We start from the raw sequence: 57,671 nt of genomic DNA, 5'->3' as shown, positions 1-57,671 counted from the left end.
TCTGGGCGTGATGTATGAAAAAGGCAAAGGCGTGCGTCAAGACCATCACAAAGCACTTAAATGGTACACCAAAGCCGTAGGTCAAGGGCATGCAGATGCCCAATATAATCTGGGCGTGATGTATGCCCAAGGCCTGGGCGTACGCCAAGATTATCAAAAAGCGGTGGAGTGGTACACCAAAGCCGCCCATCAAGGGCATGCAGCTGCCCAATCTAATCTGGGCGTGATGTATTCCAAGGGTCATGGCGTACGCCAAAATAAAAGCACCGCCAAACGCTACTATAGTCAAGCCTGTGATAATGGAAATCAGCCAGGCTGTGATAACTACCGAATACTAAACGAACAAGGCTACTAGACGCTGATGATGCCCCATATCCCAAATCAAGCAAATCAAGAGAATGCGATGACAAACCTATTTCCCCAAGACTGGCGATTTGACACCGCCCAACTCAAAGGCATAAGCACAGATGGCAAATGGCTATTACCGCCCCTTGTTGATCTGTGTGCCAGATTGCGAGAACCGGGACATCAGTCGCACGGCACACTGGCAAGCGAGGGGCGAGCGGCACGCCAAAATGGCTTTTTGCATGTGGTCATGCCACCTGATACCAGCCCTGTGCTAGAAAACGGCTCACTGTTAAAGGGTCTCAAACAAAAAGCATGGGCAGACGGTGGCATTTACTTGCATGTTTTGGGGGCATTGAGTGCAGGCTTAGAGGGTAAACAACCTGCCAATCTGGCAGGGCTAAAACAAGGCGGTGCTATCGGTGTGAGCAATACAGCGGCAGGTTTTGAGAGTGATTTGGTATTGTTACGCTGTTTAGAATATGCAGCGACCTTTGACATCAAAGTCTTCTTCTACCCTGATGAACCCAGTTTATCGGCAGGGGGTGTGGCTCACGATGGCTATATCGCATCTTTTCATGGATTGCAAGGCATTCCGTGGCTGGCTGAGACCATCGCATTATCCAAGCAAATTTTGATGACCGAAGAGACAGGCATTCATGCACATTTTAGCCAAATCACTTGTCGCACCTCGGTAGAGCTGATCCGTCATGCCAAACAAAAGGGCTTGCCCATTACCTGTGATGTGGCGATGCACCAGTTGCACCTGACCGATGATGACATTGAGGGTTATAACGCTCATGCTTATGTATTGCCCCCTTTGCGTAGTAACACCGACCAACAAGCTCTTATCAAGGGTCTCCAAGATGGTACGATTGACGCCATCTGTTCTCATCATGAACCACTGTCAAGCAGTGCCAAACAAGCCCCCTTTGCCCAATGCCAAGCAGGGATTAGTAACTTTGATACTTTTGCGTCATTGGGGGTGAAACTGGTGGCAGATGGCGTGTTAAGTACTGAGCAGTTGGTAGAAAAAATCTGCCTAAATCCTGCCAAAATTGCAGGCATTACAGATTATGAGCGCATTGGTGGGGCGGTACTCATTGACCCACATCAAGCATGGACGGTAACCAAAGACAGTATGCTATCAGCAGGCAAGAACACGCCTTTTTTGGGGCAGAAGCTGACAGGAAGGGTGGAGAAAGTCTTTTTTGATGGCTAAAACTGCTATTTTTGATGACAATGGGTGATACATCATGGATAAGACCCTATTTTTATTTGTGCCAGCAACACGCCTTGATTGGGTATCAAAAGCCAAGCAATCTAAAGCAAATGCCATCATCATTGACCTAGAAGATGCCGTCGCAGATGACCAAAAAAATCACGCACGCACAGCACTGATGGCATTAGATGCCAAAGGCGAGTGTGGCTATTGGCTGCGTATCAATGCCGTGCATAGCATGCATCATCTTGATGATATTACTTGTATGCTTAAGCTTAATCATCTGCTTGGTGTTGTGTTGCCAAAATGCCAAAATAAACACCAAGTTGAAAGCGTGTATCACCACATTCATAAGCCTGTCATTGCCATGATTGAGACAGCGGTGGGGCTAGCAAATATTGCTGGTATCGCACAAGCTGATGGACTTTGGGCGATGAGTTTTGGTAGATTGGATTTGATGTATGAGCTGGGTGTGCAACCAGATTCGCCAGCATCACAGCTGATTTTTGATAAAATTCGTACTGATTTATTGATTCATTCTGTGGCAAATGGTCTTCATCCGCCCATTGAGACCATTTTTAATGATTTTGAAGATGAAACAGGATTGGCCGCTTGTGTGCGCCACTGGTGCGATTTTGGGTTTGCAGGTCAGATGATGATTCATCCAAAACAAATTGCTGTTGCTGATGGCGTGCTAACAGCACAAGCCGAACAAATGGCTTTTGCCCATACCATTTGCCAAAAATACCAAAAAACAGGCGAGACGGTCTTTGCCATTGATGGTAAGATGGTTGATTTGCCACTGATTAACTGGGCAAAAAACCTAATAAAAGTCGCCAAAAATTAGGCGTTATCTGTCGTAATGGCAATGGCTTGATTGATGTTTAATTGACCTTGCAGCACCATGAATAATCTGTCTATGCCTAAGGCAATGCCGCAACAATCAGGCAGATGATCGCAGGCAGCAAGCAGACGATAGTCAATGGGCATGATGGGCAGACCTTGGCGGTGGCGTTCATGATTATCTTGCTCAAAACGCTTTAGCAGCTCTTGGCTGTTGGCAAGTTCATCATAAGCATTGGCAATCTCAACGCCATGAATATACAGCTCAAAGCGTCTTGCAATCTCATAACCATCAGCATCGACCGCTGTTTTGGCAAGGGCGGCGGTAAGCTTTGGATAATTGATAACCAAGGTAGGGTTTTGTAAGCCCAATTTTGGCTCAATAAGATGGCTAAATAATAAATCCAACCAGCCTTGTTTGTCATCGCCCATATCCAAATGAATGTTGTGAGCGACAGCACACTGACGCAAGATATTTGGCGTATTCATATCATCAAATGGGTGTATGCCCAAATAATGTACAAATGCTTGAGCGTAGCTAATTTGGGTTAAGTGGATGGGTTTTTGATAAACAACGCTTAATAGTTCTGATAATTCATCAGCCAATGCATCTAGGCTAAAATTTGGGCGATACCATTCTAGCATGGTAAACTCAATATTATGGCGATGGCCTTTTTCGTTATCACGAAATACTTGGCATATCTGATAAATGGGCGTCTGATAAGCAGCAAGCAATCGCTTCATCGCAAACTCAGGCGATGTATGTAGATAGCCTTTGGCTTGACCTGTAGCACCTTGGAATGTTGCTTGAACCGATTGGATATATACATCAGTATTGGCTGCTTGCGATAATATCGGTGTTGTGACCTCCATGATATTGCGTGCCTCAAAAAATGCTCGAATATGCTGTAGCATTTGAGCCCGTTTTTTGGCATTCATCAAAGTTAAGGTAGGTGCATACTCACTGGCCATCATACAAAAATTTGCCTTATTATTAATAAATATTTAAAAATTAAACTGTTGTTAATCAAAAATCCATTCTCGCCGTAAATGGTAATTTTTGCGAAGCATGTCAAATTGATTACCCAAAATATGTGGACAAGCTGCCGCTTTTAGTGCTTCAAAATCAGCCTGAATATCATAAAACCAAGCCAGTGGCTGTTGGTTTTTATGGTTTAAGAGCATAGAAAAATGATAAGGGTTGGGCGGTAGTAATGCCAAAAAGTGCTGGAGGATTGGTAAGTTAAAGGTTTGGCAAAAGGCTTGATAAATCATATCAGTCCCACGGATTTTACCTTCAAGGGTATAGCCTGCAATGTGTGGTGTTGCCAGTTTGAGTGCATAAAGTAGCTGTTGGCTGATGAATGGCTCATTAGGAAAAACATCTAACACAACCGATAATTGCTTTTGGTTAATGGCAGCTAACAGGGCGGATTCATCAATAATTTCTCCTCGAGCACTGTTAATCAGTAAGGCCTTTGGGCGGATTTTTGCCAAGGTTTGAGCGTTTAGCATTTGATAAGTTGGGTGGCTACCTGTTTTTGTCAATGGTGTATGAATGCTGATGACATCACAATCTAAAATCTCATCTAAGCTTGCATTGTTGATAGAGTCAGTCGCCAAAAAAGGATCAAAGCCAAATACCTGCCAGCCCAGTCGTTTGGCATAGCGTGCTAGAGTATTGCCAATATTGCCAAGTCCGATAATGCCTAATCGCAGATTGGTTTTTGGGGATTGATGGGCATGCAATATGGCTGTTATGACATATTGGGCAACCGAATGCTTACTACAGCCTGATGCATTGGCAAAATTGATATGATGGTCGGCAAGATACTTGGTGTCAATATGGTCAATACCGATCGTTGCAGAGCCGATAAACTTAAGCGGTGTGTTGCTCAAGTCGCCCAAATTTTCTTGGGTTACCTGCGTTACTGAGCGAATGAATAATGCATCTGGTTGATGGGTGATGAGACTTTGGCGGTCAATGGCACGCCCTGCCATCTTGATAAGCTCCACCTGATGACATAAAAGATAATCATCAAGATTGGCAATATTTTCATCAGCAAGAACCCGAAGCATTAGTCATCCTTAGTTAAGTTAGGTTGTTGTTTATTGCTAGGGGTGGGGTTGGTATCAGCCAATAACGCTTTACCATCTGCGACCACAAAGCCGCTTGCTTGGTTAATAAAAATCTCATTTTTGTGCTGACTTATCCACTCACGCCACACCGCCAAGCCAATGGCAAGCACCACAGGCCCGATGAACAACCCCACAAAACCAAATGCCGTCAAGCCCCCAAGTACACCAATAAAGATGATGATGAAGGGGATTTTGGTTGCACCACTGATGACGATGGGTCGAATCAAATTATCCACCCAGCTGATGACTAAAATTCCCCATAAGCCAAGTCCAATGCCTTCGGTGGTATGTCCTTGCGATAATAACCACACCGCCACACCGCCCCATGCAAAGGGCGTACCAAAGGGGATGAGTGCCACCACAAAGGTGATGAGTGTGAGTAAAATGGGGTTGGGAGCGTTGGTAAAAGCATAGCCCATCCCTGCCAAAATCGCCTGAGCCAAGGCAGTCAATCCAATGCCATACACCACCGCTTGTGTGGTTGCTCCTACCGAGTCAATGTAATCATCAATGCGGTCGCCGATGATGTTACGCATGGCTTGACGGATTTGGCGTACCAAACTTTTACCATCTCTATAAAAGAAAAACAACGTCATCAGAGCCATGCCAAGTTTGGCAAGGTTTTTTAGCACCGCATCAAAGGCCATTTTGCCATAATACAAATGCGACTGCACCCAAGCACGCACCGCCTCCATCGTGGTTTCAGGGTTTTTGTTAATCTCCCAAAGCGTGTCTTTAATCGTCTGTCCGATAACAGGTAAGTCCTTGATTTGGCTGGGTAAATCTAAATATCCTGCTTGTAGGCGACGAATTACCATGCCAACAAAACTTAGCACTTCATGTTGTAGGTAGAACACACCCACAATAAGCGGTACGCCAATCATGAGCGAGATGCAAAAAGTCATCAAAAACGCACTAAAACTGGGGCTTAGACGGACTTTGGTGTGAAAAAAAGTATAAATGGGAAAGGTAACATATGCCAAAATCCCTGCCCATAATGCTGGCACGATAAAAAATCGCACTACTTTAAAGCACAGTACAATCAAGATAACAAGCAAGGTCAAAGCGAGTAGGCGTTGTAAGACGAACTCTCTATTCCATTGTTCAATCATGGTTTCATCATGGTTCAATCGCGGTTTTGGCGTGGTTTTTGAAGTTTAACATAACAAACTCAAAGAAGAAATTGAATTGGGAATGTTGCTACTTATTATGCCAAAAACTTGATAAAAATGCTTGGGGATTTTGTGGTGTTTGCGTTGCACAAGATTAAGCAAATCTGTTAAAAAACCACTAGGGTAACGCGTGAGCAAGCCTATTTAGACCACCTGCAAAGGCGATTTTGTCCTTGTTGCTGTATGGTTTTTGTCCGCCCATGCTTTTGGGGTCAAGCACACCCGTACCACGAAGCGACTCCATAAAATCTCGGGCATTTAATCTGGGTTTGATGTTATCTTTGCGAAATTCCTCACCCCGTGGGGTCAAAACCTTTGCCCCTTTTTCTAGCACATCATTGGCAAGCGGAATGTCGCTTGTGATGACCAAATCGTTGGGCTGCGCTGTCTGTAAGATATATTCATCCGCCACATCAAAGCCAGCACCAACCACAACATACGATAAAAATGGCGATGGTGGCAGTTTGGTCATCCGATTTGCCACAAATACCGCCATCGTTTGGGTGCGATTGGCGGTTTTGATGATGAGCTCTTTGGCAATGACAGGCAGTGCGTCGGCGTCAATGAGTATTTTCATAGCGAACAAGTTCAGTCATGGATAAAATACCAGTCGTTATGATGTGAGCAATTGTGTGATATTGGTTACAATCCCATCATTATCATCACTCATCACTGTAATATGTCCAATCTTACGACCGTCTCGCTCTGCCTTGTGATAATGATGAAAATGCACTCCTGTATGGGTCAAAAGCTCGCTGACATCAGGATATTTGCCGATGACATTTAGCATGACAGACGGCTTGATGATGCCTGTATCGCCAAGCGGTAAGCCCAATACGGCTCGGATGTGGTTTTCAAATTGGCTGGTATTTGCCCCCTCAATCGTCCAATGTCCAGAGTTATGCACGCGTGGGGCAATCTCATTGGCGATGAGTCCATCATCACTGACAAAAAGTTCTAAGGTCAAAACACCAACATAATCAAGATGACTTAGGATTTTACTGATATTGGATTGGGCTTGCTCGATGAGATGGTCGGCGTTGGCAGCAGGTGCAATGGTTTTTGATAAAATGCCATTGGTGTGATGATTTTCAACCAAAGGATAGTAACAAATATCACCGTTTTGACTACGCACAGCGATGATAGAGACTTCACGGCTAAAGTGAATGAACCCTTCGGCAATGAGTGGTGCAGGTGCGTCGGTCAACCCGCCATCACCAGTGACAGCGTCGCCAAGCTCCTCCCAAGCGGTGGCGATGTCGCTTTGTGTTTTGATGACAAATTGTCCTTTGCCGTCATAGCCGCCTCGGCTGGTCTTTAAGACCAAAGGTAACCCAAGTTTGTTGGTGGCAGTTTGTAGCTCATCTAAGCTGTTTACTGCCATAAATGGTACGGTGTCAATATTTAGCCGATTAAACAATACCTTTTCTGCCAATCGGTCTTGGGCGATTTCCAAAGCATTGGTCGGCGGAAACAGACTGCCTTTATGCTCAAGGCTTGCCAGTGATTTAGCCGTCTTGATAGGCGTATTTTCAAATTCCAATGTAAAGACATCGCTGGCGGTGATAAAATCATCAAGCTCATTGTATTTAAATACTTGTCCATATAAAGCAGCTGGCACACCGTCAGCATCTTCTAAAAAAACGCAACGATGGCCGAGCTTTAAGGCGGCTTGAGCCAGCATCATGCCAAGCTGCCCACCGCCAAGAATACCGATGGTTTTGATGGAATCAGTCATAAAAGATATCCAAAAAATTAGCAAAAAATTTTGGATATTATCGCATATTTTAATAAAAAATGGGCGTTAATTTGCCAAATGCTGATTCATCAGTGATTGACAATCCCTGGATGGGGGCTTGTTAGCACTGTCTGGGTCTGTTTTTGGCGAAATTCATCCAGTTTTGTGGCAAGGGCATCATCATCGATGGCAAGTATCTGTATTGCCAGCAGTCCAGCATTGAACGCACCAGCATCTCCAATGGCAAGCGTACCGACCGCCACGCCTTTGGGCATTTGTACGATGGATAATAAACTGTCCCAGCCTGACAGTGTGCTTGATTTGACGGGTACGCCAAGCACAGGCAATGGGGTTTGGCTGGCACACATACCAGGCAGATGAGCCGCTCCGCCTGCCCCTGCGATGATGACTTTTAAGCCCTTATCTTTGGCGGTTTTGGCATAGTCAAAGAGTTTATCTGGTGTGCGATGTGCTGAGACGACTTGACACTCAAAGGGGATGCCAAAATCTGCCAAAATCTGTGCCGATAAAGACATGGTTGCCCAATCGGACTGACTGCCCATGATGATACCAACCTTTGGGGTGCCAGTGGGGGATGTGATGGGAGCAGGACTTGGGGCGTGTTGGGTGTTTGACATGATAATCCTTAAAAATAATAAACGAATAAGTTAGCACATTTGCTAAAAAATGGCAATTTCTGTCTTTATTCTTTGGATTTATCTGCGGTATGAATATACTGTACAAAATTTTCATTTGATAGTATGGGGTTTTTGGTATCAAATTGATAAGCAGTCAGGTAGCCATTCATGCCAGCGGAATAGTCAGTACAAACCACCTGATTTGATAAGATGCTTGGCGTGCCATCAAGCCAATAATGACCAATAAAAATTGGCTGATGAGTGGTCAGCTCAAAATCCATCGGCAAAGGTTTGATATCTAAGTCGCTGGGCAGGTTCATTGTCGCTCTAGTGCCAAGCTGTGCAATCTCAGACAGTGGGTGATTTTGCCAGTCTTTTTGCCACCATTTGATACGAGTACGCCTACGCACGATGTCATGCCCATCCACAAGTACCACACCTGCAGGTAAGGGGCTTTCGATACCCTTTAAAAGTCTTTCAAGCGCATAAAACTCGGTAGAGCCACTCATAGCGGTTGCGATGATGCCACGCTGGGTGATGCGATGATCGGGGGTGAGATAGGGTGCAAGTGCTGCTTGTGCCTTCGTATCCCAGCAGGCGTGTACGATATTCAATTCAGGCAGCTCAAGCCATAGCGGTAGTTCATAAAGGCGAGAGAGCCAATAATAGTAGTCATCAGAACCAATGGGTGCTTCATCCAAAAATGCTTGATGCTGCTTGGTATTTCGGCTGGTATGGGGGCGACAATAGCCACCATCAGGATGTGGCGTAGCGTATCCGATAGCATTGTATTCGTGATTGCCCATGATGGCAAGTGCTTGATTGTTGTCAAGCATGTCAAAGACAATTTGTAATGTGGCTAACTGCTGATTGCCCCTGTCAATAAAATCACCAATAAAAATCGCTTGATGACCGTGTGGGGCGATATGACTGATGCCATCATGAATATAGCCCAATTTATCAAGCAGTCCTGCTAATTTGTCGGCGTGTCCATGAATGTCGCCAATAATGTCATAAATCATCACAATCCCCTTGTATCTTAATCTACTTTTTGCCTGCTACTATAGCACATTTACCCAAAAAGAACATTGGCTAAAATCACGACACAAAGTCACTGATACCAAATCAAATTAGCATTATCATAAAAATGGTCGCTGGACTTTTATAACCAAGGCTGTTATAGTGGCTAAATTTATGGGTGATTGGTTTATGCCGATTAAGCCTGATTTATTGCAAATTTTGTATCAAGATGCGTGCATGGTGATTATCAATAAACCTGCAAATATGTTGGTGCATCGCTCTTGGCTGGATAAACATGAAACTTGTTTTGTGGTGCAAACTTTGCGTAACCAAATCAATCAACATGTCTACCCTGTACATCGTCTTGATAGACCAACCTCAGGCGTATTGGTCTTTGCTTTAGACAGTCAGACAGCAGGATTATTAGCCAAACAATTTGAGAATCATCACATCCAAAAATCTTACTTGGCGGTGGTGCGTGGTATTATTGGTACTGGGCGGATTGATTATGCACTAAAACCACGCCTTGATAAAATTGCCGATAAGTTTAGCAATCCCAATAAAGCATCCAAATCTGCCATAACCGATTATCAGGTTCTTGCCACAACACAGCAACCATTTATATCGTGTCGGCGTTTTGATAGTTCTCGATATTCTTTGGTTTGCTTAACACCAATCACAGGGCGAAAGCATCAGTTGCGTCGCCATATGAAGCATATTTTTCATCCCATTGTTGGTGATACCACTTATGGCGATAAAGTGCAAAATCGTGCTGTGCTTGCTCATATTGGTGTCAAAAGACTGTTGTTGCATGCTCATCAGTTACAGTTTTGTCATCCGTTATATGATGAGATGATCCGTATTGTTGCACCCTTAGATACGGCCTTTTGTCAAGTAATGACAGCGTTTGGGTGGTCTGATGTGGACTTGATGGCTTAAAAAACAACCTCAAAAGGGCTTGACGATTACCAAAATCACGACTGCAATTAATATGACAACAGGAATTTCATTAAACCATCGCCAATAAACATGGCTCTTATAGTGCGGGTTTTGAGCCAGTTTTAGGCGAAATTTACCACATGCTAAATGATAGATGCTAAGCAAAATAACCAACAATAGCTTTGCATGTAACCAGCCTTGAGATAAGTATAAGCTTGGCGAGAAGCTTATCATCCAAAGACCAAAACCCCATGTGGCAATCATCGATGGTGTCATGATACCACGATACAATTTACGCTCCATCAGGCTAAAGCGTTCGATACTGGTTGTATCTTGGCTCATGGCATGATAGACAAATAATCTAGGCAAATAAAAAATTCCTGCAAACCAACAAACCATCGAAATAACATGAAAAGCCTTGATATATAAAAACACAGTTTCACCCATTAAAAATCATTGTTGGTGATATTTTACCATCAATGATAAACGCTGACACATTGCATTGATAAAAACAAGCAGACAAAAATAACAATAAAGACGATGAGAGATTATCGTCTTTATTTAAATGAATGGCTGTCACAAAAAAATTGATTGGTTAAAATGCCATTTGTGCACCCACAAATCCACCAACTTTTGTATCATGATCTTGGTGATTGGCTTGTATACCAGCATTCAAATGAGTGTTATTACCCAAAGCAAGTGTTGCACCTAAATGTGCGTGCGTTGTGTGCTTTTTATCAAAGGGCACGGTTGTGACAAAGCTGCGATGATAATCACGGTTGGATAATACAGCTGTCTCAACAGTTTTGTTATTGTCTTTAAACTCATGCTGATAACCCAATCCTGCCAAAAGGTTTAGTTTATCATTCATGGCATAATCAATATTAACGCCAATATCAGCTTGCAAAGACTGATGGTCAGGCAGCTTAAAACTTAGAGCAGTTGATAGATTTGGTTGATTTTCAAAGAAGCGATTCTGCTTGATATCTTGAGCATGAATACCGACATAAGGACGATAGGTAACATTGTTTTGGGTAAATCCATAGCTGCCTTGTACACTTGCATATCGACGCTGACCTGTGGCATGTGCTTGATGGTTGCGATTCTCACCGTCCCACATGATTTGGCGTAAGCTTTGTGTACTTAAATGGTCAACCCCAAGGTTGGCACTGATGCGTAAGTGATCAAAATCATGGCGATGATACAAACCAATGCCTGTTTGTTTGACATCAGCGGTTATAGAATCGCTTAGATGATAATCTTGTTGTTGGTAGGTTAAATATGCCCCTGTATGCTGGTTAGGTCGTGCAATATCAAGTCCAAGTTTGATGGTAGGGCGGTCTATTTTATTGCGTGTATCAAGCGATTGATTGCTGATGCTGCCATCAATCCATAGCGATTGTTGATGATTGTTAAGACTGTCTAAGCGGCGTACCAATTGTTGCTGGCTTTGTTGACCATGTTTAATCAGATGCTGGGGTAGTTGACCCATTTGGTTGGGGCTATCGATAATAGAGCGATAATATTGTGCCAAAATGCGATGCGTACGCCCTGAAGGGTGAATTTTATCAGCAAACGCATAAGTTTCATTGGCATTGGCGGCGGTTTGTTGCCAGTCGCTTGGTTTACATGCTAACGATGATAAATTGGCATCTAGGTTTTGGCAAGCAGGTTCGGTCACATTACTAAACCCAAATCCTGCTGGATTACTAACCGCCTCTTTGAGTAGGGCAAAGGTATTGGCAGCAATGACATTGGTGGTTTGGTTGTTTAAACTTTGATATAAAGTTTGGTTGTAGATATGAGCAGACAATGATGCTGTGGCAGATTTGGTCGGATCTTGGGCGTATTCTGGCGTGACGCCAACATCAGGAAGACTGGGTACTAAAATGTGTTTTGCACCTGCTTGCCCAAGCTGCCCAACCAAATTGGCTTGGTCATTGGCAGCGGTGGTAATGATTTCGGCTGCTTGCAACTGGGTTGGTGCTTTGGCTGCCTCAAACAAATCATTGGCACCTGTCCAAACAGTATACAATGCTTTGGGGTCGGCTTGATGATTATTTAAGGTCAGGTAGCGATTGATTTGGGTTTGTGCTGATGGGATGGTAAATAAAGGAATGGTGAAAAAAGGAACAGGTGCATTTTTGACCACATCTTCTTTAGTTCTTGCACCACCAACGGCATAGTTTGTACCAGTTAAGGTTGTTCCATCATTGGCATCGGCGGTATGTCCATAAGATTTTGCCAATATGCTTGACCAAACTGGATCGGTATTGGTCGTAAACGATGGTTGGGCTTGATTAAAAACAGAAGACGCCAGACTGTTTTTGCCAATCTGCACCAAGCGTCCTGTGTCAGTTAGGCTATCACCAAAAAATACGGTTTGGCTAAATTCTTGGGCGGTGGCGATGCTGCTTAAGCCCATCAGTGCAATCGCCATTGATAAAGGGCGGTATGTATGAGCCACCGCTTTGAGCGTTCTTTGGGCGATATTTTGAGTATGAAGACTTTTGGCCTTAGTCGTTTTAAAAGAAAGATGATCAATCATCACGGTTTCCTTATTGGCTACATTAAATAAAATCTATCACAATCAAGCATGGTGATCTTTATTGCTATTTTTTATGATTTGGTTGCTGTTAAAGATAAACCATTAAAGCTATGCTGACAGTGGGCAATTATGGGGCATCTCGGCAGTCATCACCGCACCACTCATAGCATCAATAATTTTGGGCTTTGGGGCAGGTTTAGAGGGCGTTAACCCAAGCTCAGCCATCAGACGGTCATCGTGTGATGTGGACTGATTGCCTGTGGTGAGTAATTTATCACCATAAAAAAATGAGTTTGCGCCTGCCATAAACGCCAATGCTTGCTCACCATCACTTAAACTTTCACGCCCAGCAGATAGGCGGACATAGCTTGTTGGGCAACAGATACGAGTTACCGCAATGGTACGAATCCATTCAATGACCGATAATCGACCTTCGGCAATGACTTTATCACCAAGTGGCGTACCAGCAATCGGTACAAGTAAATTAACAGGAATGGACTGCGGTGGAATGGGCATTTGGGTCAGCTCATACACCCAATCAATACGGTCTTCACGACTCTCACCCATACCAACAATAGACCCTGAACAAACATTAATACCTGCATCACGCACATGGCTAATGGTTGCCAACCGTTCATCATAAGTGCGTGTGCTTGTTACCGTATCATAGTAATTGCGAGAGGTATCAAGATTGTGGTTATAATAATCAAGGCCTGCATCTGCCAAAGTTTTGGCTTGTTCTGGCTTTAGCATACCTAAAGTCATGCAAGTCTCAAGTCCCATGGCCTTAACTTCACTGATTAAATCCACCAAATAAGGCATGTCTTTTTCGCTGGGGTGTTTCCAAGCTGCACCCATACAAAAGCGTGATGAACCTTGTGATTTGGCACGGCGAGCAGCGGCAAGCACTTTTTTGATTTCTAAACGCTTTTCGGCGGTCAGACCTGTTTTATCTCGGTAATGACCTGATTGAGAACAGTAGCCACAGTCTTCAGGGCAATTACCCGTTTTGATAGATAATAGCGTACTAATTTGTACTTCATTGGCGTTGAAATGCTCACGGTGTACCGTTTGTGCTTGCATCAGCAAATCCATCAAAGGTAGCTCGAATAAGCGTGCGATTTCTTCCTTTGAAATAAGTATCTTCATTAATCAATCTCGCTTAAATTTGGTAAACAATTGTACTCAAAAATTTGCCAAATAGCAACCGCATTTCATGGGCATGTCTCATGCATCTCAAAGCTGATGGTTTTTTAAGTCAATTATTTGGTCATTTTTTGCTTGATGCCGTCAAAAAAACCTTTGGTGCGTTTGGCGTATGGCTTAATGGCATCAATATATCCTTGATATTCTTTGGGAATGCTGGCGGCTTGTTTACCAATACCTGCAAGCCAAAGTACCAACTTGTAATCACCCGTGATTTTAACATCACCATCTTGAATGGCGGTCATTAATGCTGCAACATCGCCTTTGGTGAATAATTTTGCACCTGTTAGCGAATCTTTAAAGTCAATCGTCAAATCAGGATGATCAGCTTTACCTAAAGCCTGTCCAAAATATCCTTGCTCAAAGCGAAAATAACGCTCAACATTGGGTGCGGTAAATTGAATGCACAGCGATTTATCTTTGATAAGCTGGTTGAATGCTTCATTATTGCGTGATTTGGCAAGGTTTTGTAATCGCAAACCCATGATTGCCAATAATGCATCTAAAGGGTCAGTTTTTACATGAATGATAGGCAAGGTAAACATGATATTTCCTTAAATTTTTAAATTAAATTAATTAAATTAATTAAATTAAATTGTATAAAACACAAATCAAGATTGGTAATCTAGCCTGTGACCTAAGGCATAAATGACACCTTCAAGCCCTGTGATATTAACCGCAGCCGATGCCTTGGCTTGCACAATCGGCTTGGCATGATAGGCAATGCCAAGGTCGCTATTTGCCATCATGGGTAAATCATTGGCACCATCGCCAATGCAGATGACTTGTTGCATGGGCAACCCTAAGCGTTCAGCTACTTTTTTGACGATAAGGGCTTTTTGATGACCGTCTAAAATATTATCATCTACCATGCCTGTTAAGGCATTGCCATCGTGAAGTAAAGGATTGGCATAATATTCATCCATACCAAGAACTTGGCTGATGTGTTTGGCAAAGGGTTCAAAGCCACCTGAAATGAGTACTGTATGATAGCCAATGGCCTTAAGTGCACGCATGGCAGCAACAGCACCTGGCTGAATGTGAATGTGTTTGGCGATAATCTCATCAATACTATCTAAAGGTATGCCCTCTAAAAGTGCAACACGGCGGGCAAAACTTGTGGCAAAATCAATCTCACCACGCATGGCTTGTTCAGTAATGATAGAAACTTGCTCTTCGACACCACAAAATTTTGCCAATTCAACAATCACCTCTTCTTCAATGAGCGTTGAATCCATATCAAAACATGCCAAGCGATGGCGTGTGAGCATTTTGTCTACTGATAAAATATGGACATCAGCACGAATAACATTTGATAAATAACTGGTGATTTGGTCATCAATGATATGTGCCGCCGCAGTTTTGCTGATTTGACCCATGTCATGCTTTGGTGCTAATAGATAACGATGAATATTCACTTTGGCTAATGGGTAATCGACACTGATCAGATGTGCGTGAGCCTTGGCAATATTATCATCTTCAACGACAGACAGTTGCCAATGAGCTTCGGTATCTACCCAGTTTTGCATCAAAGTATCAATATCGGCTTCTTGGCTTGATGGTGTCACCACAATGATAGCAAATAAAGGCAGTTGTGATAGTTTTGCTGTGATGTCATTGGCGGTAAAATCATAACCAATCACCTCATTTGGCAAATGATCCGCAACGGTATTTAAAGCGGTTTGCCATGCTTGGCTATTTTTTGGTAGAGCATAAGTAAAAGACATATCAAACCTTTGGGGTAGCTATTATGATTGAATAGAATTTTACATATTAGCAGTTAATCAGGTATTTTAAAAGACTTAAAGCGAATTTTCTAGGTGCAAGATGGGTTTAATCCATCAAACTGATTTTTTAATTTTTAAAAAATACTGAGATAGCCACGATGGTATTGCTCAAATTTTCATTGATAAGCTGATAAAATCCTGTCAAGCCCATAGCTATTGAAATAATTAATGCTATAATACTAGGATTTAATTTTTATGATTTGGCAACTCTCATGACATACTTAGCACCCAGACAGGGTATTTTTGCGGCAATCGTTTTGGCGAGCTTGGTTTTGCATTTATTATTTTTTGTCATCAGCACCGAGCGAGGCATCAGCACACAAAATCAACAGGCGGTTGAACGCAGTGTTATGATGCTAAGTCAGGAAATCGCAGCACCACTGGCAGCTTATGATCGTGTTAGTATGAGCGTCATTGCAGGGCCTTATGTTGATGAGCCTATGATTGCTTATGTGGGTATTTATGACAGCCAAGGCGGCGTATTGGTACCGCTTGGAGAATCGGCAGAAGGCTATCGTGCCGAAGAGGTGGTGATATCAGGGGATCAGGTGCTTGGCAAAGTGGTTGTACAAGCCAAAACAGTCAGCCGTGCCAAGATTTTGTCAGGCAATTGGGTATTTTTATTGAGCGTGATTGGGCTACATATCATCTTGTGGCTGATTTATGGCTATGTGGCGCGTCCAACCGAGGCACTTAAATCCCAAATTGCCAAAGAAGTGCGTACCGAGCTACTTTCTAAAGGTATTTTGCCCGAGCAAATTACAGACGAACCTGCGACACACATTCAATCAACTGAAGATGACGATGTGGTATCTGATGACGAGATAACCGCATCAACATCAACCGAAAACCAAAGCAATCCAAGTCATACCAAGCTTGAACTTGCTGCTGCTTATACCGTTCAAGTTCAGTTCCAAGATCCGTACAGCTTATTGACAACGGTCAGCATTGAGTCTAAAGATGCATATTTTGCTTTATGTGATCAGTTATTTGAAAGAGCGTGTCATGCATTGCTTGAGTTGCCTTTATTTGCAGGCGTGGCAATGATTGACCAAAACCCATTCACCGAGCAAGGAGCATCAGTGACACTTTATGCCACGGATGATCATGCCAAAACAGCGGCAGCGGCGGCGCTACTTTCTCAGCTTTTATTGATGGTCAATGAAGTGGTATATCAAAAGCACCGTGAACTAAAACGCTTTGCCTTACCCATCAAGACCGTTACCAGTGATTCAGAATTGTCAGATGTTGCCAAATCCATCTTAACCATCCGCAAAGAAAAGTCACTGATTATTTTTGCAGAGGCTGGGCGTAATCAAGCCGCCATGTATATGACTTTATCCGCCATCACGCACCCAAGTACGGTACATGAACGAGATAGCCGAGAAGTTGTTGGAATGACGAGCGCCACTGCTGATCGACTAAAAATTGCACGAGATAAAACGCTACTTGGTGATGATAATGCTTGACAAAATATTCAATTCGCTTTATAAGGCTACAGTAAAGACCTGATTTTTATAAAGCGTCAGGTCGTATACAAATTTCAACGCACTGGGAGTCATTATGAGTAATATTAATGATGATTTTGATGATGATAATTTTGATGAAGATGCTGATGCCATTTTGGTTGATGAAAGTAAGACAAAACCCCTTGAAAAACGCCTAAAAATTGATGCTTTGCTTGAAGAGCAGCGTCTAAATAAGTTAAAGCGTGCGCTTGAGGATGGTGATGACTTTACCGAATTTGACGATTTAGATGATGATTTAGATGATGATTTTTAAACTCTAATTTTTTAAAATCTAAAGATTGTTTTGGATATAAATTAAGCTGTCATAATCACCTTTGGGCGACAATATTTGACCCACAATAGTAATGAGTTTGTTATGAATAAACAAGAATTGTTTGAGTATTTAGAATCATCAGCTAACGAAATGGGCTTAGATCCAATCGCAGCCCATGGATTTTTGACAGCGACTGTGGTGGGCAAGCCACTACCAAATTGGATATCGGCATTTTTTGAAGGTGCAGATGCGCAAGTGCCAGATGAGGTCAAATCAGCACTAAAGGCATGGCAACAAGCGTTGGTTGATACTCTAAAATCAGAGCAACCTATCGAGTTGCCCTTTGATGCCAGTGAAGAGGCGGAAGATTTTAGTGAAGATGGCGACTTGGCAGCATGGGCAATTGGTTTTGTTGATGCGATGTACTCGGATGAAAATGTGGATTGGTTTGATGATGCAGCGACCGAAGAAGATGTGGCGATGCTAACTTTACCGATGGTGTTATTATCAGGCATTGATGAAGAAATGGATGAAATGCGTGATGATGAAACCCTAGCCCAAATGGCAAATGCACTTGAAGATAATATCACAGAGCTGTTTTTATTATTTCATACCGATGACTAAGAACTCTTAGATCAGTTAGGCAGGGTGGGGACAGCTGTCTTTGCCCTGTTTTATTATCTTAAGATGATGAAATTACTATGATAAATCTAAGTCAATGCAGAGAATGGTCATGCAATTATCAAATTTAGAATACCTACCCAACCATATCATCACCGAAAGATTGGATGTGGTTTACGGCAACACTGTGCGTAGTAAACATGTGGGCAAAGATTTTTTGTCAGGACTAAAAAACATCGTTGGTAGCGAGCTGACTGCTTACACAGAGCTTCTTGAAGAAGCACGCCAAGAAGCGATGAATCGTATGATTACCAAAGCACAAGTATTAGGCGCTGATGCGATTGTCGGTATTCGTTTTTCAACATCAAATATCACCGCAGGCGCATCAGAGCTTTTTGTTTATGGTACGGCGGTCAAAGTACAAAAGAAGTTTGATCCTTTTGGGCAAAGCTTAGATGAGTTGCCAGTAGGTTGATTTCTGATGAGCCTTGAAGAGTTTTTTGATAAAAAGCCTGATTTGGCTTGTTTTGGTTACCACTGGTTGGTATTTTGGTGCCCGTGCCGAGCGTGGTCATCTAAAAAGCTTGATGGCAGATGAGCAAAAATACCAGCACATCCAAGTCTCAAGTGAGCGTTTTTATGAACCCAAAGGTATCAATGAATCAATCTTGGTGGTTGGCAGTGTCGTAATTGCTCAGGATAAATTCAAACAGGTTGTAGCGGCGATGTTAAGCTTATTTGGCAAAAATTTAACCGTCTATGAGACGCTGCTTGACCGTGCTCGCCGAGAAGTGGTGCTGCGTGCTAAGCGTCAGGCGAATGATGCAGGCTGTCATGCGTTATATGGGTTAAGATTTGAGATGACCGAGGTGCAAGGTGGTGTTGAGATATTGGCTTATGGTGTGGCAGTTAAGTGATGCGTAAGTTCGCTTAAATTATCAGAACACTCTGCCAAACAATTTTTTATAATATCAAGTGGCAGGCTTTTGAAATTTTGTAGATGATATTGGGTCTGAGCGTGGGTAAATTTTCTTTGGTTTAGTGTTATCGTTTGATTGAGAATTGAAAACCCCTTGAAATTCTAATTTCAAGGGGTTTATATTTGGTAGGCGTAAACGGACTCGAACCATCGACCCCCACCATGTCAAGGTGGTGCTCTAACCAACTGAGCTATACGCCTGTATAATAGGACGCTATTTTACCAAATTTTTTATAGATTGCAAGCATTTTTTATCATTAATTTCATTTTTTTATTTGAATACTGATAAATATCAATCGGTGTCTTAAATGGATGGTTTGGTCGCTCTTGAACCAATTTAGGAACCAAATAACCTGGTAAGGCTTCAAGCAACTGCCAATATAGCCCAACAGCGTCATGAATATCGATGTCAAAGTGTGCCGCCCCTTGAACCTTATCAAGTATGTGCAGATAGTAGGGTAGGATTCCAGCACCAAACAGATCTTGATTAAGCTTACTTAAAGTCTGAATGTCATCATTGATGCTGGCAAGTAGCACACTTTGATTTAATAAAGTTGCACCTGCATCTTTGAGCTGTTTGGTTTTAGCGATCAATTGATCATCAATTTCATTGGGGTGATTGATGTGCAGCACAATCACGATATTTTTTTGATAATGACGAATCAGTGCAATGAGCTCATGATCCACACGGTTAGGTAATACCACAGGCAGGCGAGTGTGAAGTCGCACCGTACGAATGTGACCAATGGCAGTAATCTTATCCAACCAAAGCTTAAGTCGCTTGTTGTTTAGGCTCAAAGGATCGCCACCGCTTAAGATTACCTCATTAACTTCTGTGTGCTTGGTGATGTAATCCATCACTTCATCCATTTCATGCGTGCTTGGTTGATTGGCATGATAATCAAAATGCTGGCGAAAACAGTAGCGACAATGTACCGCACATGCACCCGTCACGGTCAGCAGGACACGAGATTGATATTTGTGCAATAAACCTTTGATGGGGTTGTGATTATTTTCATCCAAAGGATCGGTACTATAGCCATCAACGGTCATCCTTTCTCGTCCATCGGGAAGTACTTGGCGTAAGAGTGGGTCATGAATATCGCCTTTTTTCATTTTTTTGATAAAGGCGTGCGGTACTCGTAAACCAAACTGCTTGGGCGTATGTGAATGAGCCTGTTTTGGTAAATCAAGCAGCGTAAATAAAGTATCCAAATCGCTGACCGCTGCTGATAGCTCGGCTTGCCAATCTTGAAAATCATCAGATGAGTCAGCGTGATAAATTTTTTTTGTAGAAATCATGGTTTTATTTTGACAAAAATTACTAAAACTTTATATAATGAAGTGTTACGCTGCATTATAGCGTATTTTTTAGATGATGATTTAAATTTTAACTGAGCGATGCTCTGATTGACAACTGGCAGGTAAATAATGGCAAGTTTTTCTACAAATGATTTTAAAGCAGGCTTGAAAGTGATGTTGGATGGGAATCCATGTTCCATCCTTGAAAATGAATATGTGAAACCAGGTAAAGGTCAAGCTTTTAACCGTGTTAAGTTGCGTAATCTACGCACAGGCAAAGTGCTTGAGCAGACTTTTAAGTCAGGCGATTCACTTGAAGGTGCTGATGTGGTGGATGTGGAAATGAACTATCTATACAACGATGGCGAATTTTGGCATTTTATGCACCCTGAGACTTTTGAGCAATTGCAAGCAGATAAAACCGCAATGGGTGATGCTGCACAGTGGCTAAAAGAAAATTCAAATGCGTTATGCACTTTGACGCTATTTAATGGTGCGCCGCTGTCGGTCACACCACCAAACTTTGTAGAGCTTGAAATCGTTGAAACTGACCCAGGTGTTCGCGGTGATACCTCAGGTGGTGGCGGTAAGCCTGCACGCCTTGAAACAGGTGCAACCGTGCGTGTCCCATTGTTTGTTCAGCAAAATGAAGTGGTGCGTGTAGATACGCGTACTGGCGAATATCAAACACGCGTAACCGCCTGATTGATCGCCATCTGATTAAGCAGTGTTCTTTTGAGCACTGCTTTTTTATTGAAACAGTCTTGAGATTTAAGCTTGGTACGCTTATTTTGTGCAACATACTTTGTGTAATATCATAAAAATTTAATATCGCTGACAAATCATCAGATAAACCAAACAGAATGATTGATAATCTACTTATGACAAGAGATGACAAAAAACCTGCATAATGTTAAACTACTATGACACATTTTGAAATAATTTTGTCGGTTTTGACTGAGAATTATAACGAGAATAATTATGACAAAACTCTACCAAAGAACGGTAGCCAAAGCAATCACAGCAACAGGTATCGGACTACATAGCGGCAAAAAAGTGACACTCACTTTGTCGCCTGCCAAGCCTAATACAGGTATCATATTTGAACGCACCGATATTGGTGCAACAGTTCCAATGGCAGCCGAGCTTGTACAAGATACCATGATGTCATCTAATTTGGTTTTGGGAGATGCTAGAATTGGTACGGTTGAGCATTTATTATCAGCCATTGCGGCTTATGGGCTTGATAATTTAATCATTCAAGTGGATGCAGCAGAGATTCCGATTATGGATGGTTCGGCGGCACCTTTTTTGTATCTGATTGATCAAGCAGGTATCACTGAGCAAGATGAACTCAAAAAATTCATTAAAATAATTTCACCGATTGAAGTAAATGATGGTGACAAATGGGCATGCCTTGAGCCTTATGATAAGGGCTTTTTGCTAGATTTTGAGATTGATTTTAATCATGCCGCCATCGCTGCTACTGAACAAACAACACAGCTTGATTTTAATACTGCAAATTTCGCCGCAGAAGTGGGGCAGGCGCGTACTTTTGGCTTTCTAAAAGACATAGAATATCTGCAAAAAAATAATTTGGCACTGGGCGGTAGCTTGGATAATGCTGTCGTACTTGATGAGAATTCTGTGGTCAATCAAGATGGCTTACGCTATCCCAATGAATTTGTCCGCCATAAAATGCTAGATGCTGTGGGTGATTTATTTGTGATTGGACACCCTTTACTTGCGAAGTTTTCTGCTTATAAATCAGGGCATGCACTGAATAATGCACTGATCCGAGCGGTATTAGTGGATAAAAGTTGCTATGAAATTGTAACATTTTATGACAAAAAATCTTGTCCAATTAATTATGTAGCTGCTGTTTAGCTAAAGTGTCATTGAGTAAGCAAAGGTCAGAATATTTTAATTATTTGGCAAGGTTTTTGTAAGGTAATAGACACAGTTTGGTTTTTTGTATCATATTGATGTTAACCTCACCCAACACCCAATCGTAAGTTACGGATTGGGTGTATTTTTAAGTTTATAAAAAACCAAACTCCTAAAAATACTTATTAAGATGGCAGATACATTGATGATTTTATAAGGATTGGTAACCAAAATTTTATTAAATAAAACCAGCTATCTACACAAAGTTAATGGATTTAATTTACAAAAAATTACAAAAATAGTTGGCTATTTGCGATTTAAAACCTAAGTTTATACAAAATTTTTTCGGATAAACTCTTTAAATTTAATTAATAAAATTATTTTTTAGAATCGGTATTTGTCCTTGCAAGTTGCGTCAAAGCTTGATTTAAGCGTTCATTTTGTGTGACAAATTGTGCGGTCTGTGTTATCATTTGTCTTGTGTTTTCGCTTAGGATCTTTTTTAAATTATTTGGGCGAGCGTCTGATTGCACCAATTTTGGCGAAGTTGTCTTTGATGAGACAATCAGCTTGATTGATTGTAACTGGCAAAAACGCTGATCATAAGTGCGTAAAGCTTGAATACAACTTTCCATCATATATCGTGCGTGATTGGCAGCGGTTGGCGAACTCATTGCTAGAGCAATCTCCACCGATGAGACATTAACCACTTGGCAGGCCGACAGTATCTCATTGGGCAATAAACCTGCCCATGCTTGACGAATTAGCTGTGTGTGGTGTTGCAGATGATGATACCGATGCAACAAATGTTTTGGAATAGCAGCACCAGCAGCCGCTTGTTTTTCGATACGGCTGGCAAGATGATTGGGTCGACGAATTTTAGTGACCAAGTCATTGATGGGAATGGTTTTTGTATAATCAGACATAGCTTACCTAAATAATAAAAAGATCTATGGACATGGTGTCCGCAGAGTAAGTGTATCACGCCTTTTGAGGAAATGGTAATCTCACCTTAATAAGATATCATTTTTCTAGCGTACTAAGGATGTATGCTGTGTGCCACAAGCTTTAATCAAAACCAATCAAATGTATGCCGATGAAGTGATGCAATGGGGCTAATCATCCACCAACTAACCCATGGGATGAACGCTGTCTGTGATAGTAATGCCAAGCAAGCTTTTGAAGTATGAGGAATCTAAATGAAACGAGTATTTTGGCTACTGTCAGCTGTCAGTCTGACCGTTGCACAATCAAGTGCGGCACAAAGTGCGTATTCAAATAGCTCTACCCAAACCTCTTATGTGGCCAGTATCCCAGACGATATTGACAGTGTCATTAATGATTTGATAGCAAACAGCCAAAATGCTCAAGCTCATGCTTATCATCAACCTACCAGCACAGCCACTATCCAAAACTTCAGCACCAATTTTCAATCACCAGTTTCTGCGGTTGAACGCTTGACGGCAAGCAGTGCTCCAAGTGTCGCTGCTGCTGTGGCATCTCGTGCTGCACTGGGTCGGTCGGTGGGGCGGTGTGCGTTATATGTGCGTAAAGCATTACAATCTGCAGGTTATGAATTTACACCGCAGCCTTCCGCTTATCAATATGCACATGGCACACTGGCAAGTGCAGGATTTACAAAATTGAATAATAGCAATTATGTACCACAAGTTGGTGATATTGCTGTATTTAATCGTACTGCAAAAAACCCACACGGTCACATTCAGATTTATGACGGCAGCCAATGGGTATCAGATTTCCGCCAGCCAAAATTTAGCCCATATAGCCAGCATAATGGCTACAGTGTATGGCGTGATGCTCGTTATAATGATGCTTCTGCAAATACAGGTATTATGCTTGCTCTAAACGAACAATAGTCTGTTTATTTTGGATATGACAAAAGCCCAGTTAAGTTAAACTGGGCTTAGTTTTTTATTTAAAATAATGTTAAATCATTAATCAATAGCTTACAACCAACATGAACGCTCATGAAAATTAGGCGGGTTGGTATGCTTAATGGCGTAATAAACCGCAACAGATGCTTTGTGGATGATTGGGTATAAAATGGCCGTTAAATTAAATTGACATTCACCAAGCTTAAGGGCTTGGTTGTGATGACGAATATGAAATGTTAAAACATAACCATCATCAAGTACAGCGATGTGTCGTATGGATAAAGTATGCTGAGTGTCTGCCAAAGGAGGCATCTGATTGGGCGTGCGATAGCCATCAAATCGGTAGATATTATAGCATCCATTGATGGCAAGATTTGTCTCAATATAGTGGCTTGAGTACTTTTGTGCCAAAAAACATTCAAAGCATTCAGACTGCCATAAATAATCAGCACGCTGCATTAAGACATTTTTGGTTTGCTTGTCAAAAATGTCTTGGGTGTAGGCAGTTTTTTCAACAAAAAATCCTACTTCAACAGCATCAGTGATTTGGGCGATATAGGCGTATATTTTAGGCGGTACTAATCGATTATCTGGTCTATTATCTAGTCTGACAGTATCATCATAAGCGCTACTATCGGTGATGGCTGTTAGCTGATAAATAAAAAAATCATTTGGCAAAAACCGTTTGACTGTCGCCGCCATCGCCTGATGTAATGTTTTAAGACTCACCGAACCGTTTATAATCCAAATCGTGCTAAATTAGATAGCTTGGGATTGGGTTTGGCGTTGGTACGCAGAAGCAGCACCATGCGTCCGATATGGTGAATGACCTCAGACTCAGTAGCATCGGCAATGGCAGCTACATATGCTTTTCTGTCATCAGCTGTACCAGCAGGGATTTTGATTTTGATGAGTTCATGATCGGTTAATGCACGAGCGACTTCTTCGATGACGCTGGGAGTAACACCATTACCACCAATGGTGACAACTGGATTTAGATGATGGCCAATGCCTCGCAGGGCTTTAATGTCTTGTAATTTTGCGTTTTTATTCATAAGTATTCCAAAATTACCAATGATAAATGGTAGTGATGAATGAGTGAGAAATAATTACGCTATTATAGCAGAATTTCACCAAATTTGTTGTCAATAATGGTAAACTAGTCGATTGGATTATAAATGAATATGATTAATTTTTATGGCAACACGAATTAAAAATAAAAAATTGTCTAAATCTAGCCGTGCTTGGATGAAAGAGCATATTGATGACTTTTATGTGCAAAAAGCTCAAAAAGAAGGCTATCGAGCCCGAGCTGCTTATAAGCTTCTTGAAATTAACGAAAAAACAGGTCTGATTAAAAAAGGTATGACAGTTGTGGACTTAGGTTCAGCACCAGGCAGCTGGTCACAAGTGGCAGGTCAGCTTGTTGGTGATGCAGGCACACTGATTGCATCAGATATTTTGCCAATGGATACCCTTGAAAATGTCATTTTTATTCAAGGCGATTTTCGTGAAGAAGCCGTTTTTAACCAAATTATGAACGAAGTTGGTGGGCGTGCTGTGGATGTGGTATTATCGGATATGGCACCAAATACCTCTGGCATGGCTGCGGTGGATCAGCCTCGTATGATGTATTTGTGCGAACTTGCGGTGGATTTTGCGTTGAAAGTGTTGCCAGTAGGGGGCGCATTGATTATGAAGGTGTTTCAAGGCGAAGGCTCTCAAGAGCTGCGTGCTCAGATGCAAAAGCAATTTAGCAAAATTAAAAGCATTAAGCCTGCCGCCTCTCGCCCACGCTCAAAAGAGATGTTTTGGGTGGCAATTAAATAAATCAATCATAGAGTTTACTTGAAATAGATAAATTCATCAATATATTATATACAATTAATCAGCATTGGGTGGATTAATCCCCAATATCCATAAGCTAAGGATGAGAAAAGTTTGAGCGACATGGTGAAGAATACCTTATTGTGGCTGGCGATCATCGGTATCGTGGTTGTGATTTTTAGCAATCTTGATAGCGGTAAAGCTGATGCCGATATGATGAATTATTCGGCATTTGTGACCGCAGTGTCACAAGGCGAAATTAAAGATGTAAAAATCAGTGGCGAAGAGATTACTGGCACTAAAGTCAATGGTTCTGAATTTGAGACAGTACGCCCTGAAATTACTGACAATGAATTGATGCCACTACTGCGTGAGCATAATGTTGAAGTTCAAGGTACACTACCTGAACGCCAAGGCATTGGCATGCAGCTTCTGATGGCAGCATTCCCAATTCTCTTAATTGTCGGTTTGTTTTGGCTTATCATGCGAGGCATGAGCGGCGGCGGTGCTGGTGGCGGCATGGGTGGTCGTAACCCAATGAGTTTTGGTAAATCCAAAGCCAAAATGCTGTCAGAAGATCAAGTCAAGGTGACTTTTGCTGATGTGGCTGGCGTTGAAGAATCCAAGCAGGAAGTTGCCGAGATTGTTGATTTCTTAAGAGATCCAAGCAAATTTACTAAGTTGGGTGCAACCATTCCTCGTGGTGTTTTAATGGTTGGCCCTCCAGGGACGGGTAAAACTTTGCTAGCCAAGGCAATCGCAGGTGAAGCCAAAGTACCGTTTTTTAGTATCTCAGGTTCAGACTTCGTTGAGATGTTTGTTGGGGTGGGTGCAAGCCGTGTACGTGATATGTTTGAACAAGCCAAAAAAAATGCACCTTGCATCATCTTTATTGATGAGATTGATGCTGTGGGTCGTCATCGTGGTTCAGGCATGGGCGGTGGTCATGATGAGCGTGAACAAACCCTAAACCAACTGCTGGTTGAGATGGATGGCTTTGAAGGTAATGATGGCGTCATTGTCATTGCTGCTACAAACCGTGTCGATGTTTTAGATAAGGCGTTGCTACGCCCTGGTCGTTTTGACCGTCAAGTCTCAGTTGGCTTGCCTGACATCAAAGGCCGTGAGCAAATTTTGATGGTGCATTTAAAAAAATTACCTGCGACCATCGGCGTGGATATCAATGCTTTGGCACGAGGTACGCCTGGATTTAGCGGTGCTCAGCTTGCCAATTTAGTCAATGAAGCCGCCTTATTTGCTGCCCGCCGAAATAAAGACAGCGTTGATATGCATGACTTTGAGGATGCCAAAGATAAGCTGTTTATGGGACCTGAACGCAAATCGATGGTACTTCGTGAAGAAGAACGCCGTGTAACAGCGTACCATGAAGCAGGGCATGCATTGGTGGCAGAGCTGTTACCTGGTACGGACCCTGTACATAAAGTTACCATCATGCCTCGTGGTTGGGCTTTGGGTGTGACTTGGCAATTGCCTGAACAAGATGCGATCAGCAATTATAAAGATAAAATGCTTAATGAAATCTCCATTTTGTTTGGTGGGCGTATCGCCGAAGAAATCTTTGTAAACCGCAAATCAACTGGCGCATCTAATGACTTTGAGCGCGCTACCAAGCTTGCCCGTGCCATGGTAACTCGCTACGGCATGTCAGATGAGTTGGGGGTGATGGTCTATGAAGCAGAAGAGCATGGCGGTTATTTTGGCGGCAGCACCCGCACAATCTCAGAGGCAACACAGCAAAAAGTTGATGACGAAATTCGTCATATCTTGGAAGCTCAGTATGGTGTTGCTTATCAGCTCATTGATGAAAATCATGACAAAATGCATGCCATGGTTGAAGCACTTATGAAGTGGGAAACCATCGATCGTGAGCAGCTATTACAAATTATGGCAGGTGAGACACCTCGTGAACCCAAGAACTATCAGCACATCGTGCAGACACCTGTGGCAGCCGAAGAACCTGCCGATGACGATGCTTTACCGCCGCCATTGCCAGTGTGATAGCCTGATTAAAATCATGAGCAAAATCTCCAAAGTATCTGCTTTGGAGATTTTTTATACACATTTTTTATTTTGAACTTAGTTTATAAATGTTCACCAAAGTACTTGATTTTTTTTGCGTTTGGGTTTAGTCTGTATGGCAAAGAAATGCATTGAGTTTATTTATGTCAAATTTCATTAGCAATCAATATTATCGTACTAAAGCAGCATTTGGATTGACAAATACTTTATTAAATGGTTTTCAGATGCTTTATGAATCAAAGGCATATCGCTCTGATGTACCACGCAATCGATTGATGCCCTATGTACAAAAATTTTGCCAAAAAATGGCAAATTCATTTGGTGTAACTGTGATTCAAATTGAGCCAGTTCCACAAAGGCACGGGCTTTGGGTCAGTAATCATGTCTCTTGGCTTGATATTCCTGTGGTGGGCAGTGTTGCACCTGTCTTTTTCTTGTCTAAGGCTGAAATTGGTAAATGGCCAATTTTTGGACGCTTGGCAAAAGCAGGTGGCACGCTTTTTATTCAGCGAGGCTCAGGAGATGTGGGTTCGGTGAGTGATCAGATTGCAGAGTTTTTGAGTGAGGGGTCATCGGTCATTTTTTTCCCTGAGGCGACAACGACAGATGGTAAGCAGATTAAGAAAATTTATGGTAAATTATTAAAAGCTGCTATTGATACCAACTTGCCAATCTGCCCAATGGTAATTGCATATGTGGATAAAGAAGGTGGGCTGTCCGATAAAGCTGCTTATTATGGCAAACGGACTATGGTGCAAAGTTTAAAATCAGTGGCAGATGCTCGAGGGATTACAGCGTATGTATTACCCCTTGAGCCGATTTATCCTGAAGGTCGAGATCACCGTGAATTAACTGAGGTTTTGCAAGCAGTGATGCAAAAAGGCCTAACAGACTTGCATGGGCGCGTACTAGCAGCCTAAAACTAATTATAAAAAAACAACCCTGATAATGGTCATCAGGGTTGTTTTTTATTAATCTTTCAAATCAATAACTTGTTGGGTCGCTTTGACGGCTTTTGACCGATCTTCTTGACTGATCCATTGCGAAGGCGTGTTGCGAAGTTCATGGCTCATAAAATTCACCCAAATTGGTAATGCAGCCACGCCACCGTACTCACTATTTCCTAAAGTTGATGGCGTATCAAAACCCACCCAAACCACAGCCACATTAGTAGGATGAAAGCCTGCAAACCAAGCATCCTTGGCAAGGTTAGTGGTACCAGTCTTACCACCAACATCACTACGACCCAAAGCACGAGCTCTGCGACCCGTACCGCTAGTAATAACCTCTCGCATCATATTGGAGATGTCATAAGCCGTTTGGTGGGAAAGCACGCGGGGTGCTTGAGTGGCAGCGACATATTGTGGAGCGCTTCTTGGTTGTAGCCTATCGCCAGCTGGTGCGCTAGGCGTGTCTGTAGAAATCTCTGATTTATTGGCTTCAAATAATTCAAGCAATTTGGCATTAGTTGCCGAAAGATTTTCATTAAAGCAAAGTGCACAGGCTTGCTGTGGGTTGGCTTGATAGATGGTTTCATTGTCAAAATTATAGATTCTTTCGATAAAATAAGGCTGGATGCGATGACCGCCATTAATGATGGTAGCAAAACCAGTTGCCATTTGTAAAGGTGTAGCGTCAGCAGCACCCAATGCCAATGCCAATGTAGACGGCATGCGTTCTATCTCAAGTCCACCCATGGCATTCATTAGGTGGCGAGATTCATCAACACCTGCTGAACGCAGCAGGCGAATGGCTGGGGTATTGCGTGATAAAGTAAGTGCACGGCGTAGTGTCATATCGCCTGTGTAGCGTCCATCGGCATTTTTTGGTTGCCACCTACCAACACGAATGGCAGCATCAGAGATTAAGCTATCTGGCGTATATTGACCAGACTCAAGTGCTGCAGCAAAAATAAAAGGCTTAATGATCGATCCTGGTTGGCGATAGCCTTGGATAGCACGATTAAATTTGCTGTGATTAAAATGAAAACCACCAACAACGGCACGCAAAGCACCATTTTCAGGGTCTAAAGAGACCAATGCACCTTGAACTTTGGGAATAGATTCCATACGCCAAGCTGTTTTTGCTTCATTGATCGGAGAGATTCGCACAATATTACCAACCTTGACCATCTGATGAGCATTACTGTAGCCACCACCGACACGGTTAGCATCATAGTAGCGACGCGCCCAATTCATACCTGACCAACCGATGGTTACGGTTTCTCCAGATTGAAGCTTAGCTTCAAAGCTTTGGTTATGAACCTTAGTAACTTTGGCAGGATAAATATGATCAAAATTTTTACGACCTTCAAGCGACCCTGATTCTGCTTCAACACCTCGCCAACCATGACGACGGTCATAATCACGCAAACCCCCCACTAAGGCAGCATTGGCCGCAAGTTGTGAGCTACTATTGATTGTGGTTTGAACACGCCAACCTGAATCCATCACCGCCTCGCCATAGCGGTCAACCAAAGTGGAGCGTACCATCTCTGCAACATAAGGCATATTTAGATCAAGTTTTTCTTGATAGATATTTAGCCCCATTGGTTCAGCAATGGCGGCATCTTTTTCAGAAGCGGTAATAAAGCCTTCTTGGTGCATGCGTCCGATAATCCAGTTGCGTCGCTCCATAGCCCGTTCAGGATTAACGACAGGATTGTAGGCCGAAGGGGCTTTTGGTAAGCCTGCGATCATCGCCATTTGGGCAATGGTCAAGCTTTCTAGATTTTTGGAATAATAGCGGCGTGCTGCAGCTTGAATACCATAAGTGCCTTCACCTAAATAAATTTTATTAACATATAGTGTTAAAATTTCATTTTTTGTGAGTTCATTTTCAATTTTGCGGGCGATAAAAAGTTCGGTCAGCTTACGATTAATGGTACGCTCAGGGCTTAAAAAATAGTTTTTTGCCACTTGCATGGTAATGGTTGAACCACCAGTTTGAGCGTCATTATCACTGATAACTTCGGTCAATGCTCGTCCCATGCCTTTGACACTGATGCCACTGTGTTCAAAAAAAGTATCGTCTTCTGCTGCCAAAAATGCCTGAATCATACGCTCAGGAATTTCGTCAAAGGTGACAGGCAAAGAGTAGCGATTACCATATTGTCCGATCAGTTTGTTGTCGGCAGTATAAATCTGTAGCGGCATCTCAAAGCGGGAATTGTCCAAATTTTTGACATCAGGCAAAGTTGGCTCAAGATACATGACCATGCCATAAAACCCAATGGGAAATGCTAAAATTAAGATTGCAAATAATGCCAATACGCCCAAAATAACTTTTGATAAAATGGCGATGAATGACGCAGAAAAAGTGTTTTTAGACATAAATTCTTTTGCTTGCTATAGACCTAATTTCTTATTTTACTAGGTTGCAGATAGAATAGCTAGTTTTTATTAGTAATTTCGTGTGGTGATGGTTTTTTGTATGTTTAGTAACTGTGATTATTTTATGATGTTATGCTTAATGAATATAGATTCTATGGCTAAACAAAACCACCATTGATTTTATTTGAAAGTTTTAAGCAATAAAATTCATCTATCATTTGGGTAATAAAATATGATGATAAATCAATATTTTATCTAACATTTGCTTGAAAAAATATTCATCATCCCTATCTTGATAAGCGAAAACGAAATCAAGTATTTGATCAAATACTCATTACAATTGTTATGTTATAGGAAGAAAATTATGACCAATCCTACCGCTCATCATTTTGAAGCTGAAGTGTCACAGCTATTGCATTTGGTGACACATTCACTGTACTCAAATGCTGATATTTTTGTGCGAGAACTGGTGTCAAATGCCTCTGATGCTTGTGATAAGCTGAGATTTTTGGCAACCTCTGATGATGGCTTGTATGAAAATGATGGCGAGCTTGCGATTCGTATCGACATTGATAATACTGCCAAAACCATTACCTTTAGCGATAATGGCATCGGTATGAACGAAGAGGATGCCATTGAGCATTTGGGTACGATTGCAAAATCTGGCACTAAGGCATTTTTGGATAAATTGACTGATGGCGATAAAAAAGATGGTCATCTGATTGGACAGTTTGGCGTCGGTTTTTATTCAGGATTTATTGTTGCTGATAAGATTGTTGTAGAAAGCCGTAAAGCAGGCGAATCTGCTGATAAAGGCGTGCGTTGGGTGTCTGATGGTACGGGGCAATTTACCACCGAGAGCATTCATAAACCCAATCGTGGAACATCAATTACGCTATATCTTAAAGATGAGTATGCTGGTGGCGGCGAGAGTGAGACAAATTATTTAAACGACCAGCACATAAAATCACTGGTAAATAAATACTCTGACCATATCAGCCTGCCGATTCAAATGCATAAGCAAATTTGGCAAGATGAGCTGGGTGAAGATGGTGAACCGACAGGCAAAGGTGAATACATTACTACCGATGACTATGAAACAGTCAACCAAGCCAATGCGTTGTGGACAAAAAGCCCAAGCGATATTAGCGACGATGAGTATCATGAATTTTATAAAAACTTAAGCTATGATTATGCCAAGCCCCTAGCCTATACGCATAATCGTGTTGAAGGACGAGTGCAATACACGCAGCTTTTATTTATTCCAAGTAAAGCACCCATGGACTTGTACGCTCGTGAACAGCAACATGGGCTAAAATTGTATGTCAAACGAGTATTTATCATGGAAGATGCTGAGCAGTTATTACCCATGTATTTACGCTTTGTCAAAGGGGTGATTGATACTGCTGATTTGCCACTTAATGTTAGTCGTGAAATCTTGCAAGAATCACGAGATGTTAAGGCAATTCGTGAGGGTAATGCTCGCCGTGTATTGACGCTACTATCAAGTCTTGCCAACTCTGAAGATGCTGATAAGCAACAAAAATTTGCCGATTTTTATCAAGAATTTGGCGATGTACTCAAAGAAGGTTTGGGTGAAGATCAGACCAATCAAGAACGCATTGCCAAGCTATTGCGTTATGCAACCAGTACCGATGATAAGATTGCAACAGGTTTTGGTGATTATAAAGCCCGCATGAAAGATGGTCAAAAAGCCATTTATTATCTCACCGCAGATAACTTGGCGGCCGCCAAAAACAGTCCACAGCTTGAATTATTCAAGAAAAAAGGCATTGAAGTTATCTTAATGACTGCTCGTGTGGATGAGTGGGCAATGAACTTTTTACATGAATTTGATGGTACGCCATTGCAAAATATTGCCAAAGGTGCTGTTGACTTGGGTGAATTGACCGATGAAAATGAAAAGCAGGAAGCCAAGCAGGCTGAAGAAAAAATGCAGCCTGTGGTTGAAAAATTAAAAACAACATTGGGCAAGCGTACTAAAGATGTGCGTGTCTCAAGCCGTCTGGTAGATAGCCCAGCCTGTTTGGTTGTTGGTGAAGGTGAGCTTACGCCACAGATGGCACAGATGCTCAAAGCCATGGGGCAAAGTGTACCAGAGATTAAACCTGTGCTTGAGATTAACCCAAACCATCCTTTGATTGATAAACTGCAAAATAGCCATGATTTTGATGACTTGGCACAAGTCATTTTTGATCAAGCTTTATTGGCAGATGGTGGTCAGCTTGATGACCCAGCAGGCTATCTAAAGCGTGTTAATAAGCTTTTGATGGGCTAATTTTTGCCATATTAAAACCGCCAATGATAACTGTTGATTCATGGCGGTTTTTTTATCTACTGATTTTGGGTGTATATGATTAAACGGATTAAAAAATGATATTGTATTAATAGCTATCTGTTAAATTGTGAAAGTATTTAAAGCGTTAAAGCATTTTGGATGCTTGATGTAAAATTATGCTTTGAGTTATTTTGCAATATGTTACAATGGTCAAACTTTTTGAACCTAACTTTCGAGCATTCAATGGGTTTTTTGTCAAATTTCTTCTCAAATCTGGGTGCGTCTTTATGGATGCTTGTCGGTAGTGAGCGTGCTTTTAGGCTTACGAAGCCGACTTTTGCTCAAGCAGTCGCTTTTATGGTGGTCGCATTATCAGCAAATATTTTATTTGCTTGGCTTGCTGCACCCAATGACAGTTATTTTAATGAGCAAGGATTAATCAGCTATTTGGTTTGGCCAACCATCATTGTTGCTGCAGGTATCATCATTGCACAGCGGTCATTAAATTACGCCTTGTTATTTGTACCAGCAATATTATGGCTGGCGGCAGATACTTTGCTTGTTTTATTTCAAAGTGGCATACAATTTCTTGAAAATGAAAGCCTATTGCCGTTTTGGCTTCATAGCATTTTGCCCACATTGTTTTTATTATTATTTGTATGGCAGACAGCGGCATTATTACTGATTTTTGCTAAGCGTTTTAATTGGCCTTGGTATGAAACCGTCTTGATGTTGATTGCAAGCATTGTCTTATTGGTTGTTTGGCAAAAAAACACCATCAATCAGCCTATTTTCAAGATGGATGAGGTTTTGGTGGAGTTAGATGAGTTGGTATTTTATGAGCAAGCAGCACAACTGCCCAAGCAGTTGCAAGCGATGAAGGCAGGTCGCAAGGGTCGGCATGAATGGTATTTTTTGGGGGCAGCCAGCTACAGCGAGCAAGATGTCTTTGCCAGTGAGATCATTCAAGCACGCCAACTATTTGATGTCAAATTTGATACGGCAGGGCGTTCGATTGCTTTGATTAACAACCCAAGCACTTGGGGCGAGTACCCCATTGCCACACGCGCCAGCATTGAGCGAAGCCTTGAGCATATCGGCGGACTGATGAACCCTAATGAAGATGCTTTATTTTTGGTATTAAGCTCACACGGGTCGGTCGATGAACATGGTGAGCCGATTGGTGAATTGGCGGTAACAAATCCCCCGATGAATTTGCGTCAGATTGACCCATTTTGGTTAAAATCCGCTTTGGATAAATCAGGCATTCGTTGGCGTGTCATTGTTGTTTCGGCGTGCTATTCAGGCACTTTTATCAATGCGTTAAAAGATCCTTATACGATGATTATCACAGCGTCTAAGGCGGATAAAGCTTCTTTTGGCTGTACTGATGATGCGGATATGACTTATTTTGGTCGAGCATTTTTTAATGAAAGTCTGCCACGCTCAGATGGGGTAATGGCAGCTTTTTATGATGCCCTGCCCAAGATTAAAGAGCGTGAGATTTTGATGGGTTTTGAACCTTCAGAGCCTCAGTTGGTTATTGGTGAAGCCATGCAGCTTGCCCTACCTGAGCTGCAAAAGGCGTTATTTCATCATCAGGACAATCCAAATATCAGCATTCCTTATGGATTGATTGATAAAGTGACGGATACCAAGTCTGTCTTGAATTAATAGTAAATGGGCTATTGTCATGATATCTTAACAACCGCTGTTACACCAAAGTAAGCAGCGGTTTTTTGTGGCATAAAAGTTCATATAAATACGATATTTTAACGGTTATTTTTATTTAAAATGGTGGGTATTTCTCTAAAAATCACTTGTAATCTGCCCAAAATTTCTGTATATTACATTTGCTTATAGTATCATAATTTTTTATGATTTATAATTGATAAAGTGTATTTTACTTATCAATAAAAGCCAAAAACTGTTCGTCAAATCACATTGGCGAACCTTGCTTCCATTAATCTAAGGGATTTATCACATGAGTATCCAATCTGTTGTTAAAAAAATAGAAAAAAATTACGCCCATCAACCCGAATTCATCCAAGCGGTTCAAGAAGTCGCTATGACGATTGAAGAAGCTTATGAGAATAATCCTAAGTTTGCAGAGTTAAAGGTGTTTGAGCGTCTTTGTGAGCCAGACCGCATTATAAGCTTTCGTGTGAATTGGGAAAATGACCAAGGCAAGGTTGAGATCAATCGTGGCTGGCGTGTGCAGTTTAGTAACGCCATTGGGCCTTATAAAGGCGGTTTGCGTTTTCACCCAACCGTAAACGAAAGCGTGCTAAAATTTTTAGGATTTGAGCAGATTTTTAAAAATGCTTTGACAGGCTTACCAATGGGCGGTGGCAAAGGCGGTTCTGACTTTGACCCTAAGGGTAAATCAGATGCTGAAATTCGCCGTTTTTGCTATGCTTTTATGCGTGAATTGCACAAAAACATCGGCAAAGATATGGATGTGCCAGCAGGTGATATCGGTGTTGGCAGCCGTGAGGTAAACTATATGTTTGCGATGTATAAAAATCTGACGCGTAAACATGAAGGTGTGTTGACAGGTAAGGGCGTAGGTTTTGGCGGTAGCTTGATTCGTAATGAAGCAACAGGCTATGGCTTGGTGTATTTTTTGGATAATATGCTCAAAGCCAATGACGATACCTTAGAGGGTAAAACTGTTTTGGTTTCAGGTGCGGGTAATGTTGCCCAACATGCTGCCGAAAAAGCCTTGCATCTTGGCGGTAAAGTCATCACTTTTTCTGACTCTCAAGGCACGCTACATGACGATGAAGGTTTTACTCAAGAAAAAATTGACTGGGTGAAAGCTCAAAAAGATGCACGCAAACCGTTAAGTGATTATGTCGAAAAATTTGGTGGTGAATGGTTGCCAGATACAAAACCTTGGCAGTTTGCTGCTGATATCGCATTGCCATGCGCCACGCAAAATGAAGTCTGTGAACAAGAGGCTAAGCAGCTGGTCGAAAGTGGTGTCAAATATGTTGTAGAAGGGGCGAATATGCCATTAGATGCCCAAGCGATCGATATCGTACGCAGTCATGGCATCACTTATGCACCAGGCAAAGCAGCTAATGCTGGCGGTGTGGCTGTTTCGGGCCTTGAGATGAGCCAAAACTCTGTACGCCAATATAAAAGTTTCTCAGAGTTGGATGAAAAACTACAAGGCATCATGAAAAATATCCATGATGATTTACTGTCTGCAGCAAAAGAGTACGGTAAAACCAAAGATGTGGTTGATTATATGACAGGTGCTAATGTGGCAGGCTTTTTAAAGGTTGCCAATGCGTTGGTTGCTTATGGTATTTTGTGATTGATTATTTTATCATCGATTGTTTTATCATCGCTGATCAAAAAACAACCTGTGTCAATACAGGTTGTTTTTATTTTAGATGAATGTAACTGACGGTTTTTATTTTCGGTTTAAACAAGTATAATAGCAACCCCTGAAACGAATATGACCAAGGGCAATCAATTTGTGTGACACATGTGTTTTTGTGTGACATGTATTAACCAAAGGAACCGATGATGGACTTTATTAAAACACGAGCCGCAGTTGCTTGGGCGGCAAATGAGCCGCTGGTAATTGAAGAGCTGGATTTGATGCCACCACAAGCTGGTGAGGTATTGGTTCGCATCGTGGCAACAGGTGTTTGTCATACAGATGCTTATACCTTATCAGGTGCTGATCCTGAGGGTATTTTCCCTTGTGTACTTGGGCATGAAGGTGCAGGTATCGTTGAAGCTGTAGGCGAGGGCGTAACAGATTTTGCGGTTGGTGACCATGTGATTCCGCTATATACGGCCGAATGTGGTCAGTGCAAAATGTGCTTATCTAATAAAACTAACCTTTGTTCGGCAGTGCGTGAAACCCAAGGTAAAGGCTTAATGCCAGACGGTACTGTCCGATTTTTTAAAGAAGGTGAGCCAATTTATCATTATATGGGTACATCGACTTTTTCAGAGTATACCGTGGTATCTCAGTATTCGTTGGCAAAAATTCAAAAAGATGCACCCTTAGAAGAGGTCTGCTTGCTTGGTTGCGGTGTCACCACGGGCATGGGCGCAGTTCTAAAAACAGCCAAAGTAAAGCCCGGTGATACGGTGGCAATTTTTGGTTTGGGTGGTATTGGACTTGCCGCGGTGATCGGTGCTCGCATGGCAGGGGCTGGCCGCATTATTGTTGTTGATATTAATGAAGATAAGTTTGCCAAAGCACAAGAGCTTGGGGCGACAGACTGTGTTAGTCCTAATAAATTTGACAAACCCATTCAGCAAGTTATCATCGAGATGACTGATGGCGGTGTGGATTTTTCATTTGAATGTATTGGTAATGTGGATGTCATGCGAGCAGCACTTGAATGCTGTCATAAAGGGTGGGGTGAGAGCGTGATTATCGGTGTCGCACCAGCAGGTGCTGAGATTTCGACACGCCCATTTCAACTGGTAACTGGGCGTGTGTGGCGAGGTTCGGCATTTGGTGATGTGAAAGGTCGTAGTGAGCTGCCTGGTATTGTCAGCCAATATATGCAAGGTGATTTTGCATTGAGTGATTTTATCACCCATACCATGCCACTTGACCAAATCAATGCCGCTTTTGATCTGATGCATGAAGGCAAATCAATTCGCAGTGTAATCCATTTTTAACTTGGGTGACTTATGGAATTAATCAGCTGTCATAAAATGTTTGATGGTGAGCATCGCCGTTATCGCCATGTTTCTAAAGCAGTCCAAAGTGAGATGACCTTTGCGGTCTATCTACCAAAGCAGGCACTCAAAGGTGCCTGTTTACCTGTATTATATTATTTATCAGGGTTAACCTGTAATGATGAGAATTTTTCGACCAAATCAGGCGCTCAGCAGTATGCTGCTAAGTACGGTATAATTTTGGTGATACCTGATACATCACCTCGTGGAGAAACCGTACCTGATGATGAAGCTTATGACTTAGGCCAAGGTGCTGGATTTTATGTCAATGCAACCGCCAGCCCTTGGTCAGTACATTATCAAATGTATGATTATATTGTTGATGAGCTACCTAGGCTGATTGAGAAGAACTTCAATGTCGGACAAAAGGCAATCTGTGGGCATAGCATGGGCGGTCATGGTGCCCTACAAATTGGACTAAAAAACCCTGATGCTTATGCCAGTATTTCTGCTTTTGCTCCCATTGTTAATCCGTCTAAGACGCCTTGGGGTCAAAAAGCATTTACAGCGTATTTGGGTGAAAAAGAGTCTGATTGGTGTGAGTATGACAGCACTTATTTGGTAGCCAAAGCAACCAAAGCTCCACCCATTTACATTGATCAAGGCTTGGCAGATGATTTTTATCCAAATCAGTTGCAGCCTGAACAGTTCGTTGCCGCTGCCCAAGAAAATGGTATTAATGTGGAACTAAACTTGCATGATGGCTATGACCACAGTTACTTTTTTGTTGCAAGTTTTATTGAAGTACATATTAAGTTTCATGCAAATCATCTTAATGCCTAAATTGGGATAAGGTGATTTGCATGATAAAGCATCTATTTAATTAATGATGATACGAATGCGAATGGCTTCGATCTGAATGCGATGAGTGATCGTGGTTGTGGGCAGGTGCTTCACCGTGATGTTGATGGCTGTGATGACCTACTTGATCATGAATATGCTCGTCGCTGGTGTGGTAATGGTGATGGTGACCATGTTCTGCGTGGTCGCCATGTAATTTGTGCATGATTGGTATGCTAAAGGCAATTGCTAATCCTGATATGAGCATCACCACACCGCTGAATTTGCGTAGATTAAATGCGTGGATTTTGGATTTTAGCCAAGCGATGACTGTGCCTGTGGCAAGTAGCATGGGTAAAGTACCAAGCCAAAAAAATACCATAAAGGTTGTTGCTGTCAATCCTACTTGACTGTCAGAGGCAAGTCCCAATGCCACGCCCAATGCACCATAAACCAGCCCACAGGGTAAAAATCCCCAAAGCAGACCTGCAATCAGTGCCTTAGGCAAGCTATCCATCGGTAGAACTTTGGTGCGTAAAGGTGCCAGTGTATTCCAAAATCTTAGACCTGCTTTTTCAAGGCGATTGAGTACTGGTAGCCCCAACATGAGCAGTGCAGCAAAAACCAAAGCACCGCCCAATAAATATTTGGGTAAGGCACTGTTGGCCATTAAAGGTGCTAAAATGTGCTTACCCAAGGCTGCAACCAGTAAGCCTAAAATCGTATAGCTACCCAACCGCCCCATATGATAGCCTAACATCAATAAAGTTCGCTTGGCAGGCGAGGTATTTTTCATAGAGATACCAAAGGCTGCTACGATACCACCACACATACCCAAACAATGTGGTGAGCCAAGCAGACCCATACTAAAAGCAGCAAAAATTAGTGCAAATGTCATCGCTGTTCCTTATGAATACGCTTTGTTTTTCGGCGTGCTTGTCGATCGTCTAAAATGATTTGTTCAGAGGCGTTATCCAAATCTTCAAATTGATTAGACTTAACTGCATAATAAATTGCCCAAATTGCTATAACAAAAAGCATCAGGCTTAATGGGATTAACAGATAAATACTGAGCATGGCGTGCCTCAGTTTATAAAAAGTTAATCCCATTATAGCATAAATGATTTTATCTGGTATATAAATGACCTCATCATTTTGGTTTTTTACCAATAAATAGCTGATAGGTTTGGCTTTAAAAATTTGATATAGCTAAATTTGGATAAGCTGATTAAGACAAGCAACTGACTGCGACAGCCTCATTGGCAAACGCCATGCGAGTATCATCAACGGTTGCAATGGTTTGCTGTTGATAGGGATTATCTAGCAATGCAAATAATCGTGCCACTTCATCAAAATCGCCTTGATGAGCAGATACAATAGCGCGTTCTGCCATGTGATTTCTAAGAATATAGATGGGGTTGGTTTGTTGTAATGTCTTAATAGCCGTTTGTTTGGTGGACTGTTGCTTGAGACAATCTAAATAATCATTAACCCAATTTTGCCAAATATCATAAGATGTCGCAGATAAGATATTTGTCAAATTAGCCAGCAGCGTGTATTCATGTGTAAATTGGGTACGATTCTCACCGTGATCAGCAACTGCGATTAAAGCACGAAATGTATTGGTATAATCTAAACGCTCGTTTTGCATCAGCATCAGCAGCCGATAGCCCAATTGTATGGCTTGATGACTGGGTTTGATACCAAGTTTTTGGCATAGACCATGATGATAAGTATTTTCAAAAACCTCTTGGTATGTCATTAGCGCATCATCAATATCATCTTGATCGACAAGTCTTTTAAAGTGGTGATATACCACCGCCAAATTCCAATGCCCAATCGTAGGCTGATTTTGATAAACATAACGACCTGTATGATCAGAATGATTGTTAATCCAAGTTGGGTTAAAACCCTCCATGAATGCAAAAGGGCCAAAATCCAGTGTTGTCCCTGTGATATTGAGATTATCAGTATTCATAACACCATGGCAAAAACCAATCAGTTGCCATTTGGCAATCATGCGTGCGGTGTTGGCGGCAATTTCATGTAATAATTGACTAATGTTAGCGGTGTTTTGATGAGTATCATACAGATGTAGATAATAGCTTTGGATAATTTTAATGACAAATGTCTCAAAATAATCAGCAGCATACATCGCAACCCATTCAAAGTGCCCAAGGCGTACATGGCAATCGCTAACACGAAGTAAAGCGGCTGCTTTTTCAATATGACGCCGCTGGATATGGGTATCAGAAACAACAAGACCAATGGCATCAGAAGATGCAATCATTAAACCATTGAGCGCATGACCCCCAAGATATTCACGAATACAGCTTGCTAACATTGCCCGTCCATCACCACGCCGAGAATAAGAGGTCAGACCTGCACCTTTTAGGTGTAAATCAATCAGTTTGCCTGTTTTTTTATTGTGCAATTGGGCAATTAATACGCCTCGCCCATCACCCAGCTGACCTGCCCATTGACCAAACTGATGACCTGCATACGCCATGGCGATGGGTTGTATCTTATGTGGGGCAATCTGAGTTAATGGCGATAGGCGGCCTGAAATGATATCAGCCCAAGCAGTTGCATCAAGTGATGATAAACCTAATTGGTCGATTAATTGAGTATTTAAAGAAACCAGCTTGGGATTATCAAGGGGAGTAGGCAGTGTGTGGCGATATAGTCGCTCGTCATGTTTTAGATAATCATGGATAAATTTCATAAAGTTAAGCTATTATTATAAGGTGATTGATAACCAAAAAGAAACCCTTTATCCAATATATAGATAAAGGGTGGAGAAAACAAGTAATATCAATCAGATGGCTTTACCTTTGAGTTGTAGATATGCCTGTTCAACACGCTTACTTTGCTCTAAGATTTTAGTTTCAATTTGGGCAAGCTGTGCTTTGAGCTTTTCATCTGCTTCATTTAATCGGTCAGCTAATTCTGCACGCTTTAGCTCAATCGCTTTGGCTTTTAGGGTATGCCATTCTTCAACCGTTTTGGTAAATTCATCATACTCGGCACTGATACGCTCTTTAAAGGCGGCCAAACGCTCATCTAAACTTGGTTCGCCCCCTGTTACGATGCGTTCTTGGGCGCGTTTAAACTGCATGGTCAGCTCTGCATGTTTGATGGTTAAATCATCGACACGCTTTAAATTACTGGCCAAGCCTACTTTGGCAAGCAGACCGATGATCCATTTGGTTGGGTCATATTGCCACCATTTGACGCCATTACGGTAGTCATATTGAAAATAGTGATGATAATTATGATAACCTTCACCCCAAGTCACGATGGCAAGTAGGCCATTGTCCCGTGCGGTATTCTCATCGGTATAAGGGCGTGTACCAAACATATGGCACAGCGAGTTGATAAAAAAGGTAAAATGATGCGTCAATACCAAGCGTAGAAGACCTGCAACTAAAAATGTACCCAGCATATCCCCTGTGATCCAGCCAATCATCGCTAGAATAACAACATTAGTGGCAATTACCCAAAAACCATAATACTTGTGTTGTAGGGCAAGTAGCTTATCTTTTTTTAGGTCGGGGATATTTTTGTAATCATATTGACCGCTTGGGTATTTGCGTAGCATCCAGCCCATGTGGCTAAACCAAAAACCACGACGAGAAGAATACGGGTCGTCATATTCATCATCAACATGGCGATGGTGTGAGCGATGCCCTGAACACCAGTCAAATACTGAGCTTTCAACCGCCAAAGTCGCACCAAGTAATAAAATATATTTGACAACAGGATGGGCTTCATAGGATTTATGTGACCACAAACGATGGTAGCCAGCAGTGATAGACAGACCCGTCCAAGCCATTAAAATAGCAAAAGCCACCCAAACGCCCATGCCCACACCATGCGTCCATAGATACCAAGGCACGATAGTAATGGCAAGAAACAAGGTGGATAACAGCACAATGGCAGGTACCCAGTTGATGGGTGCTTGCTCAAACGCTTCAGAATTACGCTCAATACTCATAAAGGTAAGTATCCTATAATAAAGGTAACAAACTGGTATAATTTAGATAAAGTTTGTAAATAATAGAAAATTCATTTTGAATATTTACATAACATTGATGATAATTATATGTTGTCAGGCAAGTATTATCAATATATTCAGAAGAATTTCTATACGAAAATATGCTAACACAAAACCGTCTAAATGTGAACAATTATTCACATCATTTGTGGGTAAAATTGTAACAATCACGGCATCATTTGTTTGAATTTTGTGTTTTATTCATCATCAATAACAATGGTTTAACAATACACGAGGTAAAAAAGTATCACCCATTTTTATTGTGTTTTGCTATAATCTTTGATAGTTATTTTTGTATTAAATATTTGTATTGAATAAAGGACATATCATGACCAATCGCAAGCAACAATTTGAGTTGCGGGAGATGCGTATTTTGCAAACAGCTGAGCAATTATTGCTTGACTCTGGCGAGGGGGATTTGACACTAGATAGCTTACTTTGACATTGGATTTGGCAAAAGGAACGCTTTATAAGCATTTTGCCAGTAAAGATGAACTGCTGTTACGGATTTTGATTGATTATGAAAAGCGAAAACTTGATATGATTATTGTTGAAGACGGTGCTGGGGCTGGCGTGGCCCGATTGGTGATTCAGTTGGTCAATTTACCGCACCGTGCGATTTTATTTAATCATATTGAAGAACGCCTGTCATCAACAACCTCTGGATTAAACAAGATGTTTGCCCAATTATACCATGTACGCCGAGAACGAATGGTTCGTATGTCTTGTATTGTTCAAAGATATTTGACCGAACAAAACAGTCAGATGAATATTCGTGACTATATGGCAACCTTGTATGCGGTTGGGCAAGGTGGTGCAAGTTTGTTAAATTCAAGCTTTTATCAGCGTTATTTGGGTCGGCGTGATACCCTAAAGAGTGCTTTGGTGCGGCAGATGCTAGATTTACCAAAATTATATCCCAAGGCGGATAATCAGCCAGCAGATGAGATTTCACAAAGATTATTGGCGACCAGCCAAGATATGAGCGAAGCAGAAATTCTTGAACTGGCAGAGGTGATTGGGCAGACCATCACACCTTAAGTCTTTATTCAAATCAGTCAAATCTGATTAAATTTAGAAGACTAAATATATTCAGCTTTGACCAATCTATCAATAAAAAATATCCCAAAAGTACTTGGGATATTTTTTCTTAAGGATATTTTTTATTAAGATTTTAAACATCTTCTTCTTTAAACTGTGGGACAGGTGCTTTAAAACCACGAGTTTTGACGCCAAGCCAGATAAAGCCAATGGCAGCCCAAAATAGACCCACTTCAAAGGTTAGTTTGTCAACCTTTAACCACATTAAAAACACACTGATAAAGCCTGCAATTGGTACGATGATATAGCTTAATACATCTTTTGCATTATGCACATATTTATTTCTAAAGACATAATGGAATAACACAGAAATATTGACAAAGCTAAATGCTGTCAAAGCACCAAAACTGATTAGATTTATCACCGATTCAAATGTGACAAAGCCAGCGGTTAGTGCGACAACACCAGCGATGAGAATATTATTGACGGGTGTAAATAAAGTTGGGTGAATTTTACCAAAAATATTTTTGCTAATCACACCATCACGACCCATCACATACATCAAGCGAGAAACGCCTGCATGGGCTGAGATTCCTGATGCCATGACTGTAACGATGGCAAATCCAAGTACCACCGCCTTAAATACCGCACCACCAACAGCCTCTAAAATTTCAGGTTGTGTTTCATCAATGAGTTTAAAATAAGTTTCTGGATGATTTGGGAAATACAGTTGCATAAAATAAGTGCTGATAATAAATACAACGCCAGCAATCAAAGTCGTTAAAATCATTGCTTTTGGTAGAGTGTTTTTGGCGTCTTTGGTTTCTTCAGCTAATGTTGAGAGTGCGTCAAATCCTGTAAATGAGAAGCACAAAATGGTTGCACCTTTAATGAGTGCTGCAACAGAGGTCATGCTGTCCCAAAAGGGTGCCATGCTCCAAAGATGGTAAGCATTTTCAGGGCTAATGATGCCATCGGCATTTTGACCTGCTGACAGAGCATTGTAAGTTAAAAAAACAAAGACTGCAATGACAGCCAGCTGTACAAAAACAATCCAGCTGTTAAAATAGGCCACAGCTTTTGAGCCAAAAAGATTAACGCCCGTCATCAGTGCCGTCAAACCAATAACCCAAACCCAATGATTGACCGCAGGGAATAATGCTTCTAAATAAATCACCGCCAAAATGATATTTACTAACGGAGATAATAAATAATCAAGCCAACTTGACCAACCGACCATAAAGCCCATTGATGGGTTAATAGATTTTTGGGTATAAGTATAAGCAGAACCCGATGAAGGATAAGCACGAATCATGTGACCGTAACTCACCGAAGTCAACAAAATCGCAATCAAAGCAAAAATATACGACATGGGTACATGACCGCTACTATCACGAGATACCACACCAAAGGTATCAAGCAAGGTCATGGGCTGAATGTAGGCAAGACCGATAATGATCACATGCCATAAACCAAGGTTTCGCTGTAGACGAGCGACATTTGAAGTGGGAGAAGTATTCAACGATGGTATTTCCTTTTAAGTGTGCATAAATGCAGCGAACACAAAAGAGAACTTAGCTTCATCGTACCAAAAGATTTGGCGATTGTTCGATTAGGCTATCTGCTCCGAAAATTTCAAGGGTTAAACAAAATAAAGAGGCTACCAATTTGACCTAATGTAACGGTAAATTGATAACCATGTAAGCACGTGTAAATTTTAGCCTAAAATCTTTAATTTGTCAGCAATTTTTTGCATTATTTTGGTGGTTTATTGTTAAAAATCTTATCTTAAATTTAAGCCAACTGTCTAATATCTGTGTATCAGCCACCCTTTAAGGTCAGACTGCGACCGCCATCGATGGCAATAATTTGCCCTGTGATATAGGAGCTTTTTAGTAAAAATAAGACGGCCTGAGCAATCTCTTCTGGGGTGCCAATACGAGCAAGTGGAATAGAGGCGATGAGGTCGGATTTTATTTGATGGCTAAATGAAGAATGATGATTTTCAGGGAAAATATTCACACCAGGTGACACTCCATTAATCCGAATCTCAGGGGCAAGCTCGAGGGCTAGGCTTTGTACCATCATGCGGTGTGCTGCTTTTGCCATATTATAGATGGGATAGCCAATAAAAGGCTTAGCATCAGCATGAATATCCAATAAACTTACGATACAGCCGTGTGATTTTTTGAGGGCAGGCAATAAGGCATGACTAAGCAGTAACGGTGCTTTGGCGTTGGTTAAGAATAAATTATCCCAATGCTTAAGCAGGGTTTGATGTGTATCGTCTAAATCACTTGGATAAAAACTAGACGCATTATGGATCAGTGCATCAATACGACCAAATTGGGCAATGCACAGTTTGCTAAATTCAGACAGTTGTTCTTGGTGATGAATGATGTCTAAATTGGCACAAAGCGTTGTTGCAGAATTTGGTCGAATCTGGTTGAGTGTGTGGCTTAATTTGTCCGCCTCAGCTTGACTGGTATGGTAATGAATGATGACATTAAAGCCATGTTGGTGTAGTAGATTTGTAATGGCAGCACCAATACGCTTGGCACCGCCCGTGATAAGTGCTGTTTTTATCATGATTTTTCCTTTTTTGTCAAAGTCCAGAGGCAGATGTTTTTTGAAAATTACTTAAAAGTTTATGCAAGGCTTGGCATCTAAGATATGATAGGGCGTCACCAATGGCTTTTTTTGTTAAAGTTGGGTCAATGTCGGCAATACCGATGCTTTGGTAGCAAGTAATGGCATCAAATAGCCACTGCTTGGGATAACTCAGAGGGCTGCCTTGGTAGGCATGACAAGCGTCATAAAGCTGTATCAGTTTTGTGCTGTCTTTATGTGCTTGCGTGCGTTCAAGCAATTCAAGCAAAGCGTTGCCTGAGATGTTGGGTAAAGCGATGAATGTGTCATGGAAATGATTAAAGGTTTGTATAAATTGCCGAATACTTTTTGGAGCATTTAGTCTATTCAGACAGTCGCTTAGGTCATCTTTGGGCAAATCACTTAGCAACATCGCAAAGTGACTAAAAATAGGCAAATTCAGCGTACAGGCTAAAGCCAGCCGTGTGAAGGTGCGTTGGCGGTTTTGTGGTGTGTTAAAATGCTGTGCTAATGTGGGCAAAATGAAGGGCAAAATGTCAAGTTGGTGCAGGCAGGCAATAAATTGATCGCCTTGTGGCTGTCGCATAGCTTTAACAAATTCAGAGTATAAACGCTCACGGCTTAAACTGCTCATCTCACCTGATTTGGCGATGTCTTGCATAAGCTTGGCAGTGCTATCATGAATGCTAAACCCAAGTGGTGCAAAACGGGCAAAAAACCTTGCCACACGCAACACCCTAAGTGGATCTTCACTAAATGCAGGCGAGACATGCCGAAGCGTGCGATTTTGGATATCGGTTAGCCCACCATAAAAATCAATGACCTTGCCTGTCATGGGTGTCTCATCAAATAAGCCTTTAACCTCAATCGCCAGTGCATTGATGGTTAAATCCCGTCGAATGAGATCCTCTTCAAGACGCACGCTTGGATCGGCGTGTACTTGAAAAGCGGTATGGCCGACACCTGATTTTCTTTCAATGCGAGCCAAAGCATACTCTGCCTGTGTCTTGGGATGTAAAAATACTGGAAAATCTACCCCAACTTGGATAAATCCCAAATCAAGCAGCACCTGAGGCGTAGCACCCACAACCATAAAGTCCTTATCGGTAATGGGCAAGCCAAGCACGCCATCACGCACAGCACCGCCAACCAAATATACTTGCATGGATAATCCTTATAAAGATGAATAATTAAATATAACAATAATTTTTCAAAAATCCAATAAAAAATGCCAGCAACCAAGCTGGCATTTAATGTTAGGTGATTTAATTAAACATCTACTTTTTGGGCATCTGTAACAACAATAGCAGTCATATTGACGATACGGCGTGCTGTTGATGCAGGTACTAGGATATGTACAGGCTTATCTGCACCCAATAAAATTGGACCGATGGCCGAGCTGCCACTGCTTGATTTAAGTAGATTAAAGGCAATGTGTGCGGCATCTAATGTAGGCATAATCAGTAGATTGGCTGAACCATGTAGTGTGCTAAATGGATGGCTTTGTTCACGGACACGCACATCTAAGGCGGCATCGCCGTGCATTTCGCCATCAAACTCAAAATCAACATTCATATTGCATAAAATTTGATAAGCTTCACGCATCTTAACTGCTGAGGTGCGCTGAGAAGTACCAAAATCAGAATGTGACAACAACGCCACACGAGGCTCAACACCAAATCGGCGTATGCTTTGAGCGGCCAAAACCGTCATCTCAGCAATTTGTGCTGCTGTTGGATTTTCATGAATATAAGGATCAGCAATAAACAGCGTACGATCCTGTAAAATCACACCGCTCATGGCATAGTAATCACTCACACCTTGACGCTTACCGATGACACGGCGGATATAATTTAAGTGTAAATCATAATAACCAAATGTACCGCACAATAGACCGTCAGCGTCGCCTTGTTCAACCATCATTGCCCCTAATAACGAGCTTTTGCGACGCATATCACGGCGAGCAAGCTCAGCTGAGACACCCAAACGGTGGTTGGCTTGATGATAATGTTGCCAGTATTGTTCATGTTTCGGGTTATTATTGATATCAACCACCTCAACATGCTCACCCATTGTTAAACGCAAACCCAACTCTTTGATTTTTGCTTCAATCACATCAGGGCGACCAATGATAATGGGCTGTGCCATATTTTCATCAACCACAACTTGCACCGCACGCAGGACATTGGCATCTTCGCCTTCAGCATAGACAATTCGTTTTGGTGCTTGCTTGGCTTGGGTAAAGACAGGCTTCATTGCCAAGGCTGAATTATAAACAAACTCAGATAATGTTTGGCGATAAGCATCAAAGTCTTCAATGGGTAGAGTTGCCACGCCAGAGTCCATTGCTGCTTTTGCAACAGCAGGGGCGATATTTAAGATGAGATTTGGCTCAAGTGGTCCTGGAATAAGATATTCACGACCAAATTGCTTGCTTTCGGTATTCTTATCGGTTTCGGATAAGGAAACCTCAGTATGTGCCATAGTAGCAATGGCGTGCACGCACGCAATTTTCATTTCTTCATTGACGATGGTTGCACCGACATCTAAAGCACCACGGAAAATATACGGAAAGCACAAAGCATTATTGACTTGGTTAGGGTAATCTGAGCGACCTGTTGCCATGATGACATCTGGGCGAGCGGCATGGGCAAGCTCTGGCATAATCTCGGGATTTGGATTGGCAAGTGCAAAAATGATTGGATTACCCGCCATGCGTTTAACCATATCTTGGGTCAGAATACCTGGACCTGACAGACCTAAGAAAAAGTCAGCATCATCAATCACTTCGCTTAAAGTAGTCGCATTGGTATCTTGGGCAAATAGCTGTTTTGAGGCGTCTAGGTTGTCACGGCGTGTTGTGATAACGCCTCGAGAATCAAGCACATAGATATTTGAGCGTTTGGCACCAAGTGCGATGATAAGCTCAAGGCAGCTGATTGCAGCGGCACCAGCACCCGAGCAGACAATTTTAATGTCTGCGATATCTTTATTCACCAGTTTTAGAGCATTTAACAAAGCAGCAGCGGCAATGATGGCTGTACCATGCTGGTCATCATGAAATACAGGGATATTCATGCGTTCACGCAATTCACGCTCAATCTTAAAGCACTCTGGTGCTTTGATGTCTTCTAGGTTAATACCCCCAAAGGTTGGTTCAAGGCTTGCGACCGCTTCGATAAACTTATCTGGGTCATTTTGATTAATCTCAATATCAAAAACATCAATACCAGCAAATTTTTTAAATAAAACGCCTTTGCCTTCCATAACAGGTTTTGAGGCTAATGCACCGATATTGCCCAAGCCAAGCACAGCAGTACCATTAGTAATGACACCAACTAAATTGTTTCGTGCAGTATATTTGGCGGCAAGTTTGGGGTTTTTTTCAATTTCAAGGCAAGGAACAGCAACACCAGGCGAGTATGCTAATGCCAAATCTCGTTGGTTGGCAATTTTTTTGGTCGGTGTAATAGAGATTTTACCTGGGCGTGGGTGCTCATGATAGTGTAATGCAGCTTGTTCAAATTGTTGTTTTTGTAGGTCGGCATTGGTATTAAAAGTGGTATCATCAACCTTTTGGTCTCTTGTTGCTGAGGTCATAATATATCCATTATAATTGGGTTAATTTAGCAGATTTAAATAGCGTTAGTAGCTGCTATTCTTCGTCGCCAAATATCACGATTTTTTGGTAAACTTTGGTTATTCTAGCATGATTTTTAGACTTGCGGTAGGTGAAACCCAGTTGATTATATGAAAAATTTTCAGGTGATATCAAACTTATCTTTTGCATACTTATGATTAAAAATGCATCACAATAAAAATCGCTTCAGTGTTGCTGAAGCGATTTTAGGTGCGTACTTGAGGGTATCAGTCGTTTAGCATACGGGCAGCATCAAGTGCAAAATATGTCAAAATACCATCGCAACCAGCACGGCGAAAGCCGATTAAACTTTCTAAAATAACTGCATCGGTGAGCCAGCCATTTTGGATAGCTGCCATATGCATGGCATATTCTCCCGAGACTTGATAGGCAAAGGTTGGCACACCAAAAGTATCTTTGACTTCACTCACGATATCTAAGTACGGCTGTCCAGGTTTTACCATCACCATATCCGCCCCTTCTTGGATATCTAGTGCAACCTCATGCAATGCTTCTGCACGGTTGGCAGGATCCATTTGGTATTGTTTTTTATGACCTTTTAAATTACCTGATGAACCGACCGCATCACGAAATGGCCCATAATATGCCGAAGCATATTTGGCAGAATATGCCATGATGGCAGTATTGACATAGCCACCATTTTCAAGTGCTTGTCTCATTGCTTGGATGCGTCCATCCATCATATCGCTTGGGGAGATGATATCAGCACCAGCCTTTGCGTGTGCTAGGGTCTGTTTAATCAGTGCTTCGGTGGTGATGTCATTGATAACATAGCCTGACTCATCAATAATACCATCTTGACCATGCGTGGTATAAGGGTCAAGTGCAACATCTGTCATGACAATCATCTGTGGCACAGCATCTTTGATGGCACGCACCGCACGCACCGCCAGCGTATCGTTGTGATAGGCATCTTGACCGTCAGGCGTTTTTAGCTTGGGGTCAATGACAGGAAAAATATCAATCATACGCACGCCAGTGGCATATAATTCACGCACATAATCAATCAACAAATCAATCGAGTAGCGATGGACATTTGGCATGCTATGAATGGACTGTTTTTGGTTCATACCTTCAATGACAAAGACAGGTGCAATCAAATGACATGGTGCTAACTGTGTCTCACGCACCATCTCACGAATGCCATCAGAGATGCGTAGCCGACGCAAGCGAGTATGGGGAAATTGACGATTAAAAGTATACATAAAAGCCCTTAAATCTTAGCGTGTTTGAGTGATTTATTTTATATTGTCTATTATATTATCAAATATATTGGCAAATATTATTATATCAAATTAAGCAGCGTGGAGCGAACTTTTAAGCGGCGGCAGCAAACTCATAGCAAAGTGCCCGATTTTCGCTAGCAGGAAAGCTGGCTGTCCATGCACGCACATTATGCAAAATGATACGATACTCACGCTGAGCGCTAAGCTGTCTTAAGCTTTGATAGGGGTCAGCTGAGTACGGCATAAAAATACGCAATTGTCTGTCATAAGCTCGATTAAAATTGGCTTTTTGGCGAGCATTGAGCATGGGTGGGCAGATTTCAGATAGAACTTGAATTAGTGCTACTTCATACTGTGTCGCTGTCAGATAGATCTCTTGTGTGCTAATGGCTTGGGGGGTTGAGATGCGTTGATAACGAGGCGTCGTAGAATTTGCCAAAGCGACAGTGTAAAGGCTCAAGCTTAGCATAAAAAAGAGTATCATCCCAAGCCGTTGAACAGTGTTTGGCATACGGCATAAAAATAAACGCATGTTGTCTCTTGATGCTATGGCTTCAAGCTGAGGCAATATCGCCATAAGATGGGCTTTAAAAAGCACTTTCATTATCAGATCAATCAATTTTGGGTTGGTTTATGATAAGTGCCTATGATAAGTTTTTTTAGTAAAAAAATCCCACATAATATGTATGTGTATTGTAGCATATCTTCTGATTTGGTAACACATTGGCAAAAGTTGGGGAGATTTCTTTCGCTTGATATACTTATTTTCAATCTTTTGATAATAATGCTTGATTTTTAGCATCGTGGTAAAGCGGTTTTGGATAAGGATTTGTGCTAAAATAAGCCGTTATCTTCTTATTTGACTTTCACTTACTTTCATTTAAATTTAATTCTCATTTAAAATAAAAATTATGTTAGAAAATCGCTTAATTGACCCAAACCCCAAAAAAGACGATACCGCCGACCGTGCTATTCGTCCCAGCAGTTTGGATGAATATATCGGACAGCCAAAAGTGCGTGAGCAGATGAAAGTTTTTATTCCTGCCGCCAGAGCAAGAGGGGAGGCGTTAGATCATACGCTCATTTTTGGCCCACCGGGATTGGGAAAAACCACACTTGCCAACATCATTGCCAAAGAGATGGGTGGTAATTTGCGTTCAACCTCAGGGCCTGTACTTGAACGAGCGGGAGATTTGGCGGCAATTTTAACCAATCTTGAAGCGGGTGATGTACTATTTATTGATGAAATTCATCGGCTAAGCCCTGTGATTGAGGAGATTTTATACCCTGCAATGGAAGATTTTCAGCTGGATATTATGATTGGTGAAGGTCCTGCAGCACGATCAATCAAATTGGATTTACCGCCATTTACTTTGGTGGCTGCCACCACACGGGCAGGATTATTATCTGCACCGTTATTTGACCGTTTTGGGATTGTCCAAAGGCTTGAATTTTATAATGTTGAGGATTTGACCACGATTGTCAAGCGTTCAGCCAGACTTTTGGGGGTTTTGATGGATGACGGCGGGGCGTTAGAAGTGGCGCATCGTAGCCGAGGTACGCCACGCATTGCCAATCGCTTGCTTAGACGGGTGCGTGATTATGCCGAGATTAAGGGTGATGGCGTCGCTACAGCTGATATTGCTTCTGCGGCACTGGATATGTTGGCTGTGGATAAGCAAGGGCTTGATCAGCTGGACCGTCGTTATTTATCGGTGTTGTCCCAAAGATTTCATGGTGGTCCTGCTGGCGTCGAAGCACTGGCAGCAGCGATGGCTGAGGATCGAGGGACGCTTGAAGATGTGATTGAGCCTTATTTATTGCAACAAGGCTACATTCAGCGTACCAGTAAGGGTCGGATTATCTCAGATAAGGTTTTTCAAATGGATGTACTTGAGTAATATATTAACATTGCTGTTAAATCATGGCTTATGATATCAGACTTTATCAAAATAAACCCCATCATCTGGTCGGATAATGAGGGTTTATTTTAAAGGTTAATGAATTATCTCTCTAAGATACACACAACACCCTGACCACCAGCAGCACAAATAGAAACCAATGCACGGCCTGAGCCTTTTTGAGCCAATAGTTTGGCTGCTGTCGCCAAAATTCGTCCACCTGTTGCTGCAAAGGGGTGACCTGCTGCTAAGCTTGAGCCATTGACATTAAGCTTACTGCGATCGATGCTGCCGAGTGGTGCATCTAGTCCCAAGCGAGTTTTACAGAAAGTCTCATCTTCCCAAGCTGCCAAAGTAGAAAGTACCTGAGAGGCAAAAGCTTCATGAATTTCATAAAAATCAAAATCTTGCAAGGTCAAACCTGCACGCTTGAGCATCTTAGGCACGGCATAAGCAGGTGCCATTAAAAGACCTTCGGTTAAACCTTCTTTACCAATAAAATCAACCGCTGCTGTCTGCTGGTGAGTGATATAAGCAAGTGGCTCATGCCCATGCTCTTTTGCCCATGCGTCACTAGACAGTAGCACCACAGAAGCACCATCTGTGAGTGGCGTTGAGTTACCTGCGGTCATGGTTGGATTGGCATTTTTTTGCCAAAGGCAGGTTTTAGACTGGCTAATTTTTCAAGTGTGGTATCAGGACGCAAATTATTATCTTTGGTCAAGCCTTTATAAGGTGTGATTAAGTCATCAAAAAATCCTGATTCATACGCCTGAGCCAAGTTTTGATGGCTGTTATAGGCAAGTTCATCTTGATCGGTGCGACTGATATTCCACTCAAGTGCGGTGATGGCTTGGTGTTCGCCCATTGAAAGGCGAGTGCGTGGTTCACCATTTTGGGGGAAGGCTAATAAATCTTTGGGGTTGATGGTGCTAAGTGCAGACAGTTTTTGCTTGGCTGTTTTGGCATTGCCTAAACGCAAAAGCGGCTTACGCAGACCATCACCCAATGCAATCGGTGCATCAGAGGTTGTGTCTGTACCGCCTGCAATACCATTATCAATAAGGCCTAGCACAATTTTATTTGCCACAGCAAAAGCTGCTTGTAGTCCAGTACCACAGGCTTGCGAGATATCATAAGCAGGCGTCGTTGCAGGTAATTGGGTGTTAAGCACTGCCTCACGGGTTAAGTTTAGGTCACGACTGTGTTTTAAGACAGTACCTGCCACAACTTCACCAATTTGTTTATCCGCCAAATCAAAACGAGCAACCAATCCATCTAATGCTGCAGTGAGCATATCAATGTTGTTGGCATCAGCATATACGCCATTACTACGCGCAAAAGGAATGCGATTACCGCCTAAGATGGCAACCTTATTTAAGCTCATAAAATATCCTTCTTAATATTGTGAGTAAAAATGAAAAGCCGAATCCTATCAAAGCTTGAGCGATTCATGACTTAGCTTAGCATTATTATCGCACTCTGTGGGAAATTTTGGGGTTTTGATTACAATTTATTATACAAAAAATATTTTGTATAACTAAATATAAATAAATGATGATTTTTGAGTATTAAGTTTGTACCATTTTCTTCAAATTCATGATTTTATGGTACAATAAATTATTATATTTTATCGTTTTGTTACGCTGCGACCACCGTTTGTCATCGTACAGAGCGATCGCATCATTCATTAAATTAGGAGTTAGTCATGAGCGACCATTATGGAGAATTGGTTCAGTCACCTTTGGGTAAAAAAGTTGCCAAAAACTTAGGATTGCCGATGCCGATGAAGCTTGACCGCTATGAAACAGGTCAGCCTGTCGTACGAGGTGAGGTTGCTTTGGGCATAGCAAGCGGTGAAGATGCCGCTGTGCAGAGTGCTTTGGTAGAGATTTTGGGGGGCTATGAAGCCAAAGTCAATACCGATGCCACTTTAAATCACCTAAAAACAACTTCGCTCAATGACCGTCTAAAAGATGATAATGCTCGTTTTAAGGTGGCTATTTTTGATGCAACAAATATCAAAAATACGGATGAGCTTAAGCAAGTGTATGATTTTTTTCATCCGATTGCTCGGCGTCTGAAAGCATCAGGCAGAGTGCTTGTCATTGCACGCCCTGAATGTTGTACAGGTGATGATATTGGTTTTAGTTTGGCACAGCGTGCGGTACTGGGTTTTGTCAAATCGATTGCTAAAGAGTTTAAGCGGGGGATTACCGCCCAAGTGATTTATGTTCAAAAGGGTGCTGAAAGTGAGCTTTCACATACGCTTGAATTTTTCATGTCCGCTAAGTCGGCTTATGTATCAGGTCAGCCAATTTATTTGACCAAAGCTGCCACTCAGACCCACGCAACCCTTCAGGGTAAAAAAATCCTAGTCACGGGCGCAAGTCGAGGCATTGGTCAAGCGATTGCTGAGGTGTTGGCTCGTGATGGTGCTAAAGTGTACTGCCTAGATGTGCCTGACAGCCTGCCAAATCTACAAAAAGTGGTGGGGCAAATCGGTGGTTATGCACTACCGCTGGACATCACTGCCAAAGATGCAGGCGAGCAAATTATACGCGCCTGTGGTACGCTTGATGGGGTGGTGCATAATGCAGGCGTCACCCGTGATAAAACTTTGGCTAAGATGAGTGAAGATAAATGGAATCTTGTCATGAACATTAACTTAGGTGCTATCCATCGTGTGAATGATTATTTGATTAATCATCACGGACTTGGTGAGGCTGCGCGTATTGTTTGTGTTTCATCCATTTCAGGCATTGCAGGTAATTTGGGGCAATCAAATTATGCGACAAGTAAAGCAGGTGTGATAGGCTTGGTTGAAGCAACAGCCAAGGTATTTAAAGATTCAGCTCGTACCATTAATGCTGTGGCACCTGGATTTATTGAAACCAAAATGACCGGTCAAATCCCCTTTGCCATTCGTGAGGCAGGTCGCCGTATGAACTCTATGAGCCAAGGTGGTGAACCTGTAGATGTCGCAGAAACAATCGCTTGGCTATTATCACCCAAAGCAGGCGGTCTTAACGGTAATGTGGTTCGTGTCTGTGGTCAAAGTTTACTTGGTGCATAAACTGCCTTAAAACTTGCTAATTTATATAAAATTTATGAAGCCATCATCGGCTATCAAGGAAAAAATTATGTCGGATAAACATTTTAGCGAATTGCCAAAAATGCACACGACCTACGCCAATGTCATCAAAAGCTTATTACCATCTTCAAACACTAAGGCAAAAGACTTACCAAGCTCAGTCTATACGGTGGATAAGCTTGTCATTGAACAAAGCAACCTTCGTGAGTATCGTAAGATTTGCGGATTTGTGGATGATGGGCGGGTACCAGCGACTTATTTTGCGGTGCTATCGCAAACTTTACAAATGAACATGATGGCAAAACCAGACTTTCCTTTTGCCATGCTTGGACTGGTGCATGTTGAAAACAGCGTTACCCAGCATCGTGTGATTTTTGATACCGAAACAGTACGCCTATCGGTGCGTCTTAATAATCTTCGCACTCATGATAAGGGTCAGCAGTTTGATTTTGTAACCAGCGTTTGGGTGGCAGATGAAATGGTGTGGGAAGGGGTGTCCACCTATCTATCTCGCCAAAAAAAATCCAAAGTACAAAGACAAGCCACTCATCAAGGTACAACCAAACCTGTATTTTCAAGACCTGATAAATCAGATGACAGCTTATTTTTGGTGATGAACGTTGAAGAGGATATTGGTCGTAGATATGCGTTTGTGTCAGGTGATTTTAATTTGATTCATCTGCATCCACTGTCAGCAAGAGTGTTTGGTTTCCCGAAAGCAATTGCACATGGTATGTGGACAAAGGCACGCTCATTGGCTATGATTGCTCGTCATTTTGAGCTACCAGCGGCGTATCGTATGGATGTCTCATTTAAATTTCCTGTATTTTTGCCATCAAAGATTGAGCTAATGACCGATACACCCGATGAGCTTGGTATTGAGTTTGGATTGTATGCCAAAGACAGCGAAAAAGCTCACTTAATTGGTACACTTGCCTATTTATGATGAATGTGTCATTGGGGTGCTTGATTTTATCGTTAAATGAAGCACTTGGGTTCATAAAAACTTGGGTTCATAAAA

51 protein-coding genes, 1 tRNA gene and 1 pseudogene (1 of these 53 running past the window's edge) are annotated in these 57,671 nt (G+C 41.9%); 24 read left to right on the top strand and 29 right to left on the bottom strand.

The genetic code is table 11. The annotated features are described in order from the left end of the window. The 3 genes from HMPREF2573_RS05615 to HMPREF2573_RS05605 form a co-directional block, all read left to right on the top strand. Positions 1-355: part of a tetratricopeptide repeat protein coding region (locus tag HMPREF2573_RS05615; protein WP_148129128.1), annotated on the top strand (this coding region is incomplete at its 5' end). 46 nt of the annotated region lie to the left of the window's left edge; the window shows 355 of its 401 annotated nt. Between the two features lie 48 nt (positions 356-403). Further along, positions 404-1,567: a dihydroorotase gene (locus HMPREF2573_RS05610; protein ID WP_070472851.1), complete on the top strand. Its 1,164-nt coding sequence runs from the start codon at positions 404-406 to the stop codon at positions 1,565-1,567. Between the two features lie 34 nt (positions 1,568-1,601). After that, positions 1,602-2,414: an HpcH/HpaI aldolase/citrate lyase family protein gene (locus HMPREF2573_RS05605; RefSeq protein ID WP_003660845.1), complete on the top strand. Its 813-nt coding sequence runs from the start codon at positions 1,602-1,604 to the stop codon at positions 2,412-2,414. Here HMPREF2573_RS05605 and epmA read toward each other — a convergent pair. The 7 genes from epmA to HMPREF2573_RS05570 form a co-directional block, all read right to left on the bottom strand. Continuing rightward, positions 2,411-3,385, bottom strand: coding sequence for an EF-P lysine aminoacylase EpmA (gene epmA / locus HMPREF2573_RS05600; protein WP_003672901.1), 975 nt, complete (start codon positions 3,383-3,385; stop codon positions 2,411-2,413). The two genes, HMPREF2573_RS05605 and epmA, sit on opposite strands and share 4 nt — an antisense overlap. 48 nt (positions 3,386-3,433) lie before the next feature. Further along, the gene (locus tag HMPREF2573_RS05595; protein WP_003672902.1) at positions 3,434-4,489 is read right to left on the bottom strand and encodes a 4-phosphoerythronate dehydrogenase; all 1,056 of its coding nucleotides are present in this window, start codon (positions 4,487-4,489) and stop codon (positions 3,434-3,436) included. After that, positions 4,489-5,661 (bottom strand): AI-2E family transporter, encoded by a 1,173-nt coding sequence (locus HMPREF2573_RS05590; protein ID WP_003659021.1) that lies wholly within the window; start codon positions 5,659-5,661, stop codon positions 4,489-4,491. Before HMPREF2573_RS05590 ends, HMPREF2573_RS05595 begins: the two co-directional genes overlap by 1 nt. 178 nt (positions 5,662-5,839) lie before the next feature. After that, positions 5,840-6,298 (bottom strand): YaiI/YqxD family protein, encoded by a 459-nt coding sequence (locus HMPREF2573_RS05585; protein ID WP_003672903.1) that lies wholly within the window; start codon positions 6,296-6,298, stop codon positions 5,840-5,842. Between the two features lie 36 nt (positions 6,299-6,334). Then, positions 6,335-7,459, bottom strand: coding sequence for a 5-(carboxyamino)imidazole ribonucleotide synthase (locus HMPREF2573_RS05580; RefSeq protein WP_003672116.1), 1,125 nt, complete (start codon positions 7,457-7,459; stop codon positions 6,335-6,337). A gap of 89 nt (positions 7,460-7,548) precedes the next feature. Beyond that, complete coding sequence (gene purE / locus HMPREF2573_RS05575; RefSeq protein WP_003659025.1) at positions 7,549-8,097, bottom strand: 5-(carboxyamino)imidazole ribonucleotide mutase; 549 nt, start codon at positions 8,095-8,097, stop codon at positions 7,549-7,551. A 65-nt stretch (positions 8,098-8,162) separates the two neighbouring features. Continuing rightward, positions 8,163-9,119, bottom strand: a complete 957-nt coding sequence (locus HMPREF2573_RS05570; RefSeq protein ID WP_003660835.1) for a metallophosphoesterase — start codon at positions 9,117-9,119, stop codon at positions 8,163-8,165. 172 nt (positions 9,120-9,291) lie between these two features. Here HMPREF2573_RS05570 and truC point away from each other — a divergent pair, with 172 nt between their 5' ends. Next, positions 9,292-10,056, top strand: a complete 765-nt coding sequence (truC, locus tag HMPREF2573_RS05565) for a tRNA pseudouridine(65) synthase TruC (RefSeq protein ID WP_003660833.1) — start codon at positions 9,292-9,294, stop codon at positions 10,054-10,056. Positions 10,057-10,065: 9 nt separating this feature from the next. Here truC and hemJ read toward each other — a convergent pair whose 3' ends face one another. The 5 genes from hemJ to serB all read right to left on the bottom strand — a co-directional run bounded on the left by hemJ (position 10,066) and on the right by serB (position 15,537). Continuing rightward, complete coding sequence (gene hemJ / locus HMPREF2573_RS05560; RefSeq protein ID WP_003659031.1) at positions 10,066-10,503, bottom strand: protoporphyrinogen oxidase HemJ; 438 nt, start codon at positions 10,501-10,503, stop codon at positions 10,066-10,068. A gap of 148 nt (positions 10,504-10,651) precedes the next feature. Then, complete coding sequence (locus tag HMPREF2573_RS05555) at positions 10,652-12,604, bottom strand: autotransporter outer membrane beta-barrel domain-containing protein (protein ID WP_003659036.1); 1,953 nt, start codon at positions 12,602-12,604, stop codon at positions 10,652-10,654. 108 nt (positions 12,605-12,712) lie between these two features. Then, positions 12,713-13,753 carry a biotin synthase BioB gene (gene bioB, locus HMPREF2573_RS05550; RefSeq protein WP_003659038.1) on the bottom strand — a complete coding sequence of 347 codons (1,041 nt, stop codon included), beginning with the start codon at positions 13,751-13,753 and terminating at the stop codon, positions 12,713-12,715. A 113-nt stretch (positions 13,754-13,866) separates the two neighbouring features. After that, positions 13,867-14,355 carry a hypothetical protein gene (locus tag HMPREF2573_RS05545; protein ID WP_003659039.1) on the bottom strand — a complete coding sequence of 163 codons (489 nt, stop codon included), beginning with the start codon at positions 14,353-14,355 and terminating at the stop codon, positions 13,867-13,869. Positions 14,356-14,421: 66 nt separating this feature from the next. Next, positions 14,422-15,537: a phosphoserine phosphatase SerB gene (gene serB, locus HMPREF2573_RS05540; protein WP_070472830.1), complete on the bottom strand. Its 1,116-nt coding sequence runs from the start codon at positions 15,535-15,537 to the stop codon at positions 14,422-14,424. Between the two features lie 272 nt (positions 15,538-15,809). Between serB and HMPREF2573_RS05535 the strand changes: the two genes are divergently transcribed. The 5 genes from HMPREF2573_RS05535 to HMPREF2573_RS05515 all read left to right on the top strand — a co-directional run bounded on the left by HMPREF2573_RS05535 (position 15,810) and on the right by HMPREF2573_RS05515 (position 18,917). Next, entirely contained in the window at positions 15,810-17,066 is a 1,257-nt protein-coding gene (locus HMPREF2573_RS05535) for a hypothetical protein (RefSeq protein WP_003659042.1), read from the top strand. Between the two features lie 94 nt (positions 17,067-17,160). Next, positions 17,161-17,379: a PA3496 family putative envelope integrity protein gene (locus HMPREF2573_RS05530; RefSeq protein WP_003659044.1), complete on the top strand. Its 219-nt coding sequence runs from the start codon at positions 17,161-17,163 to the stop codon at positions 17,377-17,379. A gap of 102 nt (positions 17,380-17,481) precedes the next feature. Next, positions 17,482-18,003, top strand: coding sequence for a UPF0149 family protein (locus HMPREF2573_RS05525; RefSeq protein ID WP_003659046.1), 522 nt, complete (start codon positions 17,482-17,484; stop codon positions 18,001-18,003). Positions 18,004-18,112: 109 nt separating this feature from the next. Then, positions 18,113-18,475 (top strand): YbjQ family protein, encoded by a 363-nt coding sequence (locus HMPREF2573_RS05520; RefSeq protein WP_003660823.1) that lies wholly within the window; start codon positions 18,113-18,115, stop codon positions 18,473-18,475. 25 nt (positions 18,476-18,500) lie between these two features. Continuing rightward, complete coding sequence (locus HMPREF2573_RS05515; protein ID WP_003659048.1) at positions 18,501-18,917, top strand: YbjQ family protein; 417 nt, start codon at positions 18,501-18,503, stop codon at positions 18,915-18,917. Between the two features lie 186 nt (positions 18,918-19,103). Here HMPREF2573_RS05515 and HMPREF2573_RS05510 read toward each other — a convergent pair. Together HMPREF2573_RS05510 and epmB are read right to left on the bottom strand one after the other, a co-directional pair. Further along, a tRNA-Val gene (locus HMPREF2573_RS05510) sits at positions 19,104-19,180 on the bottom strand. Positions 19,181-19,210: 30 nt separating this feature from the next. Beyond that, on the bottom strand, positions 19,211-20,281 hold the full coding sequence (epmB, locus tag HMPREF2573_RS05505; protein ID WP_003659050.1) for an EF-P beta-lysylation protein EpmB: 1,071 nt from the start codon (positions 20,279-20,281) through the stop codon (positions 19,211-19,213). A gap of 129 nt (positions 20,282-20,410) precedes the next feature. Here epmB and efp point away from each other — a divergent pair, with 129 nt between their 5' ends. Further along, positions 20,411-20,986 (top strand): elongation factor P, encoded by a 576-nt coding sequence (efp, locus tag HMPREF2573_RS05500; protein ID WP_003659052.1) that lies wholly within the window; start codon positions 20,411-20,413, stop codon positions 20,984-20,986. Between the two features lie 276 nt (positions 20,987-21,262). Then, positions 21,263-22,168, top strand: coding sequence for a UDP-3-O-acyl-N-acetylglucosamine deacetylase (gene lpxC / locus HMPREF2573_RS05495; RefSeq protein WP_003669290.1), 906 nt, complete (start codon positions 21,263-21,265; stop codon positions 22,166-22,168). A 377-nt stretch (positions 22,169-22,545) separates the two neighbouring features. On the opposite strand, the gene HMPREF2573_RS05490 is transcribed toward lpxC, so the two are convergent. Then, complete coding sequence (locus tag HMPREF2573_RS05490) at positions 22,546-23,094, bottom strand: hypothetical protein (RefSeq protein ID WP_003659055.1); 549 nt, start codon at positions 23,092-23,094, stop codon at positions 22,546-22,548. A 273-nt stretch (positions 23,095-23,367) separates the two neighbouring features. Between HMPREF2573_RS05490 and HMPREF2573_RS05485 the strand changes: the two genes are divergently transcribed. Beyond that, positions 23,368-24,045, top strand: coding sequence for a CHAP domain-containing protein (locus HMPREF2573_RS05485; protein WP_003660818.1), 678 nt, complete (start codon positions 23,368-23,370; stop codon positions 24,043-24,045). A gap of 90 nt (positions 24,046-24,135) precedes the next feature. Here the strand turns inward: HMPREF2573_RS05485 and HMPREF2573_RS05480 are convergent, their stop codons facing one another. Together HMPREF2573_RS05480 and HMPREF2573_RS05475 are read right to left on the bottom strand one after the other, a co-directional pair. After that, entirely contained in the window at positions 24,136-24,792 is a 657-nt protein-coding gene (locus tag HMPREF2573_RS05480) for a DOMON domain-containing protein (RefSeq protein ID WP_003659059.1), read from the bottom strand. Between the two features lie 8 nt (positions 24,793-24,800). Further along, complete coding sequence (locus HMPREF2573_RS05475) at positions 24,801-25,118, bottom strand: YhbY family RNA-binding protein (RefSeq protein WP_003659060.1); 318 nt, start codon at positions 25,116-25,118, stop codon at positions 24,801-24,803. 142 nt (positions 25,119-25,260) lie between these two features. Between HMPREF2573_RS05475 and HMPREF2573_RS05470 the strand changes: the two genes are divergently transcribed. The 3 genes from HMPREF2573_RS05470 (at position 25,261) to HMPREF2573_RS05460 (ending at position 28,850) form a co-directional block, all read left to right on the top strand. Further along, on the top strand, positions 25,261-25,893 hold the full coding sequence (locus tag HMPREF2573_RS05470; protein WP_003659062.1) for an RlmE family RNA methyltransferase: 633 nt from the start codon (positions 25,261-25,263) through the stop codon (positions 25,891-25,893). 120 nt (positions 25,894-26,013) lie between these two features. Beyond that, positions 26,014-27,909, top strand: coding sequence for an ATP-dependent zinc metalloprotease FtsH (gene ftsH, locus HMPREF2573_RS05465; protein ID WP_070472827.1), 1,896 nt, complete (start codon positions 26,014-26,016; stop codon positions 27,907-27,909). Between the two features lie 164 nt (positions 27,910-28,073). Continuing rightward, positions 28,074-28,850 carry a lysophospholipid acyltransferase family protein gene (locus HMPREF2573_RS05460; RefSeq protein WP_003659065.1) on the top strand — a complete coding sequence of 259 codons (777 nt, stop codon included), beginning with the start codon at positions 28,074-28,076 and terminating at the stop codon, positions 28,848-28,850. A 51-nt stretch (positions 28,851-28,901) separates the two neighbouring features. Here the strand turns inward: HMPREF2573_RS05460 and HMPREF2573_RS05455 are convergent, their stop codons facing one another. Next, positions 28,902-31,262 carry a penicillin-binding protein 1A gene (locus HMPREF2573_RS05455; RefSeq protein ID WP_003659066.1) on the bottom strand — a complete coding sequence of 787 codons (2,361 nt, stop codon included), beginning with the start codon at positions 31,260-31,262 and terminating at the stop codon, positions 28,902-28,904. Between the two features lie 364 nt (positions 31,263-31,626). Between HMPREF2573_RS05455 and htpG the strand changes: the two genes are divergently transcribed. The 5 genes from htpG (at position 31,627) to fghA (ending at position 39,063) form a co-directional block, all read left to right on the top strand. Then, positions 31,627-33,561 carry a molecular chaperone HtpG gene (gene htpG, locus HMPREF2573_RS05450; protein WP_070472822.1) on the top strand — a complete coding sequence of 645 codons (1,935 nt, stop codon included), beginning with the start codon at positions 31,627-31,629 and terminating at the stop codon, positions 33,559-33,561. Positions 33,562-33,720: 159 nt separating this feature from the next. Further along, a complete protein-coding gene (locus HMPREF2573_RS05445; RefSeq protein ID WP_070472820.1) occupies positions 33,721-35,235 on the top strand; it encodes a C13 family peptidase in 1,515 nt (504 codons plus the stop codon). Positions 35,236-35,545: 310 nt separating this feature from the next. Beyond that, the gene (gene gdhA, locus HMPREF2573_RS05440; protein ID WP_003659071.1) at positions 35,546-36,886 is read left to right on the top strand and encodes an NADP-specific glutamate dehydrogenase; all 1,341 of its coding nucleotides are present in this window, start codon (positions 35,546-35,548) and stop codon (positions 36,884-36,886) included. Between the two features lie 215 nt (positions 36,887-37,101). Further along, complete coding sequence (locus HMPREF2573_RS05435) at positions 37,102-38,220, top strand: S-(hydroxymethyl)glutathione dehydrogenase/class III alcohol dehydrogenase (protein WP_003660809.1); 1,119 nt, start codon at positions 37,102-37,104, stop codon at positions 38,218-38,220. A gap of 12 nt (positions 38,221-38,232) precedes the next feature. After that, positions 38,233-39,063, top strand: a complete 831-nt coding sequence (fghA, locus tag HMPREF2573_RS05430; RefSeq protein WP_003663309.1) for an S-formylglutathione hydrolase — start codon at positions 38,233-38,235, stop codon at positions 39,061-39,063. Positions 39,064-39,103: 40 nt separating this feature from the next. Here fghA and HMPREF2573_RS05425 read toward each other — a convergent pair whose 3' ends face one another. The 4 genes from HMPREF2573_RS05425 to HMPREF2573_RS05410 form a co-directional block, all read right to left on the bottom strand. Further along, positions 39,104-39,958: a sulfite exporter TauE/SafE family protein gene (locus HMPREF2573_RS05425; RefSeq protein WP_003667724.1), complete on the bottom strand. Its 855-nt coding sequence runs from the start codon at positions 39,956-39,958 to the stop codon at positions 39,104-39,106. Next, positions 39,955-40,137, bottom strand: coding sequence for a cbb3-type cytochrome oxidase assembly protein CcoS (gene ccoS, locus HMPREF2573_RS05420; RefSeq protein ID WP_003666384.1), 183 nt, complete (start codon positions 40,135-40,137; stop codon positions 39,955-39,957). Before ccoS ends, HMPREF2573_RS05425 begins: the two co-directional genes overlap by 4 nt. Before the next feature lie 151 nt (positions 40,138-40,288). Further along, entirely contained in the window at positions 40,289-41,785 is a 1,497-nt protein-coding gene (locus tag HMPREF2573_RS05415; RefSeq protein ID WP_003672128.1) for a protein adenylyltransferase SelO, read from the bottom strand. Between the two features lie 93 nt (positions 41,786-41,878). Then, entirely contained in the window at positions 41,879-43,057 is a 1,179-nt protein-coding gene (locus HMPREF2573_RS05410) for a fatty acid desaturase (RefSeq protein WP_003659082.1), read from the bottom strand. A gap of 510 nt (positions 43,058-43,567) precedes the next feature. Between HMPREF2573_RS05410 and HMPREF2573_RS05405 the strand changes: the two genes are divergently transcribed. Next, positions 43,568-44,158: a TetR/AcrR family transcriptional regulator; helix-turn-helix transcriptional regulator gene (locus HMPREF2573_RS05405; protein WP_227497433.1), complete on the top strand. Its 591-nt coding sequence runs from the start codon at positions 43,568-43,570 to the stop codon at positions 44,156-44,158. Positions 44,159-44,291: 133 nt separating this feature from the next. On the opposite strand, the gene HMPREF2573_RS05400 is transcribed toward HMPREF2573_RS05405, so the two are convergent. The 6 genes from HMPREF2573_RS05400 to HMPREF2573_RS05375 form a co-directional block, all read right to left on the bottom strand. Then, positions 44,292-45,680: an APC family permease gene (locus HMPREF2573_RS05400; RefSeq protein WP_003660798.1), complete on the bottom strand. Its 1,389-nt coding sequence runs from the start codon at positions 45,678-45,680 to the stop codon at positions 44,292-44,294. Between the two features lie 299 nt (positions 45,681-45,979). Next, positions 45,980-46,747: a pteridine reductase gene (locus HMPREF2573_RS05395; protein ID WP_070472817.1), complete on the bottom strand. Its 768-nt coding sequence runs from the start codon at positions 46,745-46,747 to the stop codon at positions 45,980-45,982. Positions 46,748-46,763: 16 nt separating this feature from the next. Further along, positions 46,764-47,933, bottom strand: coding sequence for a tRNA nucleotidyltransferase/poly(A) polymerase-related protein (locus HMPREF2573_RS05390; protein WP_065248939.1), 1,170 nt, complete (start codon positions 47,931-47,933; stop codon positions 46,764-46,766). Positions 47,934-48,037: 104 nt separating this feature from the next. Continuing rightward, positions 48,038-50,368, bottom strand: a complete 2,331-nt coding sequence (locus HMPREF2573_RS05385; protein WP_003659090.1) for an NADP-dependent malic enzyme — start codon at positions 50,366-50,368, stop codon at positions 48,038-48,040. 267 nt (positions 50,369-50,635) lie between these two features. Beyond that, entirely contained in the window at positions 50,636-51,634 is a 999-nt protein-coding gene (hemB, locus tag HMPREF2573_RS05380) for a porphobilinogen synthase (protein ID WP_003659091.1), read from the bottom strand. 112 nt (positions 51,635-51,746) lie between these two features. Further along, a complete protein-coding gene (locus HMPREF2573_RS05375; protein ID WP_227497461.1) occupies positions 51,747-52,187 on the bottom strand; it encodes an MCR_0457 family protein in 441 nt (146 codons plus the stop codon). A 379-nt stretch (positions 52,188-52,566) separates the two neighbouring features. Between HMPREF2573_RS05375 and ruvB the strand changes: the two genes are divergently transcribed. Beyond that, the gene (gene ruvB / locus HMPREF2573_RS05370) at positions 52,567-53,556 is read left to right on the top strand and encodes a Holliday junction branch migration DNA helicase RuvB (RefSeq protein WP_003659095.1); all 990 of its coding nucleotides are present in this window, start codon (positions 52,567-52,569) and stop codon (positions 53,554-53,556) included. 104 nt (positions 53,557-53,660) lie between these two features. Here ruvB and HMPREF2573_RS05365 read toward each other — a convergent pair. Beyond that, positions 53,661-54,943: pseudogene (locus HMPREF2573_RS05365) on the bottom strand (acetyl-CoA C-acetyltransferase). 321 nt (positions 54,944-55,264) lie between these two features. Between HMPREF2573_RS05365 and HMPREF2573_RS05360 the strand changes: the two are divergent. Both HMPREF2573_RS05360 and HMPREF2573_RS05355 read left to right on the top strand, forming a co-directional pair. Then, entirely contained in the window at positions 55,265-56,632 is a 1,368-nt protein-coding gene (locus tag HMPREF2573_RS05360) for a 3-oxoacyl-ACP reductase (protein WP_070472814.1), read from the top strand. A 67-nt stretch (positions 56,633-56,699) separates the two neighbouring features. Further along, positions 56,700-57,596, top strand: coding sequence for a MaoC family dehydratase (locus HMPREF2573_RS05355; RefSeq protein WP_003659100.1), 897 nt, complete (start codon positions 56,700-56,702; stop codon positions 57,594-57,596). The last annotated feature ends 75 nt before the right edge of the window (positions 57,597-57,671 follow it).

Origin of the sequence: Moraxella sp. HMSC061H09, from assembly GCF_001809255.1 — a bacterium.
GTDB lineage: Bacteria > Pseudomonadota > Gammaproteobacteria > Pseudomonadales > Moraxellaceae > Moraxella > Moraxella catarrhalis.
Note: the sequence above shows the minus strand (reverse complement) of the source record. Positions and strands in the feature narration are given on the sequence as shown.

Bases quoted from the DNA above. Each gene is read 5' to 3' on its own strand.
- truC (WP_003660833.1), top strand. From the start codon at position 9,292: ATGGGTGATTGGTTTATGCCGATTAAGCCTGATTTATTGCAAATTTTG.
- HMPREF2573_RS05470 (WP_003659062.1), top strand. From the start codon at position 25,261: ATGGCAACACGAATTAAAAATAAAAAATTGTCTAAATCTAGCCGTGCT.
- fghA (WP_003663309.1), top strand. From the start codon at position 38,233: ATGGAATTAATCAGCTGTCATAAAATGTTTGATGGTGAGCATCGCCGT.
- HMPREF2573_RS05605 (WP_003660845.1), top strand. From the start codon at position 1,602: ATGGATAAGACCCTATTTTTATTTGTGCCAGCAACACGCCTTGATTGG.
- ccoS (WP_003666384.1), bottom strand. From the start codon at position 40,137: ATGCTCAGTATTTATCTGTTAATCCCATTAAGCCTGATGCTTTTTGTT.
- HMPREF2573_RS05555 (WP_003659036.1), bottom strand. From the start codon at position 12,604: ATGATTGATCATCTTTCTTTTAAAACGACTAAGGCCAAAAGTCTTCAT.
- HMPREF2573_RS05475 (WP_003659060.1), bottom strand. From the start codon at position 25,118: ATGAATAAAAACGCAAAATTACAAGACATTAAAGCCCTGCGAGGCATT.
- HMPREF2573_RS05485 (WP_003660818.1), top strand. From the start codon at position 23,368: ATGAAACGAGTATTTTGGCTACTGTCAGCTGTCAGTCTGACCGTTGCA.
- HMPREF2573_RS05525 (WP_003659046.1), top strand. From the start codon at position 17,482: ATGAATAAACAAGAATTGTTTGAGTATTTAGAATCATCAGCTAACGAA.
- HMPREF2573_RS05415 (WP_003672128.1), bottom strand. From the start codon at position 41,785: ATGAAATTTATCCATGATTATCTAAAACATGACGAGCGACTATATCGC.
- HMPREF2573_RS05375 (WP_227497461.1), bottom strand. From the start codon at position 52,187: ATGCGTTTATTTTTATGCCGTATGCCAAACACTGTTCAACGGCTTGGG.
- hemB (WP_003659091.1), bottom strand. From the start codon at position 51,634: ATGTATACTTTTAATCGTCAATTTCCCCATACTCGCTTGCGTCGGCTA.
- HMPREF2573_RS05520 (WP_003660823.1), top strand. From the start codon at position 18,113: ATGCAATTATCAAATTTAGAATACCTACCCAACCATATCATCACCGAA.
- epmA (WP_003672901.1), bottom strand. From the start codon at position 3,385: ATGATGGCCAGTGAGTATGCACCTACCTTAACTTTGATGAATGCCAAA.
- HMPREF2573_RS05410 (WP_003659082.1), bottom strand. From the start codon at position 43,057: ATGAGTATTGAGCGTAATTCTGAAGCGTTTGAGCAAGCACCCATCAAC.
- HMPREF2573_RS05590 (WP_003659021.1), bottom strand. From the start codon at position 5,661: ATGATTGAACAATGGAATAGAGAGTTCGTCTTACAACGCCTACTCGCT.
- lpxC (WP_003669290.1), top strand. From the start codon at position 21,263: ATGACAAAACTCTACCAAAGAACGGTAGCCAAAGCAATCACAGCAACA.
- HMPREF2573_RS05360 (WP_070472814.1), top strand. From the start codon at position 55,265: ATGAGCGACCATTATGGAGAATTGGTTCAGTCACCTTTGGGTAAAAAA.
- HMPREF2573_RS05395 (WP_070472817.1), bottom strand. From the start codon at position 46,747: ATGATAAAAACAGCACTTATCACGGGCGGTGCCAAGCGTATTGGTGCT.
- HMPREF2573_RS05530 (WP_003659044.1), top strand. From the start codon at position 17,161: ATGAGTAATATTAATGATGATTTTGATGATGATAATTTTGATGAAGAT.
- efp (WP_003659052.1), top strand. From the start codon at position 20,411: ATGGCAAGTTTTTCTACAAATGATTTTAAAGCAGGCTTGAAAGTGATG.
- HMPREF2573_RS05435 (WP_003660809.1), top strand. From the start codon at position 37,102: ATGGACTTTATTAAAACACGAGCCGCAGTTGCTTGGGCGGCAAATGAG.
- HMPREF2573_RS05595 (WP_003672902.1), bottom strand. From the start codon at position 4,489: ATGCTTCGGGTTCTTGCTGATGAAAATATTGCCAATCTTGATGATTAT.
- HMPREF2573_RS05385 (WP_003659090.1), bottom strand. From the start codon at position 50,368: ATGACCTCAGCAACAAGAGACCAAAAGGTTGATGATACCACTTTTAAT.
- htpG (WP_070472822.1), top strand. From the start codon at position 31,627: ATGACCAATCCTACCGCTCATCATTTTGAAGCTGAAGTGTCACAGCTA.
- HMPREF2573_RS05610 (WP_070472851.1), top strand. From the start codon at position 404: ATGACAAACCTATTTCCCCAAGACTGGCGATTTGACACCGCCCAACTC.
- HMPREF2573_RS05455 (WP_003659066.1), bottom strand. From the start codon at position 31,262: ATGTCTAAAAACACTTTTTCTGCGTCATTCATCGCCATTTTATCAAAA.
- epmB (WP_003659050.1), bottom strand. From the start codon at position 20,281: ATGATTTCTACAAAAAAAATTTATCACGCTGACTCATCTGATGATTTT.
- HMPREF2573_RS05580 (WP_003672116.1), bottom strand. From the start codon at position 7,459: ATGACTGATTCCATCAAAACCATCGGTATTCTTGGCGGTGGGCAGCTT.
- gdhA (WP_003659071.1), top strand. From the start codon at position 35,546: ATGAGTATCCAATCTGTTGTTAAAAAAATAGAAAAAAATTACGCCCAT.
- HMPREF2573_RS05545 (WP_003659039.1), bottom strand. From the start codon at position 14,355: ATGTTTACCTTGCCTATCATTCATGTAAAAACTGACCCTTTAGATGCA.
- HMPREF2573_RS05490 (WP_003659055.1), bottom strand. From the start codon at position 23,094: ATGTCTGATTATACAAAAACCATTCCCATCAATGACTTGGTCACTAAA.
- hemJ (WP_003659031.1), bottom strand. From the start codon at position 10,503: ATGGGTGAAACTGTGTTTTTATATATCAAGGCTTTTCATGTTATTTCG.
- HMPREF2573_RS05445 (WP_070472820.1), top strand. From the start codon at position 33,721: ATGCTTGATGTAAAATTATGCTTTGAGTTATTTTGCAATATGTTACAA.
- HMPREF2573_RS05355 (WP_003659100.1), top strand. From the start codon at position 56,700: ATGTCGGATAAACATTTTAGCGAATTGCCAAAAATGCACACGACCTAC.
- ftsH (WP_070472827.1), top strand. From the start codon at position 26,014: ATGGTGAAGAATACCTTATTGTGGCTGGCGATCATCGGTATCGTGGTT.
- HMPREF2573_RS05425 (WP_003667724.1), bottom strand. From the start codon at position 39,958: ATGACATTTGCACTAATTTTTGCTGCTTTTAGTATGGGTCTGCTTGGC.
- HMPREF2573_RS05460 (WP_003659065.1), top strand. From the start codon at position 28,074: ATGTCAAATTTCATTAGCAATCAATATTATCGTACTAAAGCAGCATTT.
- bioB (WP_003659038.1), bottom strand. From the start codon at position 13,753: ATGAAGATACTTATTTCAAAGGAAGAAATCGCACGCTTATTCGAGCTA.
- HMPREF2573_RS05585 (WP_003672903.1), bottom strand. From the start codon at position 6,298: ATGAAAATACTCATTGACGCCGACGCACTGCCTGTCATTGCCAAAGAG.
- HMPREF2573_RS05570 (WP_003660835.1), bottom strand. From the start codon at position 9,119: ATGATTTATGACATTATTGGCGACATTCATGGACACGCCGACAAATTA.
- HMPREF2573_RS05390 (WP_065248939.1), bottom strand. From the start codon at position 47,933: ATGCAAGTATATTTGGTTGGCGGTGCTGTGCGTGATGGCGTGCTTGGC.
- HMPREF2573_RS05535 (WP_003659042.1), top strand. From the start codon at position 15,810: ATGACATACTTAGCACCCAGACAGGGTATTTTTGCGGCAATCGTTTTG.
- serB (WP_070472830.1), bottom strand. From the start codon at position 15,537: ATGTCTTTTACTTATGCTCTACCAAAAAATAGCCAAGCATGGCAAACC.
- purE (WP_003659025.1), bottom strand. From the start codon at position 8,097: ATGTCAAACACCCAACACGCCCCAAGTCCTGCTCCCATCACATCCCCC.
- ruvB (WP_003659095.1), top strand. From the start codon at position 52,567: ATGTTAGAAAATCGCTTAATTGACCCAAACCCCAAAAAAGACGATACC.